The following is a 55690-nucleotide window of genomic DNA, read 5'->3' on the forward strand; positions in this document are numbered from 1 at the left end:
TGTTTCATGGCACCGTGATGGGCCGGGGCGAACATGAAGCCGACGCCGATCTGCTCCACGCAGCGTGCGACATGCTCCGGTGTCAGGTCGAGGTTGACGCCGGCCTTTTCCAGCAGGTCGGCGCTGCCGCTCTTGGAGGACACGGCCCGGTTGCCATGTTTGGCCACGAAGCCGCCGGCTGCTGCCACTACGAAGGCGGACGCGGAAGACACGTTGAACAGGTTGGCGCCGTCGCCGCCGGTGCCGACGATGTCCACCAGTGGGTCGGCGTTGATGGTGACGTTGGTGGCCAGTTCCCGCATGACTTCGGTGGCGCCGGTAATCTCTTCGATGGTTTCGCTCTTGATGCGCAGGCCCATCAGGAAGGCGCCGACCTGGGCATCGGTGGCCTCACCGCCCATGACGATGCGCATGACCTCTTTCATTTCTTCCCGGCTCAGGTCCAGGTTGGAGGCGATTCGGTTCAGGGCTTCTTTCATGTCCATGATTGGTGGGCCTCTCGGTTTAGTTCTTCAACATTTGTATTCGAGTTTGGGTGCCTGGCCGGGGGGTGACGGGGCCTTTTCTCCGCCGCAATTCAGGGGCCATCCCTGGCGCCCGCCTTGCTCCGCGCCATCCATGGCGCTGCTGCGAAAAGGCCCCATCACCCCCCGTCCGATAAGCGACGGAGTTAATGCGGTCCTGATCCAAGATCGAAATGAGTGCCTTTATGACGAGGGCACACGTTGGAGGACCGCACTGAGGACGGGGTGGGGGATTGCTTTCCCAGACCGTCGGCAGCCAGGGACGGCTGCCGACGAGCCCTACAGGGACGTACTTGCGGGCGTGTCTGGGCAAGCGATACCGCTCCCCGGCCGGTCTTTCTCTCTGGCACTGACTTTAAAGGCAATCAGTACCGCAAAAAGTTACGAAGAAGCTCATGCCCCTCCTCAGTCATAATAGACTCAGGATGGAACTGCACCCCCTCGATGGGCAATGTCTTGTGCCGGACACCCATGATTTCCTCCATGGAGCCGTCATCGTTCCGGGTCCAGGCGGTCACCTCCAGGCAGTCCGGCAGACTCTCCTTCTCGATCACCAGACTGTGGTAGCGGGTGGCCTGCAACGGATTGTTCAGGCCCCGGAACACTCCGGTATCGGAGTGGTACACCGGCGACACCTTACCGTGCATCACCTGCCCGGCACGGATCACATTGCTGCCATACACCTGCCCGATGGCCTGATGGCCCAGGCAGATGCCCAGGATCGGCAGCTTGCCCGCAAAGTGGCGGATCGCCGCCATGGAGATGCCCGCCTCATTGGGCGTACAGGGCCCCGGTGAAATCACCAGGCGCTCCGGCTTCAGGGCCTCAATCTCCTCCACCGTGATCTCATCGTTGCGGTGAACATGCACATCCGCACCCAACTCTGCCAGATACTGGACCACGTTGTAGGTGAAGGAGTCGTAGTTATCGATCATCAACAGCATTGTCTTATCCCCCGCCTCAGTGGTCGAAATCGTTGTAGGTCATGGCAACGGCCCGGAAGATTGCCCGGCCCTTGTTCATGGTTTCCTTCCACTCAAGGCGCGGTATCGAATCGGCGACAATGCCGCCCCCGGCCTGGATATGCAGGGTGTTGTCCTTGATCACGGCGGTGCGGATGGCAATGGCCGTGTCCATATTGCCGTTGAATGACAGGTAGCCCACGGCGCCACCGTAGACGCCACGTTTCACAGGTTCCAGCTCGTCGATGATCTCCATGGCGCGGATCTTCGGGGCGCCGCTCAGGGTGCCGGCGGGCAGGGTGGCCCGCAGGACATCCAGGCAGGAAGTCCCTTCCTTCAGGCGCCCGGTGACGTTGGAGACAATGTGCATGACGTGGGAATAGCGTTCCACGATCATCCTGTCGCTCAGTTTCACGGTGCCGGTTTCCGACACGCGCCCGGCGTCGTTGCGGCCCAGGTCGATGAGCATCAGGTGCTCGGCGATTTCCTTGGGGTCGGCCAGCAGCTCCTTCTCCAGGGCCTTGTCCTCGGCCTCGGTGGCGCCGCGCTTGCGGGTACCGGCGATGGGGCGCACGGTGACTTCCTCGTCTTCCACCCGGGCCAGAATTTCCGGGGAGGAGCCGACAATGTGGAAGTCGTCCAGGTCCAGGAAGTACATGTACGGCGACGGGTTGAGCACTCGCAGAGACCGGTACAGGTTCAGGGGCGGCGCCTCGAACGGGATCGACATGCGCTGGGAGATCACCGTCTGCATGACGTCACCATCCAGCACATAGCCCTTGATGCGTTCCACCGCCTTTTCATGGAGGGGCTGGCTGAAGCCGGAGACAAAGTCGCTCTCGTCTACGGTCTTGCCGCGCAGGTGCTCCGGCGTTCGCGGGGCGTCGGCGGTCTGCCGGTGCAGGCGGGCCTCCAGCTCATTGAGGCGGGCCATGGCCTGTTCGTAGGCACCTTCCATGGCCGGATCCGCGTGGACGATCAGGTGCAGTTTGCCCCGCAGGTTGTCGAACACCACGATTTCGTCGGACACCATCAGCAGGATGTCCGGGGTACCGATCTGGTCCGGCGGGCAGGTTTCGCGCAGGCGCTTCTCGATGTAGCGCACGGTGTCGTAGCCGAAATAGCCCACCAGGCCGCCGTTGAAGCGGGGCAGGTCGTCCAGGTCCGGGGCGTTGAAGCGGGCCTGGTATTCCTCGACGAAGGTGAGCGGGTCGTCGCGCTCGGCCTCCTCGATCACCTGGCCGTCCCGGGTGATGGTGATCTTATCGCCATACACCTTCAGCACTTCTCGACTGGGCAGGCCGATGATGGAGTAGCGGCCCCATTTCTCGCCGCCCTGGACGGATTCAAACAGGTAGGAGTAAGGCCCGCTGGCGAGCTTGAGGTAGGTGCTCAGGGGCGTATCAAGATCCGCGAGCACTTCGCGGTACACGGGAATGCGGTTGTAGCCGGCGTCGGCCAGCCCGGAAAACTGTTCGGGTGTCATGACATCATCCTGAAATCTGATCTGCTGTTGCCGCCGGAGCCTGTCGGGCAGCGTTCAATGTGGCGTGCAGGCCTTACCGCACGACCGGGGCACGTCTCAGCCGGTCCGCCATCGCCACCATCGTGTTGCGCGGGTGGTGAGGACGCCGCGCGATGCAGTCAGATTCAGTCCCTGCACGGCAGGAATCTCCCGAAATGAAGGTTTGTGTTCACGTTATCCCTGTGAGGTTACAAAAGCTCGGTCAGCGAATCAACAACCACGTCCGCCCCCAGGTCGTCCACAGACGGGCCATAGTGGTAACCATAGCGTACCAGCACCGATGGCAGGCCGGCGTTGTGGGCGGCTTCGGCATCGGCGGCGGAGTCGCCGATCATCACAGTGGTGCCGGGGCTGCCGCCCAGGGTGCGCATGGCCAGCAACAGGGGCTCGGCATCCGGCTTCTTCACGGTCAGGGTGTCGCCGCCAACAACCATCTCGAACCAGTGATCCAGCCCCATGCGCTCCAGCAGCGGCTGCACGAACCGCTCCGGCTTGTTGGTCACCACCGCCAGCCGGCAGTCGTTGTCGTGGAGGCGTTGCAGGCAGGCTTCGACGCCGTCGAACACGGTGGATCGGTCGCCGTTGAGTTCCTCGTAGGACAGGTAGAACTGGGTGATGGCGTCGTTGAACAGGGCGTCGTCCAGGGGTGCCGCAGCCTCCCAGTCCACCTGGCCGGTGAGGGCCCGGCGGACCAGTACCTGGGCGCCGTTGCCCACCCACTGGCGTACCCGTTCCTGGCCTGCCGGCGGTCGTCCCAGGCTTTCCAGCATATGATCCACGGCGGCGGCCAGGTCCGGTGCGCTGTCCACCAGGGTGCCGTCCAGGTCAAACAGGGCCACGCCGGGCCAGAGGGAGGTGAAGGTTCGCTTGTCCACGGTATCCGTTATCCTGCCTTGGCAATCTCGGCGCGCATGGCGTCGATGGTGGCCTTGTAGTCGTCGGTGTTGAAGATGGCGGAGCCGGCCACGAAGGTGTCGGCGCCGGCGGCGGCGATTTCGCGGATGTTGTCGGTCTTCACGCCACCGTCGATCTCCAGGCGGATGTCCAGGCCGCTGTCATCAATCAGTCTGCGGGCCTGCCGCAGCTTGTCGAGGGTGCCGGGGATGAACTTCTGGCCACCAAAGCCGGGATTGACTGACATCAGCAGGATCATGTCCACCTTGTCCATGACATGGTCCAGGTAGCTCAGCGGTGTGGCGGGGTTGAACACCAGCCCGGCCTTGCAACCGCCGTCGCGGATCAACTGTAGTGAGCGGTCGATGTGGTTGGAGGCTTCCGGGTGGAAGGTGATGTAACTGGCACCGGCGTCAATGAACATGCGGATCAGGTCGTCCACCGGGGACACCATCAGGTGCACATCGATGGGGGCGGTCACGCCGTGCTTGCGCAGGGCCTCGCAGACCATGGGGCCGATGGTGAGGTTGGGCACGTAGTGGTTGTCCATGACATCGAAATGGACGACATCGGCGCCTGCCGCCAGCACATTGTCGACTTCCTCGCCCAGGCGGGCAAAATCGGCGGACAGGATCGAGGGGGCGATCAGTTCAGGCTGTTTCATGATGGTCTCTTCATACGGCTGTGTTCTGCGTCAGGGAGGGGGTGGGCTCCCTGTGTTAAGATTCCTGACGCGGTCCGGGAAGCCCTCTTCGGAATCGCGCCATTCTAACAGTCTGAACGGGAATTGTCCGTGGCGATTCAGCAACATTATTCCGCCCTGCTGGTGTTACTGGCCCTACTGGTGACTACGCCGGTGACGGCCCAGGACGGTGAGCCGGCCGACAACGGTAACCAGAATCAGGAAGACGGGGCCGCCGCTGCCGAAGAGGGAGAAACCCCGCCAGCGGAACCCTTGCAACGGATCTTCATCCGGTCGTCCGGCGATGCTGGTGCCCTGGCCCAACAATACCCGCATCTGGCGGTGTGGCTGGAACCCGAGGACGAACCCCGCGTGCTGGCCCTGGTGGAGCGGGAGGTCACCGCCCGACCGTCGGGGGGCGTGGTGATTCTGGCCGGGGAAGGGCAGTCCGCCAATGACAGTCTGCTCAAAGGCCTGCGTTCACGGCTGAGCGAGGCGGGCTGGGCGACCATGACCCTGGGGCTGGAGCAGCCGTCCCCGTCCCTGGAGATGGCCCGTGAACGCCTGGCGGACAACGCGCCCTCCGGTGATGGGGATGGCGACGCGGAGGCGGATTCGGTGATGATCGACGTCAACGACGAAGCCGCCCGTGACCTGTTGGAAGCCCATCGGAAAACCATCGGGGCCCGGCTGACAGCCGCGGTGGCCTGGTTTACCGGGAAGCAGTACCAGCGCGTGATCCTGGTGGGGGTGGGGCGTGGTGCCGATGAGGTGCGTGCCTTCCTGCCGGAGGCCCCCGCCGGGGTCAGTCAGGCAGTCTGGGTGGCGGCGGATTTTGGCGGCCAGTCCCCGGCCACGATCAGTGACGCGCTCAGTGGGGAAACCACACCTATCCTGGATCTCTACCCGTCCCGCAATGGGGATGTTGCCGGGCGACAGGCAGCCTTCCGGCGCGCGGGAATCGCTTCCTATCAGGCGATGTCAGCGCCGGTTCCCATGCGGCCCGCCGGCCGCGATGCGGGGGTGATCGCCAACCGCCTGCTGGGATGGCTGGGAAAAGAGTAGTCTCCTTAGGGGGGCTAGCGAGTCACCCGTTCCCGACGCTTGATCACTTCCCAGGCCTGCTGGAGCCTCAGCAACTGGTCACGGGCCCGGGCCTGTTCCGCCGGGCTCAGGCTGTCGCCCAGCTTGTCCGGGTGATAGCGGGCCACCTCGCGGCGGTAGGTGCGCTTCATGTCGGTGAAACTGATGGACGCATCCACTCCCAGGATGCGGTAGGCATCCTGCAGGCTTTCCGGCTTGGGCGGCGGTTCCGCCATCCACACCTCCTCCCGGTAGACCCGGTGAATCCGGTCGATGGCGGCCAGGGGCAGCCCGAGGCGGCAGAAGGCATCCTCGCAGCGATAACGTCTGGGCCTCTCCGGCGTGCCATGCAACTGGGCCCCGTGGCACAGGCACAGGCCAACCAGCAGGTTGGTGCGTTGTCGCCAGGGGGCGAACAGCCTGAACCAGGCCATCCTGAGGGGCGAGAGGTCGGTGCTGTCACGGCCCTGGTGGAAGCGCCGGATGGCCTTGCGGCGGGCCCTGGGCGACAGCGCCAGGCTTTCCATCAGGTTCTCCGCGTAGCGGATGTCGTGCTCGGTGACCCGGCCATCGGCCTTGGCAATGTATCCCAGGCAGTAGAACAGGGCCTGCCGGGCACCGCGACCCAGGGTATAGCGGGCCATCATGCGGGTGGGCTGGTGGTTGCCGGCAATAAAGTCGGACAGCAGTTCTTCCAGGAGGGCCCGGGTGTGGGCTGGCAGGCTTTGCTGATCACTTCCGCTCATGTTAGTGCCAGGGTCAGGGGTGCCGGGGTTGAGTCAGGAGTCGGTCCAGGGCTGCCAGGCGCTCCGGGGTGCCGATATCCATCCACTGTCCACGGTGGTGCAGGCCGGTCACCTCGCCCCGGGTCATGGCCTCGCGCAGGATCGGGGCCAGCTTGCGGGCGCCGGGCAGCAGGCCGTCAAACAGCGACCGGTGCAGCAGGCTGATGCCGGTGAAGGTCAGGCGCGGTTCGTCGTCGCTGGTGACCCGGCCATCCGCCCCCAGGGCAAAGTCGCCCTCCGTATGGTGTGCCGGGTTGTCGGTCAGCACCAGCCGGGCCTTGCCGGACGCTGGCGGCTCGAGTGTCGACAGATCGAAATCATGCCAGATGTCACCGTTGATGACTGCGAACCAGCCTGAATCCCCCTCCAGCAATGGCAGCGCCTGGATGATGCCACCGGCGGTTTCCAGTGGTTCCCCTTCCCGGGAATAGTTGATGGTGACGTCGTAGGTTCCGCCGTTGCCCAGCGCCTGTTCGATCTGCTCTCCCAGCCAGGCGTGGTTGATCACCAGGTCGTTGAACCCCGCCGCCCGCAGCTTGCGGATATGGTGGACAATCAGCGGCGCACCGCCGGCCTCCAGCAGCGGCTTGGGGGTGTTCAGGGTGAGCGGACGCATGCGCTCGCCCTTGCCGGCGGCGAGGATCATGGCCTTCACGGGTGCGGGCCTCCGGTGGTGTCGTCCGGGGGCGTGCCCAGCTTGTGGTGGATGGCGGGCACTACCTGCTCCCGCAGCCACTGGTTGAAATGGCGCAGGGCGGGCAGGGGCTGGCTGGCCTCCACCAGGTAGTTGACGGTGCGGGGGATGTCCGCCAGGTAGCCGCTCTTGCCGTCCCGCAGGTAGAGCCGGGCAAAGATGCCCGACGCCTTCAGGTGTCGCTGCATGCCCATCAACTCGAACCATTGGTGGAAGGTGTCGCTGTCGGCCTGGTGCAGGCCGGCCTCGCGGCCCATGACCCGGAAATCCTCCAGCCAGGTGTTGCGGCGGGCGGCGGGCCAGTCGATGTAGCAGTCCTTGAGCAGTGACACGATGTCATAGGTGATCGGGCCGTTCACCGCGTCCTGGAAGTCGATAACCCCGGGCACGGGGGTGTCCGGGCGCACCAGCAGGTTGCGGGAATGGTAGTCCCGGTGCACGGTCACCCGGGGCTGCGCCAGGGCGCTCTCCCGGAGGAAGGCAAAGGTGGTGTCCAGCATGCAGCGCTCGCGGTCGCCCAGTTCCATCTGCAGCAGGCCTTCCAGGAGCCAGTCGGGGAACAGGTCCATCTCCCGGTTCAGCAGGGCCTCGTCATAGGGGGGCAGCGGGTAATCGTCAGTGTCCGGTGCCTGCTGGATGCGGATCAGTTCGGCCATGGCCTCGTCGTACAGGTCATCGGCGGTGACCCCGTTCAGGCGCCCGAGCATCAGTCGGTCGCCGAAGTCCTCCAGCAGCAGGAACCCCTGTTCCAGGTCGTCAGCCAGGATCTGCGGTACCGCAATGCCATGCTGACGCCAGTGGCGGGCCAGGGCCACGAAGGGGTGGCAGTTTTCCTTCTCCGGCGGCGCGTCCATGGCGATGGCGGTAATGGACTTGCCCAGGCGGTCTTTGCCGGTGGCCCGGAAATAGCGTCGGAAACTGGCGTCGCCGCTGACCGGCGTCAGATGGGCGCGGTCGAAGCCGGAGTGTTGGTGAACCCAGTAGGTGAGTTTTTCCAGGCGCTTGTCCATGTTGTCGGTGCCCTTGTGTTCAGGTTCAGCGGAGTGAATCCCGCAGCGTGGCCGGGGCGGATCTCCAAAATTTACTGGAGGCAGAGTATACCGTTGCTGAATGGCTAGTGTCCCGTCTGGGTAATTCGTTAACCGACTGAGCTACTGAGGGCGCGACGAATTACCCAGACGGGACACTAACGCCTCCCCAGCCATGGAAGCATCGGAGAAGCGCGTTAACAAGCCCGCTTGTCCCGTGTAAACTAGCCCACCAAATCTTCACCAACCGGCCTTGCGTGCAGGGCTCTTGGGGACTCAGAACCGTAACGAATCACCCAGGCGGGAGACTCTGGGCATACTGCCCGCCACGCCGACCACCAACAGGATCCGGAACCGGTGCCACTTGAGTACTACGTGAGGCCAGCAGGCCGCCAACAGTCTGTCGTCGAGGCACAACGCTCCCGGGTTGCCGCCCTGCTGGCCGGCGTCTGCCTCTTGTCCACGGCCATAACTGCAGCAGCGGACTCGCCCACGGCGGCCAGTATGGACTGGCGCCCCCGGTCGGAACTGCCGCCGGAACAGCAGGCACGGTTGCCGCTGTTCTGCCGCGGTGGCTATGTGGCGCCGGAATCGTCAGCCGGCGACGTCGCGGTAGAGGAGGGCGCCCCGGTGAATGCCAGTGCCCTGTCGGCCCGCTACGAGATGGATACCCGGTTACACCTGGAAGGGGATGTGCGACTGTCCCAGGCGGGCATGGCCATGACCGGCGACCGGGCGGTCTATGACCAGGCCAGCGGCGAGGTGTCGGTTACCGGGCCCATGACCAGCCGCAGTCCCGGCATGCTGCTGACCGGTGACAGCGCCCGTTACGATGTCAATTCCGGTTTCTTCACCATCGATGATGCCAGCTTCCTGTTCCATCAGACGGAGATGCGGGGCCAGGCCTCGCGGATCACCCGGCCGGAGGAACAGATCATCACCATCGACCAGGGGTACCTGACCACCTGTGCCCCGGACCGCAACGACTGGTCGCTGGTGGCGTCGGACATCCGTCTCAACCAGGCGGAAGGGTTCGGTACCGCCAGGCACGTCCGCCTGCAGGTGAAGGACGTGCCGGTGTTCTACTGGCCCTGGGCCAGCTTCCCCATCGATGACCGCCGCAAGACAGGCTTCCTGTATCCCACTGCGGGCACGTCCAACACCGGTAGCGGCCTGTACCTGTCCACGCCCTATTACCTGAACCTGGCGCCCCATTACGATGCCACCCTCACACCCCAGTATATCCATGGTCGCGGCCTGCTGACCGAAGCGGAGGGGCGTTACCTGAGCCGCTTAGGGGAATCCGTGCTGCAGGTGGGGTATATCGACGATGACCGATACTACCGGGATGAGTTTCCTGGCGAGTCCGGCAAGCGCTGGGGCCTGGATTTCCACAGCCGGGCGAATTTCGGCAGTGGCTGGCGGGGATACGCTGACTACTCGGTGGTGTCTGACAACGACTACCTCAGCGACCTGAACCAGACCCTGGACATCGGCAATGCCACCCACCTGCTGCGCCGGGGTGGCGTGCGCTACCAGGACCAATGGCAACTGTTCGAAGCCTATGTGGCCGGCTACCAGACCATCACCGACACCGTGGCCGACCGCAACAAGCCCTACGATCAACTCCCCGAGGTGATCTACGGCGCCAATGTACCCCTGGGGATCTTCGAGGTGGGACTGGAGAGTCAGTACACCAACTTTGACCGTGACAACGAGGGCCTGACCGGCCTTGACCGGGCGGTGGGTCAGCGGGCCCGGGCCATCCCGGAGCTGGCCCTGCCCCTGCGGACCATCTGGGGCTACACGCGGCCCTCCGTCAGCCTGGACCAGACCTGGTACGACCTGGACGACTACGACCTGGGCGACCCCACTTTCAACCGCTCGGTGCCGGTGGCGGAACTGGACAGCGGTATCTACCTGGACCGCAAGACCACTCTGTTTGGCGATGAGTACAACCAGTCCCTGGAGCCACGGGTGTACTATGTCTACGCCGATGCGGACGATGACCAGGACGACATCCCCAACTTTGATGCCGGCCTGCGTTCCTTCCGTTTCGACAACCTGTTCCAGCCCAACCGCTTCGTGGGTGGCGACCGTGTCGGTGACGCCAACCAGACCACGGTGGCACTGACCAGCCGTTTCAATGACATGGCGACCGGGGTGGAGACCGCCCGTTTCAGCCTGGGCCAGGTGTTCTACCACGAAGACCGGGAGGTTACCCTCAATGGCCGTGGTGGTGGTACCGAGAGCGATTCCCCCTATGCCGGGGAGATGGTGCTCCGGCCCCTGGATACGCTGGATATCCGGGTATCCGGCCTCTGGGACCCGCGGGAGAAACATACCGAGGAGGGCCGCAGCGTGCTGGCCTACCACTCGCCGGACTACCGCTACCTGGTCAGCATGGGCCACAGCTACAGCCGAGGCACCAATCCCAATAACCGGTTCGAGCAGATGGACGTGGGTGGTATTGTGCCCATTACCGACAACCTCAGCCTGATTGCCCGCTGGGTCTTCGATTCACAGCTGGACGAAACGGTCGGTACACTGGCGGGGCTGGAGTACAACAACTGTTGCTGGAGTTTCCAACTGGTGCAACAACGTGTGACCGAGTACGACGCGGTTGACGATCGGGAGGTCGACCACCGGGTGGTGTTCCAGATCCAGCTCAAGGGGCTGGGTGGCTCCGGTGGCACGGAGAATACGCTCTCCGACGCTTTCTACGGTTACGAGGAACGCGAGCGCAGGCGCTTCGGCGCGCGCCCCTGACACATCGACTGAACCATGAACGAGGTAAGTATGCAGGCAAAAAGCCTGACGGGTATCAAGACATTGCTGGTGGCCCTGATGATGGCAGTGGCCTCCGTTGCCCAGGCGGACCGACAGCCGCTGGACCGGGTGGTGGCCATTGTGGATGACGGCGTCATCCTGCAGTCGGAGCTGGACGCCAGGGTCAACACCATCCGTTCGCGGTTGCAGGGCCAGGGTACCGGCCTGCCACCCCGGCAGGTGCTGGAAGAGCGGGTGCTGGATCAGTTGATCACCGAGAACATCCAGCTCCAGATGGCGGACCAGATGGGCATGCGGGTCAGTGACAACGAGCTCAACGAAACCATCGACCGCATTGCCCGTGGCAATAACATGACCCTCCAGCAGTTCGAGGAGCAACTGGCGGCGGAAGGGGTGACCTACCAGGAAGCCCGTGAACAGATCCGCCGGGAAATGCTGGTCAGCCGTGTGCAGCAGCGTCAGGTGGACAGCCGGGTACGGGTGACCGACCGGGAAGTGGAAAACTACCTGGAGCAGACCAACGGCCAGACCCAGACCACCACCGAATACCAGCTGGCCCATATCCTGGTGGCGGTGGATAACTTCTCCGACCAGGAGGCGGTTGCCCAGGCCCGGCAGAAGGCCCGGCGCCTGCAGCAGGAAATTGCCGGCGGTCGTGACTTCCAGTCGGCCGCGGTGGCGGAGTCCGATGCCAGCAATGCCCTGGAAGGGGGCGTGATGGGCTGGCGGAGCCGGGCGGACCTGCCGTCCCTGGTGACCGACATTGTGCCGGAACTGCCCCTGAATCAGCCCTCCGAGGTGCTCCAGAGCGGCAGCGGGTTCCATATCGTCCAGGTCCTCGACCGTCGTGGCGGTGAGACCCGGAACATGGTGGAACAGGCTCGAGTGCGCCATATCCTGGTTCGCCCCACCGAGGTGGTGTCCGATGCCAAGGCTGAGCTGCGGATCAACGATATCTACCAGCAGCTGGTGAATGGTGGTGACTTCGGCGAGCTGGCCCGGGAATACTCCGACGACCCGGGGTCCGGTTCCGCCGGTGGTGACTTGGGCTGGGTCAGTCCGGGCCAGATGGTGCCCGCCTTTGAAGAGGCCATGATGAACGCGCCGGTGGGCGAAGTTACCCGGCCGTTCCGTTCTCGCTTCGGCTGGCATATCCTGGAGGTACAGGAACGTCGCAACCAGGACATCAGCGAGCAGGTGCGCGCCTCTGAGGCCCGTCAGGCCCTGTACCGCCGCAAGTACGAGACGGAACTGCAGAACTGGCTCCAGGAAATCCGCGACGAGGCCTACGTGGAGATCAAGAACTCATGACCGAACCGGTCACCCTGGCACTGACCGCGGGTGAACCCGCTGGCATTGGTCCCGAACTGTGCCTGCAACTGGCCACCGAGGAACGCGCCCAGCGCGTGGTAGTCGTTGCCAGCCGGGAGTTGCTGGAGGCCCGCCAGGCCCTGCTGGGGCTGCATGTGAAGCTACAGCCCTGGCAGCCGGGGGAGGCCGTGGCCACCAGCGCCGGCGAGCTGTCGGTGCTGGATGTACCGGGGATCGCCGACACCAAAGCCGGTACCACCCACACCGGCAACAGCCAGTATGTGCTGGACGCCCTCACCATCGCCGCCCGGGATTGCCTGGACGGTACCTTTGACGGCATGGTCACCGCACCGGTGCACAAGGGGGTGATCAACGAGGCCGGCATTGCCTTCAGCGGTCATACCGAATTCCTGCAGGAGCTTTGCGGTGTCGAGCGGGTGGTGATGATGCTGGCCACCGAGGACCTGCGGGTGGCCCTGGCCACCACGCACCTGCCCCTGAAGGACGTGCCGGCCGCTATCACCCCGGAACGACTGAGGCAGGTGACGCGCATCCTCAACCAGGACCTCAAGACCTACTTCGGCATTCGTCATCCCCGTATCCTGGTGGCGGGGCTGAACCCCCATGCCGGTGAGGGCGGCCACCTGGGGCGGGAGGAGATCGAGGTCATCGAACCCACCCTGGAACAGCTCCGGCAGGAAGGCATCACCCTGACCGGCCCATTGCCGGCGGACACCCTGTTCACGCCCCACTGGCTGGACGATGCCGACGCCGTCCTGGCCATGTACCACGACCAGGGTCTGCCGGTGCTCAAGTTCCAGGGCTTTGGCCGCGCCGTGAACATCACCCTGGGGTTGCCCATCGTGCGCACCTCCGTGGACCATGGCACCGCCCTGGACCTGGCCGGCACCGGCAAGGCGGACGCGGGCAGCCTGCATACGGCGATCCGCGTGGGCGAGCAGATGGCCCGGTACCGTCGTGAACACGCCCAACAGACAGGGGCATCGTCTTGAGTAAAAGTGCCGGTCATCAGGCCCGCAAGCGGTTCGGGCAGAACTTTCTCCACGATCCGGGGGTGATCGAGCGGATCGTGCGGTCCATCCATCCGCAACCGGACGACAATCTGGTGGAAATCGGCCCGGGGCTTGGCGCCCTCACCGAGGAACTGCTGGCGGTGAATCCGCGGCTGCGGGTGGTGGAGCTGGACCGGGACCTGATCCCGGTGTTGCGTACCAAGTTCTTCAACTACCCGGAGTTCCATATCCACGAGGCGGATGCCCTGAAGTTCGATTTCAGCGAGCTGGCGGGCAACGGCCCCCTGCGCATCGTGGGCAACCTGCCCTACAATATCTCCACGCCCCTGATCTTCCACCTGCTGGAGCAGGCAGGGGTGGTGAAGGACATGCACTTCATGCTGCAGAAGGAAGTGGTGCAGCGACTGGCGGCGGGCCCGGGGGACAACAATTACGGCCGGCTGGGTATCATGGCCCAGTATTTCTGCCGGGTGCAGCCATTGTTCGAGGTGGGGCCAGGGGCCTTCAAACCTGCGCCCAAAGTGGATTCCGCCATTGTCCGCCTGGTGCCCCATGAGACATTGCCCCACCCGGCGCGAGACCTGGCCATGTTGCAGCAGGTGGTGCGCACCGCCTTCAACGCCCGCCGCAAGACCCTGCGCAAGTCCCTGGGTAACCTGGTGAGTGCGGAGGAGCTGCAGAACCTGGGCATCAACGACGGCCTGCGCCCGGAGAACCTGGGGCTGCCGGAGTACGTGGCCATTGCCGACTACCTGACCGGGAACCGGCCACAGGCGGATGCCACAAACGAGGCTGACCATGACTGACTACGCCATTGGAGATATCCAGGGCTGTTACGACCGGTTGCTGGATGTGCTGGACAAGGTGGATTTCTCTCCTTCCCGGGATCGTCTGTGGGTGGCCGGCGACATCATCAACCGGGGGCCGTCCTCCCTGGAAAGCCTGCGTTATGTGAAGAACCTGGGCAGCTCCGCCGTGGTGGTGCTGGGCAACCACGATCTGCACCTGCTGGCAGTGGCGCTCGGCGGCCACAGCATCAAGAAGAAGGATACCCTGCAGGATATCCTGGACGCACCGGATCACGATGAGTTGCTGCAATGGCTGTTGCAGCAGAACATCTGCATCCATGACCCCCGGCGCAACCTGGTGATGTCCCATGCCGGCCTGCCCCATATCTGGAGTGCGGAAAAGGCCGCAGCCCTGGCCGGGGAACTGGAAGCAGTGCTTCGCGGTCCTGATGTGGAAACGTACTTCCGCCAGATGTACGGCAACTACCCGGAATGCTGGCGGGACGATCTGCAGGGCATGGACCGCTGGCGTATGATTACCAACTATTTCACCCGCATGCGGTTCATCGCCGAGGACGGCACCCTGGAGCTGGCCACCAAGGAGTCCGCCGGTCATTCGCCGGAGGGCTACGCCCCCTGGTTCAGCTTCCCGAGGGCGGATGATGTGCGGGTGCTGTTCGGTCACTGGGCCGCCCTGGAAGGGGAGACCGGCAGTGACCGGTATATCGCCCTGGATACCGGCTGCGTGTGGGGTGGCCGCCTGACCCTGATGAACCTGGATACCGACGAGAAGATCCACTGTGAATGCTGAACACGCCCAGCCATCCCTGAGCCGCTACTGGCTGGCGGTGGGCGCCCTGATTGCTCTGCTGGCGGTCATGGCCGGGGCCTTTGGCGCCCACGGCCTGCGGGGCATGGTGGGCGAACGGGGCCTTGAAGTTTTCCAGACCGCCGTCACCTATCAGATGTACCATGCCATCGCGCTGGTACTGGTAGCGCTGCTGTCTGCCACCGGCCTTTCGCGCCGGTTGCTGGGTGTCGCCGGTGGCTTCTTCCTGGCCGGTATCCTGCTGTTCAGCGGCAGCCTGTACCTGCTGGTGCTGACCGATATCCGCTGGGTGGGGCCAGTCACGCCGATCGGTGGCGTCTGCTTCATGGTGGGATGGGCCTTGCTGGTGATAGCGGCCTTGCGTCGGCCCGCGTGAATAAGAGGTCAATATGAACGTAGTACTCAACGGTGATGCCCGGGAACTCCCCGATCAGGCCACGCTGCAATGGCTGATCGACGACCTCGGCCTTACCGGCAAACGGCTGGCGGTGGAGGTGAACGAAGATATCGTACCCCGTAGCCAGCATGGCGACTTTCGCCTGAACGACGGTGACCGCGTTGAGGTGGTCCACGCCATTGGCGGCGGCTGATCCGCCACCTTGTTCCCGCGCCTGTTTACTGACCAAGACCCCCAAGGAATCCCATGACTGACCAGAGCCAGATACCGTTGCCGGAAGACAAACCCCTTGAGATCGCGGGCCGGGTATATCGGTCCCGCCTGCTGGTGGGCACCGGCAAGTACCGGGACCTGACGGAGACCGGCCACGCCATCGAAACCAGCGGCGCCGAGATTGTCACCGTGGCGGTACGCCGCACCAACCTGGGCCAGAACCCGGACGAGCCCAACCTGCTGGACGTGGTGTCGCCGGAGAAGTACACCATCCTGCCCAACACCGCCGGCTGCTTCACCGCGAAGGATGCGGTACGCACCTGCAAACTGGCCCGGGAACTGCTGGATGGCCATGACCTGGTGAAACTGGAAGTGCTGGGCGAAGAGAAAACCCTCTACCCGAACATGACCGAAACCCTGGTGGCTGCCGAGGAACTGATCAACGACGGCTTCCAGGTGATGGTCTACTGCTCCGACGACCCGCTGCTGGCCAAACGCCTGGAAGAGATGGGCTGCATCGCCATCATGCCCCTGGGCGCCCCCATCGGCTCCGGTCTGGGTATCCAGAACCGTTACAACATCCGCCTGATCGTCGAGAACGCCAACGTGCCCGTGCTGGTGGATGCCGGTGTCGGCACCGCGTCGGATGCCACCATCGCCATGGAACTGGGCTGTGACGGCGTACTCATGAACACCGCCATCGCTTCCGCCCGGGACCCCATCCGCATGGCCCACGCCATGAAGCTGGCCATCGAATCCGGCCGCGAGGCGTACCTGTCCGGCCGCATGCCGAAGAAGGCCTATGCCAGCGCGTCCTCGCCCATTGATGGTACTTTCTTCTAGCTGGCTACACCCTTGGTTTACGCCTGAAATCCCCTCTCCCTTCAGTGGAGAGGGAGCTAAAACACCCCATTTTCCTGCCCGCCTTCAAACAAAATCCCCACCGATCCCTGTAGAATCCCCTCATCACCGAAACATTACCAATCAATAATCAAATCAGAGCGCTGTAGTCCTGTCATGACCAACCAGAAACCCAGTCGTCGCGACGCCATCCTCCAGGCCCTGGTGGAGATCCTGGAAACGGACCCCGGAGCCCGCATCACCACTGCCGGCCTGGCCAGGGCCGTGGGCGTTACCGAGGCCGCCCTGTACCGTCACTTTCCCAGCAAACGCAAGATGTTCGAGGCGCTGATCGAGTTTGCCGAGGACACCGTGTTTGCCCGCTGCCAGCGCATCCTGCAGGAGCAGGAAGATGCACAGGTACGCCTGCAACAGGTCACCCAACTGGTTCTGGTGTTCGCCGAGCGCAACCCGGGCCTGTGCCGCGTGCTTACCGGCGAAGCCCTCAGCGGCGAAAACGAAGCCCTGCGCAAACGCGCCAGCCAGTTCTTCGACCGCCTGGAAACCCAGGTCCGCCAGATCCTCAAGGAAGGCGACATCCGCCAGGGCCTGCGCCCCCAGCCCACTGCCAACCGGGCGGCGGACTGGGTGATGACCTTTGTGGAGGGCAAGATCCAGCGCTACATCCGCTCCGGCTTCAGCCGGTTGCCTTCGGCGGAGTTTGAGGAGCAGTGGGGGAGGGTCGCAGAGGTGGTTTGGTCAAGGTGAGGACTGGATCAAGTTATCGCCACTACGGTTTCTTTTCTAGGGGCAACTGGCTTACTCTACCTGTCTGGGCGAACGGTCGTAGCATGGGATTGCAGGGCTTGTTCGCTTGCTACATCAATAGGATTTATTGGCCAAGGAGAGGTTTGCAGGATGTCGTTAAATATTGATTACTCTTTCATTAGTGATCTTGAAGGTGGGCGTGTATTAAGGGCCTATGTTCCAAATCCCGGTGGTAGTAACAGTGGTGTTACCGTCGCGACGGGATTTGATCTTGGCCAAAGGAATGAAGCTGACCTTCAACGCCTTGGACTGTCCCAGTCTTTGATCACGAAGCTCAAACCCTACCTTTCGATAAAAAGTGTTCAAGCAGGCAGATTTCTGGCGAATAATCCTCTGACCATCACACCGATGGAGGCGGAGGTTATCGACAGAGCCGTAAAGGCTGGTCAAGTCCGTCAATTGCAGAGCTTGTACGCTGGAGCGCCAAACAACAAGAATAAAGTTGCATTTTCTACTCTTCCCGAAGAGGCTCAAACGGTAATCGCTTCGGTGGCTTTCCAATATGGGACTGGGTTGAATATTAAAACACCGGGTTTTTGGGATGCGGTGACTTCTCAGGATTGGAAGCGCACCGTAGAAGAACTCCGGGACTTCAAGGATGCCTATCCGACCAGGCGGAATAAGGAAGCAGATCTACTGGAAAGGATTTTGCCATGAGGACAAGTGTCGTTGGTTTAACAACCCTGTTATTGGTATCAGCATGCTCAGCAAGCGGAACAGATACTGGCGGAGATGACTTTGGAGCGTTTACCCGAGAGCTGCACAACTATGACGAAGTCATGACGGAGCCTCGCCCTGAGCTCCAGTTTAGCGATGGGGCAACTGCGCACAGCTGCCGGGAGTATTTGGAACTCCGGGGAAAAGCCGATGTTTTGGAAGGTGTTGAGAATCGCAGTCAGTTGGCGAACTACAGAGTCTGCGATACCTTGCAAGCCCTAAAGTCTGCTGAGCCGGTGCAGCAGAAGTACCGTCCTGATGTCCCAGCAGGAGAGGTGCTACGCAATAGGCTTGATCTGCGCAGCTTCCGATCATCACTGGGGCCAGCGTCCAATCATTATCATACGCTTGCCGAGATATCGGGCGAGTTACCTGTCCAGGTGGACGACAACACTGTCACGTTGGAATCTGATGACTGGTACATCCAGCTTGAGGTGGTGGCCAGGGCAGACGTAGACAATGATGGCCATGAGGACTGGCTCATCTGGCTGACTGACGAGGCCAGAGACGGAAACTACCGTGGCTATGACTCTCTCGTGATCCATAATGTTGCTGGCAATGGATTGCTTGAAGCGAGGCCTATCGGCCCGTGATCTCTTTTGCTTTGTGTCGGATCGATCGCGTTCCCTCACTAGCCAGTTATCACAAGAGCTGTCAGAGCAGACCCTGTTATTCTGGAGTCTGGTCCATATAGCGGAGTCCTTTCCATGCCCGAGCAACCGCCCATCTCCCGATTTCCGATCCCCGATCTTTCCACTTTGCCGGAGGATCTTCGAACACGCATCGAAACCCTGCAGGAAAAGATGGGCTTCATTCCCAATGTCTTCCTGGGCCATGCCCATCGTCCCAACCAGTTGCGGGCCTTCCTGGCCATGCATGATGATCTGATGGAGTCCGATGAGGGGTTGAGTCGCGTGGAGCGGGAGATGATTGTGGTGGCGACCAGCAGCGCCAACCAGTGCCTCTACTGCATGGTGTCCCATGGGGCTTTCCTGCGCATCCGCTCGAAACAGCCGTGGCTGTCGGACCAGATCGGTGCCAATTACCGGGAAGCGGAGATCAGTGAGCGACAGCGGGCGATGCTGGACTACGCGGTCAAACTGGCCCAGACGCCCTGGCTGGTAGGGGAAGGGGATATCCGAACGCTGGAGCAGGCCGGCTTCAGCCAGGATGAGATCTGGGATATCGGGGCGATTACCGGGCTGTTTGCCATGTCTAACCGGCTGGCAGCCCATACGGCCATGCGCCCCAATGCCGAATTCTATGGTATGGCGCGCTAGGTAACGTCACCCCCGGGAGATATCTCCCGGGGGCACCTGCCCTCAGGAGAAGAAATCCTCCATCCCCTTGCGGATCACATGCTTCTGGATCTTGCCGGTGCCGGTGCGGGGAAACTCGTCCACGATCACGATGGCCTTGGGCACCTTGAACCCGGCCAGGTGTTCCCGGCAGTACTCGATCAGTTCTCCTTCGGTCGCCTCCTTGCCCGGCATCAGGATCACGCTGGCGGTGATGGCCTCGCCCCAGCGTTCGTGGGGGACGCCGATCACCGCCGCTTCCGCCACTTTCGGGTGACCCATCAGGCAGCGTTCCACATCCAGTGAGGCCACGTTCTCGCCCCCGGTCTTGATCAGATCCTTCTTACGGTCGGTGAACCAGATGGCGCCGTCCTCGTCGATGGAGGCAATATCGCCACTGTGGAACCAGCCGTATTTGAAGGATTCTTCGGTCTTCTCCGGCTGGTTCAGGTACTGGGTCATCACCTGCGGACCCCGATAGACGATCTCGCCGGTTTCCCCCGGTGGCAGCAGGCGGCCGTGGTCATCCATGATCGCCACCCGGGTCAGCGGGGTGGCGGTGCCCCAGGAGCCGGCCTTGCTCCACTGGTGCTCGGGGCGGATCAGACAGGTGGCCGGGGTGAATTCGGTCTGGCCGGAACCCAGGATCACGTCAGCGTTGGGGAAGGCATCGTGGATGCCCTGCAGCTTGTTTTCGGCAATGGGCGCCATGGCGTAGAGGGCGCGGCGCACCGACGAAAAGTCCCGCTGGCTGGCTTCCGGGTCCGACAGCACTTCGTTGAACATCATGGGCAGGAACACCAGCATGTAGATCCGGTGCTCCTCAATCAGCCGCGCGCATTCCCGGGCGTCGAAGCCTTTGGCCATCACCAGCTTGCCACCCATCATGAAGGTGGGCAGCGCCAGGCAGTTGACCGCCGTGCAGTGAAACAGCGGCAACTGGCAGAGCATGGCCTGCTCGGGGGGCAGGCGGTTGGCGATGATATTGGCCATGGCAGCCATGGTGACGGCCAGGTGACTGGTCACCACGCCCTTGGGATTGGCGGTGGTGCCGCTGGTGTAGAGCAACTGGACCGGGTCGCGGTCGCCCACCACCACTTCCACCGGCTGGTCGCTGGCACTGTCAATCAGGGCCTGGAACGGCTGCCAGGTCTGACCACCGGCTTCATGGGGGCTGGTTCCTGTCCAGTACAGACATTCGAGCGCCGGCAACTGCTCCGGCAAAGACTGACCGGCTTCCATCAGGGCCTCCTCCACGATCAGGACTCGGGTGTTGCAGTCCTTCAGGCAGTAGGCGATCTCATGGGGTTTCAGGCCCAGGTTGACCGGTGCGAACACCAGGTTGGCCCTGGCGCAGGCGATGTAGGTCACCATCAGCTCCAGGCAGTTACGGGCCAGCACGCCCACCGGCTCGCCGGCTTGCAGACCCAGGCCAAGGAGGCTGTGGGCTACGCGGTTGGCCTGATCCTCGAACTCCCGGTAGGTCAGGGTGCGGCCGTCGTCCACCATAGCGATGTTGTCCGGGTACAGGTCGGCGGCACGGGTGAGGATGTCGCCGGCGCAGACCCGGTCGATCATGTTCATTTCAGGGGTTGGGGCAGGGTGTTGTTCTGGCATGGAAGTGCTCCGCTGGTCCTTGGCTGTTGTTCTTGTTTTGATCAATCTAGCGGACGCCCGGGATTTGAGCAAGCGTTTGGTCTACACTCTTGGTAAGGCATACCGGTGCTGACTGATTGCCGCACTCCGGTGGCCCGAAACGCGGGACATGCTATAGAATGCGACCCGATCCCCACAGTCTCAGAGAGAGCCGGACCCTTGGTATTCAGTGAAGAAATCCGCAACGAGCTGATAGAAAACGGCAGCATCACCGATCCCAAAAGCCCCCGGGGTGTCGTGCTCAATACCGCGGCCAGTCTGTTCCGGCACAAGGGTTACCTGCAGACCACGGTCCGCGACATCGGCCGCGAGACTGGCATACTGCCCGGCAGCATCTTCCATCATTACCGCAGCAAGGATGAGATCCTGCGCACGGTGATGGAGGAGAGCATCATCCTCAACCTGACTCGCATGAAACGGGCGCTGGAGCAGAGTGATAGCCTGGAGGCCAAACTGCGCACCCTGATTGCGGTGGAACTCTACGCCACCAACGGCGAAACCGGCGAGGCCTGGAGCGTGATGGTGGGGGAGTGGCGCAACCTGTCCGATGATGCCAAGGCGGATATCCTCAAACTGCGGGAAGAATACGAGGGCATCTGGCTGGGCGTGCTTCAAGAGGCCCAGGCCGAGGGCATGCTGACCATGGAGCCGGATATCCTGCGCAAGCTGCTGGCCGGTGCCATGCACTGGACGCCCACCTGGTTCCGGGCCGGCGGTGGCCTGTCGCTGGACGACCTGACGGATCGGGTTATGATCCTAGCCACCGGGGGCCGGGGCTGACCCCGGCGCTACCAGCGGCCTACTGGTCGCCCGGATGGGTGCCCATGAACTTGCTGAGGATGCCCAGCATCACCTCGTCGGCACCCCCGCCGATGGACACCAACCGCAGGTCCCGGTAGAGCCGGGTGATCAGGGTTTCATTCATGAAGCCCATGCCGCCGTAGTATTGCAGGCAGGCATCGGTGACCTCCCGGCACAGCCGTCCGGCCTTCAGCTTGGCCATGGAGGCCAGGCGGGTCATGTCCTCGCCGTTGATGTAGCCCTCCGTGGTCCGGTACACCAGTGAACGCAGCAGTTCCACCTCGGTCTGCAGCTCGGCCAGGCGGAAGTGGATGGTCTGGTTGTGCAGCAGCGGTTTGCCGAAGGCAATGCGCTGGCGGGTGTACTCGGCCACGTCCTCGATGCAGCGCTCCAGAGTCCGCAGGGTGCTGGCGGAGCCCCACAGCCGCTCCTCCTGGAACTGCTGCATCTGATAGATAAACCCGAGGCCTTCCTCGCCGATGCGATAGCGCTGGGGCACCCGCACATCCTCGAAGAAAATCTGCGCGGTATCGGAGCTACGCATGCCCAGTTTATCCAGCTTGCGGGCGACGGTAATGCCCGGCGTGTCCATGGGCAGCACGATCAGCGACTTGTTCTTGTGCACCGGGCCATCACCGGTGTTGGCCAGCAGGCACATGAAATCCGCCTGGGTGCCGTTGGTGATCCACATCTTGCCGCCATTGATGATGTAGTCGTCGCCGTCCTTGCGGGCGATGGTCCTGATGGAGGCCACATCGGAGCCGGCGCCGGGTTCGGAAACACCGATACAGGCCACGTAGTCGCCGGCAATGGCCGGTGCCAGGAACTCCCGCCGCAGCTCATCGGAGCCAACCTTGGCCAGGGCCGGTGTGGCCATATTGGTCTGTACACCCACCGCCATGGGAATGGAGCCGCAGTTTACCTCGCCCATGGCTTCGCAGAAGGCCAGGTCGTAGCTCCAGTCGAGCCCCATGCCACCAAACGCCTCGGGCTTGGTAATGCCCAGGAAGCCCTTGGCACCCATCTTCCGGAACAGCTCACGGGCGGGGAAGATGCCTTCCTCCTCCCACTGGTCCACATAGGGGTTGATCTCGTCCGCCACGAACTTGCTGACGGAATCGTAAAGGCTCTTGTGTTCGGTGGTGTAACGCATGCTGCCCTCCATTGGGGGAAACCGGGCCCGTTTTCCCGGTTGATTGTTGTTGGTTTATTGCCTTCCGTACGCTGTCTTGAGGGGGCGTCGGGGCAGGTTTCCGGGCTTGGTCTGGGATCTATTCAGGCATGAGACCAATCATTCGGTCAAATTATTCTAGCGGTGAATCTTGAATTTGACCAAGTGTTAGGTCTAGTCTTTGGAAAACAACAGACAGGAGGGTAACGCAATGAGTTTTACCCCCGCCCGGACCACGGAATCCCGACTGGGTGACTCGCCCCGGGTGATGCTGATCAGCGATCACCGGGTGTTTTATTTCGGCCTGTTGGGCAGACCCGGGCTGCGCAACTTCGGTTGCGCGACCCTTTACGTGGCCGAGCAGACCCCGATGGAGGTGGACCTCGGGAATGGGTGGCAGCGACACCAGGTCTGCTGGGTGCCTCCCTATACGCCCCACAGGGTCCGCACCCGGGACCGACAGCTGGCCATCATCATGGTGGAGCCGGAATACACCGACATTGATGCCGTCGGCTCCCATATCCGTCAGCGCCTGAAGGAAGACGCGACGGCCTTGCGTAACCGTATCCTGGGAGGGGGCAGGCGATTTCGCCGGCTTTCACCTGATACCCGGCTGGGGGATGGGGCGTTCGATAATCTGCTGTTCGGTCGGCGCCTGCCTCCCGGTGACCTGGACCCGCGGGTCGGCCGGGTGGTGGACCACTTGTGCCACCACAGCGACGATAGCCGCAGTGCCGCGACCCTGGCCAGGGAAGAGGGGCTGTCCCAGTCCCGCTTCCTGCACCTGTTCAAGGAACAGACCGGTATCTGCCTGCGCAAGTACCGGGCCTGGCGCCGGGCCCGCAGTCTGCTCTACCACGTCCGGTCTTCCGCCACACTGACCGATATCGCCCTGGAAACCGGCTACCCGGATTCGACCCATTTCAGCCATTCCATCCGCAGGATCTATGGGTTGCCGCCCCGGGAAATCGTCAGTGGTTCCCGCCGGCTTCAAATCCATGTCCAGGAGCCGGCCTCTGCCGCCAGCGCCTGCCGGACACTGGCAGCCAGTTCACACAAGAGGCCATGGCAGACGACTGCTATGGTCTGACGGCACACCCCGGCTGCTCACACGACGATCAGAGGTGCACCATGAGTTCACAACAAGACCAACAGAACGACCCCAGCCTCACCTCCCACTACCTGGGTGGCATTGGTGACTGGCTGCGCTACCACGCCTGGTACCGCCCCGACACCGAAGCCCTGATCTATGGCGACGACCGGGTCACCTATGCCGATCTCGATGTGCGGGTGAACCGTGCCGCCAACCTGCTGTCGGCAAAGGGCGTCACCAAGGGCAGCCGGGTGGCGCTGCTGATGATCAACAGCACGGCCTTCCTGGAAGTCTTCTTTGCCTGCGCCAAGCTGGGGGCCATTGCGGTACCGCTGAACTTCCGGCTCAGTCCGAAGGAACTGGAATTCATCATCAACGATGCCGAGGCGTCGGTGATTGTCTACCACGCCCGCCTGCTGCCGCTGCTGGAGCCGATCCGCGGCACCACCACCCTGAAGCATGCCATTGCCGTTAACGGCGAGTGCGGTGACGGCGTGACGGGTGCCGATGGTGATCCCGATTACCGAGAGAGCCTGGCGGCCGCGGACACCACCGACCCGGATACCCTGGTGGGCCAGGACGACCCGCTGATGATGATGTACACCTCCGGCACCACCGGGAAACCCAAGGGTGCCCTGCTGACCCACGCCAATCCCACCTGGATTGCCATCAACACCCAGATGAGCCCGTTGGCCTTCAATACCGACGACAGCACCCTGACCGTGGCGCCGCTGTTCCATATCGGCGGGCTGGCCATTTACACGCTGCCAATGCTGTATTGCGGGGCCCGCATCGTGTTGCAGCCCCAGTTTGAGCCGGACACCCTGCTCAAGGCACTGGAGCGTGAGCGCATCACCACCCTGTTCGTGCTGCCGGCCATGTGGCTGATGCTCAGCCAGCACAAGGCTTTCGACGACTACGACCTTTCACACCTCAAGGTGCTGCTGTCCGGCGGTGCGCCCTGTCCCATCCCGGTGATCGAGTTCTTCCAGAAGCGGGGCTTCCAGTTCCTGGAAGGTTTTGGCATGACCGAGACCTGCGCCTCCGCCTGTGTGCTCAACAATGAAAACGCCGTACGCAAGAACGGCTCCGTGGGCAAACCGCTGATCCATGTGCAGATGCGCATCGTGGACGAGAACGACAACGACGTGGCGCCGGGGGAAACCGGCGAACTGGTGCTGCGTGGGCCCAGCATGTTCCGGGAATACTGGAACCGTCCCGACGCCACCGCCGAGGACTGGCGCAACGGCTGGTTCCACAGTGGTGACCTGGCCCGCCAGGACGACGAGGGCTTCTACTACATCGTCGACCGCAAGAAGGACATGCTCATCTCCGGCGGCGAGAACGTCTATCCCACCCAGGTGGAGCAGGTGCTCTATCGCCACCCGAAAGTACGGGACGTGGCGGTGATCGGTGTGCCGGATGAGAAATGGGGCGAGGTGCCCATGGCACTGATCGTGCCGGAGGAGGGCGACGATCCCACCCTGGAGGAGATCCAGTCCTACTGCGGCGAACACCTGGCCCGCTTCAAGGTCCCGAAACACCTGGTGGTGCTGGACGAACTGCCCCGTACCGCCACCGGCAAGGTGCTCAAACGGGAGCTGCGCAAGCAGTACCAGTAACCCCCGAACCGCGACAACCGAGGAAGATCCATGACCACCAGCAGTCCGTTCTACACCGCCGAGCACGAGGCCTTCCGGGATTCGGTCCGTGCCTTTGTCCGCAACGAGATCGAGCCCTGGGTGACCGAATGGGATGAGGCCGGCACCTTTCCCAGGGAACTCTACAAAAAGGCCGCGGACATCGGCCTGATCCCCCTGGGCTATCCGGAGGAATACGGTGGTGTCGAGGCGGACCTGTTCTACATGATCATTGCCGCCCAGGAACTGGCGCGAGCCGGTTGTGGGGGGCTGTCCGCCAGCCTGATGAGCCACGGTATCGGCACGCCCCCGATCGTGAAGTACGGCTCCGAAGACCTCAAGCAGCGGGTGCTGCCGCCCATCTACGCCGGCGAGGCCATCAGCGCCTTGGCCATCACAGAGCCCGGCGGCGGTTCCGACGTGGCGGCCCTGAAGACCACGGCGAAACGGGACGGTGACCATTACGTGGTCAACGGCTCCAAGACCTTTATCACCTCCGGCATGCGGGCGGACACCTACACGGTGGCGGTGCGCACCGGCGAGGCGGGCCACAAGGGCATCTCCCTGCTGGTCATCGACCGGGACACCCCGGGCTTCACCCGTACCCCCCTGGACCGCAAGATGGGCTGGTGGTGTTCGGATACGGCCACCCTCTACTTCGACGACTGCCGGGTACCGGCAGGCAACCTGCTGGGGGAGGAGAATCAGGGCTCGAAGATGATCATGAACAACTTCAACTTCGAGCGCATCTTCATGGCCGCCGGCTGCATCGGGTTTGCCCGGGCCTGCTATGACGAGGTGGTGGAATACGCCCGCCAGCGCCAGACCTTCGGCCAGGCACTGATCGAACACCAGGTGGTGCGCCACAAGCTGGCGGATATGGTCATGAAGATCGAGGCCAGCCAGGCCTACCTGGAAAAGCTGGCCTGGCGTATTGAGCAGGGGGATAACCCGGTGGCGGACGTCTGCCTGCTCAAGAACCAGAGCACCCTGACCATGGAGTACTGTGCCCGGGAAGCGGTGCAGACCCTCGGTGGCGCCGGCTACCTGCGCGGGCCCAAATCCGAGCGCATCTACCGGGAAGTGCGGGTCAACGCCATCGGCGGCGGTGCCGAGGAAATCATGCGCGACCTGGCCACGCGGCAGCTTGGCCTGTAGCAGAATCGAATCACCCAGCGGAGTCTTTCATGACGGACAAGGTTATTAAAATCGGCGGTGCCTCGGGCTACTGGGGCGATACCGCCCTGGGGCCGAAGCAACTGATCCAGCACGGTGATATCGACTACCTGATGCTCGATTACCTTGCCGAAATCACCATGTCGATCCTCGCCAAAGCCCGCTCCAAGGACCCGGAGGGGGGCTATGCCACCGACTTCATCGACCGGGTGATGAAACCCTGGATGAAGGACATCGCCGACAAGCGCATCAAGGTCATTGCCAATGCCGGCGGGGTCAACCTGGAGGCCTGTCGCCGGGCACTGGAAGCGGTGGCGGAAGAGGCCGGCGTTACCCTGAAGATCGGCACCGTGGAAGGGGACAACCTGCTCGACCGGGCCGACGAACTGCGGGAGAAAGATCTGCGGGAAATGGAAACGGGTGAGGCGATGCCCGACAAGGTCATGAGCGTCAATGCCTACCTGGGGGCCTTTCCCATCGCTGCCGCGCTGGATGCCGGCGCCGATATCGTGGTCACCGGTCGCTGTGTGGACAGCGCCCTGGCGGTAGGGCCGCTTATCCATGAATTTGGATGGAAGCCGGAAGACTACGATCACCTGGCCGCTGGCGGGCTGGTCGGTCACCTGATCGAATGCGGTGCCCAGACCAGCGGCGGCAACTTCACCGACTGGCACGATACCGAGGCCGGCTGGGAGAACACCGGTTTCCCCATTGCGGAAGTGTCGGCGGATGGCAGTTTCGTGCTGACCAAGCCCCCGGAGACCGGCGGGCTGGTGTCGGTCCTCACCGCCGGCGAGCAGATGCTGTACGAGATTGGCGACGCCCACAGCTACGTGCTGCCGGATGTGATCTGTGATTTCACCCGGGTCACCATGGAACAGGCCGGCGATAACCGGGTGCTGATCCGGGGCGCCCGGGGCCGGGAGCCCACCGGCCAGTACAAGGTCAGCGCCACCTATATGGGCGGTTTCACCTGCATTGGCAGTTTCGTGATTGTCGGACGGGAGGCCGCGGCCAAGGCCCGGCGCATGGGGGAGGCCATCCGCAACCGTGCCGCCGCCATGCTGGAGGAGGAAGGACTGCCACCGTTCAGCAAGTCCGATCTGCAGGTGATCGGCGCGGAATCCATGTTCGGCGACCACGCCCGGCCCGAAGCCCGGCAGGCGCGGGAGGTGGTGTTACGCCTGGGCGTGCATCACCCGCGCAAGGAAGGCGTCGAACTCTTCTCCAAGGAATTTGTGGGCGCGGCCCTGTCCATGTCGCCGGCGGTTACCGGGGTGACGCCGGGCCGTCCACGCCCCAGCCCCGTGGTCAGCCTGTTCTCAGGCCTGATCGACAAGGATCAGGTGCCGGTAACGGTGAAAGTGGGGGGCGAACCGGTCCACCTGCCACAGGCCTGCCTGAAAGGGCAGGGGCAGCCGCAACCAGCGGACTCTCATGAAGCACCGGCGTTGCCGGAAGAAGGCACCCTATCGGTTCCGCTGATGGACCTGGCGGTGGCCCGCAGCGGTGACAAGGGCAACTACGCCAATATCGGCGTGATCGCCCGCGACGCCCGTTACTTTGACGTGATCCGGGCCGCCCTGACGCCAGAGCGGGTCAAGGCCTGCTTCAGCGGGCTCACCCAGGGAGAAGTCACCGCCTATCCGTTGCCGGGTATCCATGGCATCAATTTCCTGCTGGCGGAGTCCCTGGATGGCGGCGGCGTCAGTTCGCTCCATATGGATCCCCAGGGTAAAACCTATTCCCAGGTACTGCTTGAACTGGAGATTCCAGTGCCAGCCCAACAGGCCCGCGACTGGGGGCTGGTCTGATACCGCCGGGTACGGATCAGAAACAGATAGTTGCAAAACTAACTGGAATTTCCGGGCGCACTTGGGGCATCATCAGCACATTGGTAGCAAGCGCTCGATAAGCGCGCCTATGTTGATGACCCCATGTCGGCTAACGACCGCATGGAGAGCCATACCGGAGAACCACAATGGAACGACTTTACCTGAACGGCGCCTCGGGGCTGAAGCTGGCTGCCGATGTGGCGGGCGACCCGGATGATCAGCCCGTTGTCCTGCTGCACGGTGGCGGCCAGACCCGCCATTCCTGGGGTGAACTGACCCGCATCCTGGCGGGTAACGGCTACCGGGCGATCAACGTGGACATGCGCGGCCACGGCGAGAGTGAGTGGTGCCCGGAGGGGGACTACACCATCGACCGCTTTGTAGAAGATGTCCATGGCATCCTGGCGGACCTGTCTCAGCCACCCGTACTGGTGGGCGCCTCCCTCGGCGGCATCAGCTCACTGCTGGCGGCCGGTGAGAGCCCGGACCTCGACGTCAGGGGGCTGGTGCTGGTGGATATCGTGCCCCAGGCCGAGAAGGCCGGCATCCAGCGGATACGGGATTTCATGCTGGCACACCTGGACGGTTTCGACTCGATTGAAGAGGTGGTCGCCGCCGTGAGCGCCTACAACCCGCACCGCAAGCCCAGCTCCGGCTCCGGCGAAGGTCTGCGCAAGAACCTCAGGGTGGGTGAAGACAATCGCCTGTACTGGCACTGGGATCCGGCCTTCATGGGCGGCGACCGGACGCCGGGGGCGTCAAAGAATGTTGAGCGCCTGCGCACGGCCGCCAGGCGGCTTCAGGCTCCCACGCTGCTGGTCCGTGGCAAGATGAGTGATGTGGTCAGTGATGAAGGCGTGAAGGACTTCCTGGAGCTGATGCCCAATGGCCGGGCCATGGATGTTGGCGGTGCGGGGCATATGGTGTCCGGCGACCAGAACGACGCCTTCAACGATGCCATCCTGGAATTCCTGGCGGAACTGGAACCGACCGCCACCCCCGCCTGATGTACGCTGAGCCGGCACCCGGGGCGATGCTTCGCCCCGGCTTCGCATGGCTCAGGAAATACCCTGCGCCGTTGCCGCTTCCTCCTGGCTCTCCAACGCCCTCTTGAAGGCTTCCCGCTGCTGGATGCGCTGCCAGTAGGCCCGGGTGTTGGGACCGAATTCCTCATCCATGTTCAGGTTTTCCGCCAGCAACAGGGCATAGGCCACCGAGATGTCGGCGGCGGTGAAGGTCTCTCCGAGAATCCAGGGCGAAGTTTTTTCCAGTGAAGCCTCCACTGCCCGCAGGCGACCCAGGAACCACTTTTTGTAGTCCTCCGCCACCTGGGGCACCCGCCGTTCCTCCGGCTCCAGTCGCGTATAGCGCAGCACCAGCGTCTGGGGAAAGGTCAGGGTGGCTTCCCCGAAATGCAGCCAGTTCAGATATCTGCCGTAACGTGAATCGTCCACTGGCACGCCCAGGCGGCCATTGCCGTAACGGTCCGTGAGGTACTGGGCAATGGCGGACGACTCCGTCATGAAGGTATCGCCATCGAACATGGCGGGGATGGTGCCCAGGGGGTTGATGTCCAGGTAGTCCTTTTTGAACACCCGGGGCGGGAACGGCAGCATGTGCAGCTCGTAGTCCAGGCCCAGTTCCTCCAGGGCCCAGAGGGCGCGGAAGGAGCGGGCACTCGCGCAGTGGTACAGCTTGATCATAGGGCGGTTTCCATCGTTGGTTTTTTTCTGATTCTAGTATTGACCAATCGCTTGATCAAATTTATGTTGAAAGAAGAAATCCACGACACTGGAACACCAATCCTATGGCCGTCATCGAGTCCAAGATATCCGCCGGCAGCGATGCCTTTCGCGAGAACCAGCAGGGCATGAGCACCCTGCTGGATCGTATCCGCGAACTGGAGAACCGTACCCGTGCCAAGTCCGAGGCCTCCAAGGAGCGCTTCGAGAAGCGGGGCCAGTTGCTGCCCCGGGAGCGCCTTGCCCTGGTGCTGGACCCGGGCGCGCCGTTCCTGGAACTGTCCACCCTGGCCGGCTATGGCCTGGACAACCCGGATCCGGACAAGAGCGTGCCTGGTGGCGGCGTGGTGGCGGGTATCGGCTACGTGTCCGGCGTGCGGGTGATGATCTCCGCCAATGACTCGGGCATCGACGCCGGCGCCCTGCAGGCCATGGGCCTGGAAAAACAGCTACGGGTGCAGGAACTGGCCCTGAAGAACAAGCTGCCCTATGTGCAACTGGTGGAAAGCGCCGGCGCCAACCTGCTCAACTACAAGGTGGACCAGTTCATCCACGGCGGCACCCTGTTCGCCAACCTGACCCGCCTGTCGGCGGCGGGCCTGCCGGTGGTCACTGTCACCCACGGCTCTTCCACCGCCGGTGGCGCCTACCAGACCGGCCTGTCGGACTACATCATCATGGTGCGGGACCGTTCCCGGGCGTTCCTGGCGGGGCCGCCGCTGCTGAAGGCCGCCACCGGCGAGATCGCCACCGAGGAAGAACTGGGCGGTGCCGAGATGCACACCAGTATCTCCGGGCTGGGGGACTACCTGGCGGAAGACGACCGCGACGCCCTGCGCATGGTGCGGGAAGTGGTGGCCCAGCTGGACTGGGACGGCGACCTGCCTCCACTGGGATCCCGTAGCTTCCAGCCGCCCCGTTACGATCAGGAGGAACTGCTGGGCATCATGCCCATGGACTACAAGCGCCCGGTGGACATGAAGGAGGTGATCGCCCGCATTGTGGACGACTCCTACTTCCTGGAATTCGGTGCCAACTACGGTTCTTCCACCGTGTGTGGCCACGCGAAGATTGAGGGCCTGCCGGTGGGCATCATCACCAACAACGGCCCCATCGATCCGGCCGGTGCCACCAAGGCCACCCATTTCATCCAGGCCTGCTGCCAGTCCCAGACGCCGATCCTGTACCTGAACAACACCACCGGTTTCATGGTGGGCAAGGAGTACGAGCAGGCCGGCATCATCAAGCACGGCTCCAAGATGATCCAGGCGGTGACCAACGCCACCGTACCCCAGGTGACCATCTACTGTGGGGCGTCTTTCGGGGCGGGGAACTACGGCATGTGCGGCCGGGGGTTCGCGCCCCGGTTCTGTTTCTCCTGGCCCAACGCCAAGACCGCCGTGATGGGCGCCGAGCAGGCGGCGAAGACCATGACCAACGTCACCGAGGCGGCGATGATGCGCAAGACCGGTGAAGTGGACCACGACCGGCTGGCGGCCATGGAGAAGAAGATCATCGACACCTTCGAGAGCCAGATGGACGTGTTCACCACCAGCGCCCGACTTCTGGACGACGGCGTCATCGATCCCCGGGAAACCCGCTCGGTGCTGGCCTATGTACTGTCGGTGTGCCGGGATGCGGAACGCCGCGAACCCCACGCCATGCAGTTCGGGGTGGCCCGGCCCTAGGAGTCTGCGCGGCGCGATTTCTACCGCACAGACTCCTGGGCATGCGACTAGACGAAACGGGGCCGGCGACCACCGGCCATCCCAGGAATTGAGAACGGTGTCTGCACACTATGAGTAACACAACAGCGAACCAACCGACTCCCTTCAGCAAGGTGCTGGTGGCCAACCGGGGCGAGATCGCCCTGCGGGTGATCCGCTCTGCCCGTGAACTGGGTTATCGCACCGTGGCGGTCTATTCCTCCGCTGACCGTAACGCCCGCCACGTGCGGGCGGCGGATCAGGCTGTGGCCATTGGTGGCGACCTGCCCGCCGAATCCTACCTGCGCATTGACCGCATTATCGAGGCCGCCCGCTTGAGTGGCGCCGACGCCATCCACCCGGGTTATGGCTTCCTGGCAGAAAACCCGGAACTGCCGAGGGCCTGCAAAGAGGCGGGCATCGTTTTCGTCGGGCCGTCCGGGGAATCCATCGAGGCCATGGGCCACAAGGCTGGCGCCAAACAGCTGATGATGAACGCCGGCGTACCCTGCGTACCCGGTTATCAGGGCGAGGACCAGGATGAGGACCGGCTGATCCGTGAGGCCGATGAGGTGGGCTTTCCGATCATGATCAAGGCAACCGCCGGCGGTGGCGGCCGGGGTATGCGGCTGGTGGAAAAGGCGGAGGATTTCCCCGCCGCCCTGCGCAGTGCCCGCTCGGAGGCGGAGAGCGCCTTCGGCGACCCGGAGGTGATCCTCGAGCGCGCCATCATCAACCCCCGCCATATCGAGATCCAGGTGATGGCGGACCGCTACGGCAATGCCGTCTACATCGGCGAGCGTGACTGCTCGATCCAGCGACGTCACCAGAAGGTGGTGGAGGAGGCACCGTCGCCGGCGGTGTCACCGGAATTGCGGGCCCGTATGGGGGAGACCGCCGTGACGGCGGTAAAAGCCATCCACTACGAAGGCGCCGGCACCCTGGAATTCCTGCTGGACCAGGACGGCGAGTTCTATTTCATGGAAATGAACACCCGCCTGCAGGTGGAGCACCCGGTCACCGAATCCATCACCGGGCTGGACCTGGTGGAACTGCAACTGCGGGTGGCCGCCGGTCAGCCCCTGCCGCTGACCCAGGATGATATCGTGCTGCGAGGCCACTCCATCGAGGTACGCCTGTGTGCGGAAAGCCCCAGCGAAGGGTTCATGCCCCAGAGCGGCACCATGGCCCTGTGGCAGATGCCCGCCACGCTGCGGGTGGAGGATGCGGTGGAATCCGGCTCGGACATTCCGCCATTCTATGATTCCATGATCGCCAAGCTGATCAGCACCGGCGCCGACCGGGAGGAAGCCCGTCGCCGGCTGGTGAGCGCCCTGGAGGATGCCACCGCCCTGGGCGTGGAAACCAACCAGGCGTTCCTGCGGGCGTGCCTGGAACATCCCACCTTTGTGCAGGGGGAAGCCACCACCGCTTTTGTAGAGAACCACCAGGACGAGCTGCTGGCCCGGGATGACGGGACTGATACCCGCGCCCGGATTCTGTCGGCGGTATTGCTCTACGCCACCGATGCCCAGGGCAGCTATGGTGGGTCAATCAGTCGGATTACCCACCGGCTGCCCATCATCTTCCGTTTCAGTGTGGACGGCGAGGCCGCCGATGCCCGTGTCAGCAAGCAGGGCAACGGTGGCTTCCATGTGGACCTGGAAGGTGAGGGCACGGACCTGACCCTGGATGCCGTCGACGGCAACAACGTGCGCTTCACCTGCCAGGGGCTGTCCGAGGGCGCGGTAATGATCCGCAGTGGCAATCGGCTGTACCTGCGTTACCGGGGGCAGTCCTACCGCATCGATGATCACACCCACGAAGCGGCGGTGGCTGGTGACGAGGCCGGAGATGGCGTGATCCGGGCGTCCATGAACGGCCGCGTGGTCGCCCTGCATGCGAGCGAGGGTGACGAGGTCGAGGCCGGGCAGGCGGTGATTGTGCTGGAAGCCATGAAGATGGAGCACGTCCATACGGCGGCCGTGACCGGCACCTTAACCTCCCTGACCGTGAGCGAGGGCGAGCAGGTCACCGCCGGCAAGGTGATTGCCGAGATCACTCCCGCCGAAGCCGACCAATAACCAGGAGCCTGATATGTCCAATGCTGAACAAGACGCCGTCCTGCTGGAACAGAAGGGCCCGGCCCTGTGGATCACCATCAACCGGCCGGAAAAGCGCAATGCCATCAACAACGAGGTCATCGCCCGTATTCGGGAAGGCTATCTCAAGGCGGAATCAGATCCGGATATCCGCGTTATCGTGCTCACCGCCGCAGGGGAAAAGGCCTTCTGTGCCGGTGGCGACCTGCAGCCGGGCCAGGGTTTTGCCTTTGACTATTCACAACCCAATGCCGAGTACGCGGACCTGTTCCGGCTGGCAGTGAATGCCACCACACCCTGCATCGCCCGGGTGAACGGTGTCTGTATGGCCGGCGGCATGGGCCTGCTGTGCATGGCGGATATGGCGGTGGCCCATCGCGACGTGAAGTTCGGTCTGCCGGAAGTGAAGGTGGGCCTGTTCCCCATGCAGGTACTCAGCCTGATGCAGCGGCTGGTACCGCGTCGGGTACTGCGGGAATGGACCCTCACCGGCGAGCCCTTCACCGCCGATGAAGCCCTGCAGCATGGCCTGCTCAACCACGTGGTGGCGCCGGAGGAGCTGGACGACAGGGTGGACTGGCTGATCAGTCGCCTCACCGACAAGTCCCCCACCGCCATCCGCCGAGGCAAGTATGCCATCAAGGCCATCGAGGACATGACCTTCGAGCAGGCCATCGCCTATACGGAAACCCAACTGGCCACCATGACCCTGACCGAGGACGCGAAGGAAGGCATGGCGGCCTTCAATGAGAAGCGCAAACCCCAATGGCCGGGCAAGTGAGGGCGGCGGTATGGCGCTGCTGACCCAGGAACATCGTTCGGCCATAGGTAGAGAGCTGCCCCCGGTGACGGCGGAGGTCACCCGCCGGGAGATCCGGAAGTACGCCGCCGCCACGGGTCAGCGTCTGCAAAAGTTCATTGAGGGTGACGAAGCCCCGCCCATGTTCCTGTTCGGACTGTTTACGCCGATACTGCCCCGGGAAAGGCTTGGCCACGACGGCCTGCCCCCGGACAGCGGACTGGTGCCCGAGCTGCCCCTGAAACGGGTGATGGCCGGTGGATCCGAGCAGTCCTGGTTCCGGGGGATCCATGCGGGCGATGTACTGGTCTCGCAGCACACCTTGCTGGACCTGTTTGAGAAGGAAGGCACCCGGGGGCCGCTGATCTTTGTGGTGGTGGAAAACCGTGTTGAAACCGAAGCGGGAGAACCGGTCATGACTGAGCGCTCCACCTGGATAGCGAGGTGATCATGGAACTGTCAGGCATCCGCACCGGCGACACCTTGCCCGAACGGACGTTTGCCCCGGATGAGGTGCAGCTGTTCCTGTACAACGCGGTTATCTGGAACCCCCACCGCATTCACTACGACCTGCCGTACACCACCGGGGAGGAAGGCCACCCCGCCATCGTGATTGACGGACCCCTGCAGGGGGATTTCCTGACCCAACTGGTGCTGGAGTGGCTGGGGGATCGCGGCACCCTGACGGAGTTCGCCTATCGCAACCTCCGGGCCAGTTATGTGGGTGACTCCCTGACAGCCACTGGCCGTGTGACGGACATTGATACGGCCACCGGCGAAGTGGCCCTGGAAGTGGCCCTGCTCAACAGCGACGGCGAGGTGGTCACACCCGGCAGCGCCAGGGTTTCATTCAAAACCCCTCTCCCTTGAGGGAGAGGGGTTGGGGAGAGGGTGGGGCAGGCCGATGTCCGGGGTCGACCTCACCCGATGGGGTGCTTCTTCAGCTCCATCCGCCCCAGCTGGTTGCGGTGGACCTCGTCCGGGCCGTCGGCAATGCGCAGGAAGCGGGCAACCGCGTAGGCGGCGGCAATGCCGTGATCGTTGATTACCCCGGCGCCGCCGTGGGCCTGCATGACCCAGTCGATCACCTTGCAGGCCATGTTGGGGGCGGCGATCTTGATCATGGCGATTTCCGCCTTCGCCACCTTGTTGCCGACTGTATCCATCATGTAGGCGGCCTTCAGGGTCAGTAGCCGGGCCTGCTCGATGGCGATACGGGACTCGGCGATGCGTTCCAGGGTCACGCTCTGGGTCGACACCGGCTGGCCGAAGGTCACCCGCTGCTGGGTCCGTTGGCACATCTGCTCCAGCATCCGTTCCGCCAGGCCGATCAGTCGCATGCAGTGGTGGATGCGACCGGGCCCCAGGCGGCCCTGGGCAATCTCGAAGCCCCGACCTTCGCCCAGCAGCATGTTGGCGGCGGGAACCCGCACGTTGTTGAATTTTACCTCCGTCACCCGGTCCAGGGTGTCATAGCCGAACACCGGTAGCGGGCGCACGATCTCCACCCCCTCCGCGTCCCGGGGCACGATGATCATGGACTGCTGCCTGTGGCGGTCCGGGTTGTCCGGATCGTTCTTGCCCATGAAGATAAACAGCGAACAGCGGGGATCCGTGGCGCCGGAGCTGAACCATTTATGCCCGTTGACCACATACTCGTCTCCATCGCGGGTAATGGACGACTGGATATTGGTGGCATCGCTGGAGGCCACCGCCGGTTCGGTCATGGCAAAGCAGGAGCGGGTCTTCCCCTCCAGCAGGGGTTCCAGCCACTGCTTTTTCTGCTGGTCGGTGCCATAGCGCACCAGCACCTCCATGTTGCCGGTGTCCGGCGCGCTGCAGTTGAACACCTCCGGTGCAAAGGCCACCCGACCCATGAGCTCGCATAGGGGCGCATACTCCAGGTTGGTCAGGCCGGCGCCATACTCGGATTCCGGCAGGAACAGGTTCCACAGCCCGGACTCCCGGGCGATGGCCTTGAGTTCCTCCAGCTTAGGGGACACCTTGAAGGGCCCCAGTGAGCGGATTTCCTCCAGTACCGCGGCTTCATTGGGATAGATGTGTTCGTCCATAAACGACTGAACCTGCGCCTGCAGATCCCGGACCCGGTCGGTGTAGTCGAAGTTCATGGGGGCTTCTCCTGATGATAGTGATCACCGGAGGCTGACACCGGAGCGTGGCGCTGTCTTGTGTCAGGAGGCTAGGTTTACGCGGAATGACGGATTTCCCGTTGCAGGTGCCTCAGGTTACCATGGTCTATTCCCTTATCTTGCTAACATTCGAAGACTGACCGTTGACTCCAGAAAAGCCGTCCAGCGCCGAGACCGTTGCCCCCACCGAGGCCCGCAGAAACTTCTTTGTCATCTGCCTGGCCCTGGGCCTGTGTTTTGTCGTCTATTCCATGCTGATTGTGGCCGTGCCGGTGTATGGGCTGAGGCTGGGGGCGTCACCGCTGGTGCTGGGTGCCGTGCTGAGTACCCAGTATCTGCTGCCGTTGCTGTTTGCCATTCCCCTGGGTGGTGTCGTCACCCGCTATGGTGGTCGCGCGACCCTGTTGGCCGGGGCGTGGCTGATGGTGGCGGGCCTGTTGTCCATGCACTTCTGGTACGGCTACCCGGGGCTGGTGCTGGGGCAGTTGCTGGTGGGGCTGGCCCACCTGCAGATGGTGCTGTCGGCCCAGACGCTGATTTCCAACCTGGGCACTGGCCCGCGGCTGGAGCAGTACTTTGGCTGGTATTCCACCTGGCTGTCCGGCGGGCAGGTGGTGGGGCCGTTGCTGGCGGGGCTGCTGTTACCGGAGCAGGACGGCGTCGGTCAGGTGTTCCTGGCGATGGCGGTGATTGCGGCCCTGAGCGCCATCGCCGGCCTGTGGCTCACCGGTCAGGCCCGGGAGCGTCTGGCGGTTGAACGACGGGAAAGCGGCTTTCGGGCCCAGTGGCACCTGATGCAGACCAGCCGGGGCGTGCAGTTGTCGGTACTGGTGACGGTGTTGGGCATGTTCGCCCTGGGGGTGTATGGCAGCTACCTTCCTGTGTACTTGGAAAGCCTGGCCATGAGCCCAGTGGTAATCGGCGTGCTGGTCAGCCTGCGGGCCGGTGTGTCCATGGTGATCCGTCCCTTCATGGCCCGCCTGATCGCCCTGGTGGGCGGTCGGGGGCCGGCGGTGCTGCTGGCGCTGGGCTCCCTGGCCATCGGTATTGCCCTGCTGGGTTTCTCGGAGCAGATCGTGCTGATTGGTCTGCTGGCCGTGCTGGTGGGCCTGGGTTCGGGCCTGACCCAGCCCCTGTCCATGGTGATCCTGGCCGAATCCGTCGATAAGGAAAAACGCTCAGGCGCCCTGGGCATGCGCCTGATGGCCAACCGGGCGATCCACTTCCTGGCGCCCCTGCTGTTCGGCGGGCTGCTGTCCCTGGGCGGGTTCCCGCTGGCCTTCGGAGCCTCCGGCGTGGCCATTGCCCTGGCTCTGGTGATGACACAGCGGCTGTTCGGCACCCTGCCAGCCCAGGGGCGGGGCTGACAGGTAAATCTCTGCCGGGCTATCAGATCTCCAGGCAGATTTTGCCGAAGTGCCTGCCGGCCTCCTCATAGCGGAATGCCTCGGCGATCTCCTCCAGCGCAAACGACCGGTCGATCACCGGGTGCAGGTCATTCACCTCGAGGGCACGGACCATGTCCTGTTGCTGGGCACGGCTGCCGACAATCAGCCCCTGTAGCCGTGCCTGCTTCGCCATCAGTTTTGCGGTGGGAACCTCCCCCGCCCGGCCGGTGAGCACGCCAATCAGTGAGATATGGCCGCCAATGGATACCGCGTCGATGGATTCCGGCAGGGTACCGGGCCCGCCCACCTCAATCACATGGTCCACACCCTGGCCACCGGTCAGTTCAAGCACCCGCTGGCCCCAGGCAGGGGTGGTCTTGTAGTTGATGGTTTCGTCGGCCCCCAGGGTCTTCAGTTGCTCGAGCTTGGCATCGGAGGATGAGGTCGATATCACCCGGGCGCCCATCATCCGGGCGAACTGCAGGGCAAAGATGGACACGCCACCGGTGCCCAGGGTGAGAACCGTATCCCCGGCCTTGAGCCCGCCATTCACTACCAGCGCCCGCCAGGCGGTCAGGCCCGCGGTGGTCAGGGTGGCGGCTTCGGCGTGAGAGTATCCGGCCGGCGCCAGGGTGAAGGCCCGGGTGGGCGCGACCACCAGTTCCCGGGCGTAACCATCGACGCCGTCGCCGGGTGTGGTGCTGAAGTCGGCGATGGGCGCCGGCCCGTTCAGCCACTCCGGGAAAAACGTGGACACCACATGATCGCCCACCCGGAAGTCGCTGACGCCGGCACCCACGGCCTCCACCACACCGGCGCCGTCGGACATGGGAATCCGGCCATCGTCGGTGGGAATGCGACCGGCAACCACGGAATAATCATGGAAGTTCAGGGAACTGGCACGAATCCGGACCCGCACCTCGCCGGGGCCGGGTTCGCCGGGTTCCGGGCCTTCGGTGACCGCGAGTTGATCCAGTCCGCCGGGTTTGGCAAGGGACGCGTATTTCATGGCAGCACCTCCGTTTCAGTGTCGAGTGCCGAGGGGGCGTCGGGATTGGTAAGGGGAGTGGGTCAGCATAGGATATGGGCCGGGGGTGTCAACGCCGCGCGCCATCCAATGGCCACCACCACGCCCGTGCTGTCATTGGCCAGGTAACGCCCGGCGCCAGGCGCCGAGCCGCAGGGCACTGGCCGTAATGGCGCCGAACAGCAGCATGCCGGCGGCGATACAGGCGTAGACCGCATCCAGCCCGAAACCGAACCCGTAAGCCACCAGCGAGGCACCACCAATGGCCACCACAAACCGGACCAGTGCGGCGAATACCGGCCACTGGATAAAACCCGCCCCCTGGGAACCGAAGTAGAGCGCTAGGCCCAGGCCCTGGAACAGGAACACCGGGCCGACAATCTGCAGGAACCGGGCACCGGCGGCAAACGTTTCCGGATCATCGGTAAACAGACCAACCCAAAGTCCCGGTGCTATCGCCAGCAACAGGCCGACACTGCCGGTCAGTGCTGCCGCGAGCGCGCCACCAGTCCAGCCCACCTGCTCGGCCCTTGCCACCTGACCGGCGCCCATATTAGTACCGACGATGGCCGTCATGGCGGCGCCAATACCAAACACCATCGGAATCAACAGGAACTCCAGCCGGGCGGCAATACCATAGCCCGCCAGGGCCGCGGCGCCGAAACCACTGACAATCACGTTCACCGCGGCAATGGCCAGCACCGTGAGTACCGGAGACAGCGACGCCAGGGCCCCGACCCGGAAGATATCTGCAAACAGCCCGCGCTGCAGGGTCAGGCTGGACAGCCGCAGTTGCAGTACCTGTCCATTGCCGGCCAGCCTGACCATGAGCACGGCGGCCATCAGGCCCATGGTCAACACCACAGAAATGGCGGCGCCCGCCACCCCAAGTTGCGGCAGGCCCGCCCAGCCCAGGATCAGCGCGCCGGATAGCGGAATCTGGATAAACGCACCCAGGACTATCACCACGGCAGGAAAGCGCATTTCCCCCATGCCCCGGTAGATGGCCGCGATAATACCCATCAGCCACAGGGCCACACTGCCCCCAAACAGGATATGGCCATAGATCAGGGCGTCGTTGATGACAGCCGGGGTGACGTCGAGTTGATTGAGCAGGGCCGCCCCGACAAGCCACCACAGCAGCCAGAACAGACCGCCCGCAGCCACCGCAATAGTCACGCCATGCCAGATCAACGCCTCTGCCTGGTCCCTGCGGCCCCGGCCCAGCGCCCTGGCCACAGAACTGCTCAATGCCCCACCAATCGCGCCGTTGGCCAGCATCTGCATCAGCATCAACCCCGGGAACATCAGGGCAATGGCGGCCAGTGCCGCGGTGCCAAGATGCCCGATGAACCAGACCTCAGCCATGCTCACACTGCCCTGCACCAGGAAGGCGATGGCGTTGGGCGCGGCCATGGCGAGGATCAGTGGTAGCGCCGGACGACTGAGCATCTGTTCGGTGCGTGTCATGGCCGCTGGCGGGGCTGTCCCCGGCGCGGAGGCGGTCATGAGTCTGCCCCGGTTGGCTCGTGGGGCGCGAGCAGGTCCAGTGATTCATCAATCAGGCTGTGCAGCGCCATGACCCGCTCTTTGCCCAGCATGCGGTTGATGCGCTGCTGGGCCCGCTTCCAGTGCTCCCTGGCCTGGTGCCACTTCTGCCGGCCGTCGTCGGTGATGACAATGGTCCGGCTGCGGCGATCCGGGCCGGGGGACTGGGCGAGCCAGCCGGCATCCAGCAGGGGCTTCAGGTTGCGGGTGAGGGTGGAGGCGTCCATTTTCATGGCCCTTGCAAGATCCCCCGGGCGCACCGGGCCCAGCTGGATGACGTGGGCCATCAGTGCGTATTGGGTGCCCTTGAGCCCGGCCTGCCCCAGTTCGGCATCGTAGAACTGCGACACCTGCCGCATCAGTTGCCTGATGCGGTAGTTGGTGCAACCCTGGGGTTTGGCCTTGTCGGATACCGGGGATTTGACGGTCATGGGAGGCTCCGGATAGTATTTGTAGCTGCAAGTATTGTATATGCAACTATCACCGTCAAGATCCGGCAGCCGGGTCCACCTCTAATCCGTGTGCGAGGCCACCATGACTGACAATAACACCCCCGTTCATCCCCTCGACCAGGCCGTTGCCCTGACCCCCGTCGACACCGGGCGCTGGCAGGGCGCCACCAGCCCGGCCTACGCCAACATGGTCGGGCCGTTTGGTGGCACCACCGGCGCCACGTTGCTCAACGGCGTGCTCTCCCACGAGGAACTGCTGGGCGAACCGGTGTCGCTGACCGTCAATTTCGCCGCCCCCGTGGCGGATGGCGACTTTGAGGTCATCGCCCGGCCAGTGCGCACCAATCGCAACAGTCAGCACTGGTGGGTGGAGATGCTGCAGGGTGGTGAGACCGTGGCCTTCGCTACCGCCGTAACGGCGCGAAGGCGCGAGACCTGGGCCAGCACCGAGAGCGCCTTCCCGGAGGTGCCGCCCGCGTCCGACCTCTCCGATGCGTCCAAGGAAGGTCGTCCGAAGTGGACCCGGAACTACGACATGCGGTTTGTGGATGGTGAACTGATGAAGGAGCCGCACCCGGAGTACCCGTCCCGGAGCCGGGTATGGCTGCAGGACCAGCCGGCGCGGTCGCTGGACTTCGTCTCCCTGTCGGCCCTGTGCGATGCCTTCTTCCCACGCATCTACATCCGGCGGCCAAAGCTGGTGCCCATCGGCACCGTCTCACTGACCACCTATTTCCATGTCAACGGCGAGCAACTGGCATCCATCGGCAGCGCCCCGGTACTGGGCGTGGCCAGCGCCAACCACTTCGGCCAGGGGTTCTTCGACCAGAGCGCGGAAGTCTGGAGCCCGGGCGGAGAGCTGCTTGCCACTACGCATCAGGTGGTTTATTTCAAGGAGTGAGGGGGTGTGTGGGCGTTAAGGCGCGGATGAACCAAATCACAGCGTTGATGTGGAGCCCCACGTAATAGCCCTGCCGTTGATTGACTTTTGCTTATTTCCTGACCAGACTTCGACCGTCAGCTTTATAAAAGGACTCACCAACATGTCGCATGGTCATGACTCCCGTGCTTCCGATGATGCAAGGCGCCTTGCCGATGTGCACATAACCCGTGAGGGCCGGTCCTACATTGATCTGGACAACCCAGACTCCGTCAGGGCGATACTGTGTAAAGCGGACCAGTACAGTAAAATCAAGATAGTTACCGGTAAACAGGAAAAAACAGAGCCCGCCTAGGGCATTACTGAACAGAGGCCAGGGATGGGGCTGATTTACTTACTGGTGGTCTTGGCCTCCGGACATATTTTCTCTCTTCTGCATTTACCCGCCCGATATCGTCTGAGGGTCTCCGATGGCTGGGAAGCATACTTCCATGTCGGAGCCCACGGCGTTGTCATGGTGACGGCAGCGTTTGTCTTCTATTGGCTATCCCATACGTTCTTCGAGTTCTCCATACCGGGTATGGAGAAGGCTGTTCTGAACGGCTTTCCTCTCGCACCATCGGAGATGGAACTCGCGTTCATCGCTCTTCTGTCACTTTTGTTGGCAACAGGTCTTGGGTTGGCTTCCCACCTCTGGCTGCGGAACGAGAGCCGTCGCATCAAGGCGAAAAGAAAGCTGGTTGTGGTGGACCCTATCGAGTTCATGTTGTTTTCATCCCTGCACAGCGGAAGTGAAGACCTGCACGTATTGATTACCCTCGAGAACAACAAAGTTTATGTGGGGCGCGTTGTCGACCACTCCATCGAGCATGGATTGCAGGACAGCTTTGCGATTATCCCTTTTCTTAGCGGCTATCGGACGTCGCTGAAAACCGTCAAATTCAGCATCAACTACACGGATCATTACAAGGAGGCGGGTTTTCTCGTGAAACAGGGAGATCGGTATGTCATCGCCGACGATCTCACCAAACGCTCGTCCCTTGATTATTTCAAAGTTGTCATCCGGAAATCGCAGGTTATTACGGTCAGCTACTTTGATGTGGCTGTGTACAATTCGATTCCACAGCCAGATATAGACGAATAGCGTTCTTTCTGAAGGTTGGCTGCATAACACGAGCTGATTGTCAGCTAGTGTCCCGTCTGAATATGGCCCTTGCAACCGGCTGGGCATCGCCGCGCCAGATTAACCGGACACCTGAATGTACCATCTGGGCCTGATGTGCCCGAAATCCCGGCGGACGTTTGATGTCAGGGCCTTCTTGGAATCCAGCACCGTTGCCTCGCCGTCTTCCCGGACAAACACCACCCAATGCCAGAACGGCCTGCCCCGTTCCATACGCCACTTGATGGCCATGAGCGCCCTGTCCGGCAGGTGCTCCCAGGACTCGAACGGCGTTTCCCGGGGCGACACGGAGATACCGAATTCCCGCAGAAGTTTCCGGACGTGCCCGGTTTCCGACCAAAGCGCGGTATCTGCCGCGTAGATGCCCAGGGCATTCGCCTTCCGTTTGGCCTCCGCATAACTGACGCCCGCAAGAGCCGCGCATGCGGCGATACCACAGCCGGTTGTTTCTTCCTGGATGACTGGTTTCATGTCTGTATCAATCTATATTTTGTGGTAGGGGGCGACGTCAGAAGTTTTCCGTGGACGGTCGCTACACCCAGACATCGTTCTCCGCCTGAAGCTCGCCACCGGAATCACCGGTGTTAACGACGCCCTGGGGTTCAATCAGCAGAACATGGCACTCATTTTCAGCAAAGGGCCTATGTTCCACGCCTTTGGGAACCACATACATCTCGCCCTCGGATAGATGAACAACACCATCCCGAAGCTCAATGCCCATCGCACCTTTGACCACCAGGAACACCTCATCGGTATCCTTATGGTCATGCCATACGAAATCGCCGAGGAACTTAGCCAGCTTGAACTGGTAGTCGTTCATTTCCGCGACGATGCGTGGCGACCAGTGTTCTGAAAACTTGCTGAACTTCTCGGCCAGATTGACGACGTCTGATTGCATTGGTGTATACCTCTATCTGTTCCCGTTCTGTTACTCGACGTGGTCGACGGTGGCAAAGGCGAGGGCTTTACCGCTCCCAAAGGACAGCATGTAAGATTCCGACCAGGACGTGACCGATGTCCCGGCGGTATCCACCAGATCCCAGGTTACAGAGGCTATCGCGCATTCAGATCCCAGCCAGTTTATGGAAAGACTCGAATAGTGACATTCACGGCACCCTTGCGAGTGATAGTCATCCAGGTAGGACTGAAAATACGCCGCCAGATCCGAACCTGAATTGAAAACCTTACATGCATCACCGGGCCCTTTGGCCAGATAGGGAAGGCTGAATTTTTCAGCTACCCGATCACCATCGAAGCTCGAAAATGCGGCGACGAAATCACCGAAAAACGCCCTGATGGCGGGATCCTGTTCTTCATCCATGTGGTTTTATATCCTTAGTGCGTCCGCGTAGTGCAACCTATCAGGGCGGACTAACGTTCATCGTCCTCCCGCCACGTCCAGTAACGATCCTGTCGAATAGGACGACTCATCTGAGAGCAGCCATAGTATGGCCCTGGCGACCTCTTCAGGTTGGCCTCCACGCTGCATCGGCACCGAGCCCTTGACCCGGTCTACACGGTCCGGTTCACCGCCACTGGCGTGAATATCCGTATAGATAACACCAGGCCGAACCGCGTTCACCCTGATGCCCTCTGCCGCCACCTCTTTGGCAAGCCCGATGGTAAAGCTATCAATAGCGCCTTTGGCTGCCGCATAGTCGACGTACTCGTTCGGCGATCCCAGGCGAGACGCCGCGGAGGACACGTTGACGATGGCGCCGCCCTGTCCGCCATGGGTCCGCGACATCCGGCGTATCGCTTCCCTCGCACACAGAAAGCTTCCCAACACGTTCACCGCCAGTGTGTGCTCAATCCTCGCTGCTGACATCTGTTCAACCCGGGTTTGCACATCCAGCACACCCGCATTATTGACCAAAGCGTGGATGGTTCCGAATTCTTCATCCACTGCTTCGAAGAGACCAATCACATCCGCTTCTTTGGAGACATCAGCCGCAAAAGAGGATGCCTTGCCACCGGCTTTCTGAATGTCTCTGACGATCTTGAGGGCCGCATCAGCGTCAGTCAGGTAACTGATGGCCACCGCGTATCCGGAGGTCGCCGCCAGTTTCGCGGTTGACGCCCCAATTCCCCGGCTGCCTCCCGTTATCAGTATCACCTTTTCCATATCCTACTCCTCGCCAAACAACCGCAGTCGTTGGTCCTCTACCGGGCCAGGAACGAACTCGGATGGGTACTACACATTGACTGAGTACTTGAGGTCACGAGCCTCGTCGCCCGTCATGCCCCGGAACCCCCAACAGTGGGCAGGCTGCTCTTTTATCGTGATTTCGACATCCACGGGTGAGATGCCAATCTCTGACTCGATCTTCTGGAATAGCTCCTTGATCAGGGCTTTCTGGGTTTCCGGCTTGCGCCCCTGCATCATATTGATCTCAATGGCCGTGTAAGCGGGCGTTCTGCCGCCTGGGTAATAGAAATCTTCGGCGTCCATTGGGATGAACCGATGAGCCCGCTTGTCCTCCGGCATACCCAGAACTGCTTTCATGCAACCGTGAATGACCTCCGAAAGCCGGGCCTTCACCGGGTTAAGGTGTTCCTTGATTCCATAGATGACGATCATCCTGCCTCCTGCAATGTGTGACGTAGGCGTTGGGTACTGTCTCCGGATGGGGGAGCTATTTCGCGCCATATTCTGGTGGTGGGCGTTCTTAACCTGCCTGATCATCTGCGGGAATCGCAGCTGGATCCATCCACATGGCCTCCCAGACGTGCCCATCTGGATCCGCCAGATTCCTGTTATACATGAAACCAAGTTCCTGGACAGGGTTGATGTCTGCCGTGCCACCATTCTTGGCAGCCGCCTCGTTCATGGCATCGACGGCTTCGCGGCTGTCGCACGACACGGCAAGCATCACTTCGCTGGACGTTGCCGGTGGGATCGGGCGGTCGGTAAAGGTACGCCACTTGGCATGGGTGAGCAGCATGACGTGGATCACCTCGCTCCATACCATGCAGGCTGCGGTATCGTCGGTAAAGTGTGGGTTGTTCTCGAAGCCGAGGGCCTTGTAGAAGTTCATCGATGCCTTGAGGTCCGTCACGGGCAGGTTCACGAAGATCATTCGGGACATGGTTCGCTTTCTCCAGGTTGTTGATCAATTGACAGCGTCATGTGCTGCCTCCTTACAGTCGAACAACCAATCGAGATTTCGACAGCGACGAGAAATTCTTCTGCGTTCCATCGAGACCGCGATCTGTACCGCACCAAAGGCCGTCGGCTGCCATATCTTCCAAAAATGACTATTGCCTATTGATACCGGGAAGGTTCATGAGTGTTATCACCGCCTCAGTCATACTCTGCATGCTGAGGCAGGTCATCCGTAATCTCGAACCAGGGTGCCTTGCTGCCCACAAATACGTGACGTTCTGCCCTTACTCCCGGATCCGTGTCGAGCGTTCCGAGCGGAAAACCATAGACTTCGGGATTCGCATCGAATTTGGTGTAGAGGCTGGAGCCGCAGTTTGAGCAAAAGCCTTTATGCTCTCCGGGAGAGGACTCGTAGAACGTCATCAACTCCTGACCTTTGACGGTGCGCCAGTCCGACGACCGTACTTTTGCACGGGTTCTGAACGCCGAGGCATGTAGCTTCCGGCACATTGTGCAATGACAGTTCAGGATATCGGTCAGCGGACCGTTGATTTCGTACTGAATGCCTCCGCAGAGACAGCTACCCGTTTGCTTCATGTACTACCTCCTTGTGTGATATCAGCTATAAGCGGCGGCTGAAAGCTGCTTGGTGAAGGAGCCTTAAGCCCAGTCCTTTGCGCATGCGCTTGTTGGACTTCATTGGTAAGCAACATTTACTTTCTAACGGGTAAGACCTGACCTCGATCCAGAAAGGTCATCATCAGCTCCTGGCCATTGATGGTAGGCCAATCGAATTATGGCTGCCTGTCATAGACTGCCACACCCTCAGGTATGGAATACCAGTCCTGCTTCTCGCTGACCCAGACATGGGCGGTCGGTTTGATGATGCTGGTATCGGACAGATTTGATGGTTTGAGCTTTATCTTGTCAGGCTGGTCGGGGTTAAAGTGATAGATGCGGTTACCACAGGTCGGGCAGAACATGGCCCCGTTTATATTGCCGCTTTCCGCAACCCGTCTCCATTCCACCATTTCGCCCTGAAACTCGATGGCGGTCGCATCCACAACCGCCGTGATGCTGAACGCGCTGGTAGAGAGTTTCTGGCACTCCTTGCAGTGACAGGCCATCACCAACAAAGGCTCAGCGAGCAATTGATAGGTTACGCCCCCACACTGGCAGGATCCTTCGATGGGATAGTTCATGTCTGTCTCATCCTTCACAGTTCCGACTCAAAAATCCGGTTCAGTTCAGTCTGGGGTATCTGGTCCTTCGCATAGGAGAAGGTGCCGTGTTCCAGCATCTCCTGCGCGGCCGCGCGTAGCTGAAAATAGAGGGCACGGGCCAGGCTGCCACCGATGCTGACCCGGCGGACGCCCAGGTCACGCAATTGCGCGAGGCTTACGTCGCTGCCGCTCAGCCCCATGACCACGTTCAGGGGGCCGGTCAGTTCACGAACCAGCTCGCGAACGGTGTCGACATCACTGGCGCCGGGCGCGAACAGACAATCAGCGCCCGCCTCCCGGTAGAGGTTGGCCCTTTCTATGGCTTCCGCCAGGCCACCCGGTTTCCCGATGTTGAAGCGATCGGTCCGGGCCACCAGCACAAACGGGATACCGCTCTCATCAATCGCTCGCCGCGCCGCCGCTATGCGCTCCACGGCGAGTGATCGGTCGTAGAGAGGATGCGTCTCATCGCCTGTGTAGTCTTCGATGTTGCCGCCTACGGCTCCCGTCTCAATGGCACGCCTGATGGCGTCGGCAACCGCTTCCGGAGAATCGCCGAACCCACTCTCCAGATCGGCATTGACGGGCACTGACACGGATTCACAGATGGCTGAGACCTCCGCAAGCATGGCATCGCGGTCCATTCTTGCGTCGGGAGAGCAGAAACCATTGTCAGGCTTGCCCCGTGAAAAGGCGATGCCCGCGCTTGTGGTGCCGATAGCATCGAACCCGGACGCGACCAGCATCTTGGCACTGCCGGGATCCCAGGCATTGGGCATCAGAAAACAGACATCGTCCTGATGGCGCTCCAGGAAGCTTTCCGCTTTTTGTTTCTGAGCGTCATTCATGCCTGGGCCTTCCTGTGTTGTGGAACTTCAAGCCGCAACAAGCTTCTTCACGTTGAGTTCCTTACGGTGTTGTTCGGCATGCCAAAGCTCATACTGGGACTGCTGATTCAGCCAGCTTTCCGCCGAGGTATCAAAAGCGATAGAGAGCCGAATAGCCATTTCGGGACTAATGCCCGCCTTGCCATTCAGAACAGCGCTCAGGGTTTTGCGGCTAACGCCCAACGCCTCTGCGGCCGCCGTGACGGAAAGGCCAAGGGGCTCAAGACATAGCTCCCGCAATACTTCGCCGGGGTGGGGAGGGTTGTGCATCAACATTGGTAGCACCTCAATGATAGTCTTCGTAATTCACGATCTCGGCATCTCCGTCCTCGAACCGGAAAGTCACTCGCCAGTTACCGCTGACGGTCACTGACCAGATTCCAGCACGATTACCAGAAAGCTCGTGCAAGCGAAGACCGGGCAGGTCCATATCCCTGGCATCCGACGCTGCATTTAGTCTACCGAGAATGAGCCGAAGCCTCTTGGCGTGCGCGGCCTGAATCCCTGCGGTATTGCCGGACTTGAAAAACTTCGCCAATCCCTTGTGTTTGAAGCTTCGAATCATTCCTTAAATGTAACCTGTAACGTATCGGGTGTCAAAGTCCGTAAAGCATAGGCTCAGGTATCGGTTGGGATCAAAATCTGGCAGATCCTCGACGGGCACCAGGCCACTCAAACCACCCGAACCAGTTCCCCCTTTTCCCAACCAAGACGTCCGGTTTCCACCACCTGCCGACGCATGCCCGGCACCGGGCGGATCATGAACAGGTCGCCGTTGCGGCCGAGCAGGGCCTTGGGCACGCCGCATTCCCGCGCCAGGCCGGCGTGGGCGTCCATGTGTTCGGCTTCGCCGTGTACGGGGATGGCCACGCCCGGCTGCACCCACTGGTACATCGCGCGCAGTTCGTCCCGGGCAGGGTGGCCGGAGGCGTGGATGGGCAGGTCGGCGGCTTCGGCGGTGATCACTTCCACACCCTGTTCCCTGAGGCTGGCGATCAGTGCATCGATGGCGTCTTCGTTGCCGGGGATGGCCCGGGCGCTGAAGATCACCCGGTCACCCGGCTCCAGCTCCACCTCGGGATGCGAGCCCATGGCCATGCGGCGCAGGGCGGTGCGCGGTTCACCCTGGCTACCGGTGGCGACGGCCAGCACCTCCTCCCGTGGAAGATAGCCCAGGTGGGCAGGGGGTATAAGGTGGTCGTCCGCGTTCCAGACGCCAGCGGCCTTTGCCGCGCCGGCCATGTTGATCAGCGAGCGCCCCAGCAGCCCCATGTAGCGGTCGGTGGCCCGGGCCACATTGGCCAGGGTGTGCAGCCGGGCGATGTTGCTGCCGAAGCAGGCGACGATGACCCGCCCTGGCGCCCCGTCGACGGCCGCCAGTAGTCCCTTCTCCAGTGCCGACTCGGACACGGAATGCCCCGCCACTGTGGCGTTGGTGGAATCGCATACCATGGCCGTCACGCCTTCGTTCGCGAGGGCCTTGAAGGTGCCCGGCGTGTAGCCGTGGCCCACCAGTGGTTCCTCGTCCAGCTTCCAGTCGCCGCTGTGGAAGATATGGCCCGCCGGGGTGCGGATCATCAGGGCGTTGGGATCGGGGATGGAGTGGGTCAGCGCCAGCCACTGCACCTCGAACGGGCCGATGGTGCGACGTTCGTCCACGTCCACCACGTGGATCGGCACCCGGTGCAGCAGGTCGAACTCCGCCAGCTTGCGACGCAGGATCTCGGCGGTGAAGCGGCTGGTGTAGATTGGACATTGCAGCAGCGGCCACAGGTAGGGCACCGCGCCGATGTGGTCCTCATGGGCATGGGTGATGATCAGCCCGGCGAGCTGCTCGCGGCGGTCGGCGATAAAGGCGGGATCGGCCATCTGCACCGGCGGTTCGCCGCGCCCGTGCACCGTGCCGTCGGCAATCACCCGGCCGGGCCGGGGAAAGGTCACCCCGCAGTCCACCATCAGCCACTGGCCGTCGTGGCCGTAGAGGTTGAGGTTCATGCCGATTTCACCAGTGCCGCCGAGGGGCAGGAACCAGAGGTCGTTGTGGTCGGGCGTCATGGGGGCCTTATTGCTTCCGGGAAGTGAGATCAACGGGCAGTGTAACCCAGAATCCTGCGGGGGCCGCGGCGTTTAAGCGAGCTCATACGGTCAGATCTTGCGTTTTGATGTCCTCCCAGTTCCGGGGCTGGCCGTGTGTGCTAGGCTGAAAACAGTTCTGCTGTCGGCCGGTACCGACAGTTCTGACCAACCGTTACGGCATCCCCAATGGCAGTCAGGGCAATGATCCGTTTCCCCCCAGTAGCTGTGCTGCTCCGCAATGTAGTAGCACTGGCTTTCGTGGTGTTGGTTCTCGCGGGATGTGCCAGCTACCGTCCTCCCGTACCTATGTTCAGCGCCGGCTGCACCACCGCCTGGGAAGATGTCGACCAGCAGTTGCACATGGCGGGTATCGAAGATGCCCAGGGTACGGAAATTCCGGGTTACCCCTATCTGAGGGTCAATCGGACCCTGGTGCATGTTGACCTGAAGTCATTGGACCCGGGACAACGGCAGGACTGGTTAAATCACGCATTGGCCAACGGTGAGAGCGCGTTGCGCGCACGCCTGAAACGCCTGGAGTCTCCCCACGGGTTTGATCCGGCCCGGCTGATGCAGTGTGCCCGGCGGCAGGTGGAGACGCTGGCCGCCGATTCCCGCCGTTGGCAGGCACTGGTGCCTGAGGTACATCAACCGGATGCTTACCTTGACTGGCGCCGGGTTGTCGGTGTCTATCCGCTGGTGCGGCCGGTATTGTCGTACCAGGTGGGGAAGCTTGAGGAGGAGCAGGCTGGGCTCTTCGGCACCTCCGTTGACGGTCCCGATGCCCGCCTCTTTGCCCCGGCCCCGTTGGCACCCGCCCCGGCGGAGGTAAGGGCCATTCTCGACCGTGAACAGGCATGGGACGGAGTGGGGATGCCGTCGTTCGAGCCGGAGGAACTGTCACAGCTACTCGCTTATCATGCGCCCTACCTGATGCTGGCAAGCAGCAAACCCTACGACATACCGGGCAGCCCCCATTGGAACGACAGCCAGTGGCAGGTGACGCCACCGGCCAGGGCCTACACCCTGCTTTCCCGGGTCCGCTGGCAGCACCAATGGCTGCCGCAGTTGGTGTATGTGTTCTGGTTCGACAGCCGGCCCCGGCCCCATTCCCTGGATCTGTATGGTGGTCGCCTCGACGGCCTGATCTGGCGGGTAACGCTGGACCGGAACGCCGATGTGCTGATGTACGAAAGTGTGCACCCCTGTGGCTGCTACCTGCAGTGGTACCCCAACCCGGACCGGCTCCGGCTGGTGCCTGGATCCGTGGGTGACGAGATCATGTCAGTTCTGCCCATAGTGCCACCCGCGAACGATGCCACCACTGCACGGGCAACCCTCCACCTTCAGAGTGGCACCCACTACGTCACCGATGTCCGGTTCGGGTCGCCATCAGCGTCGGGCAAAGCCGCGACCCGGTACCAGATGCTGGACTATGACCAGCTCCGCGCGTTACCGGATGGTCAGGGCGGACATCGGAGCCTGTTCCTCCCCAACGGTCTGGTGCCCGGTACCGCCCGCCTGGAACGGTTCCTGCTCTGGCCCACCGGCGTGCTTTCCCCGGGCGCCATGCGTCAGTGGGGGCACCACGCAACAGCCTTCATCGGCAAGCGCCATTTTGACGATCCGGATCTGCTCAACCGCTACTTCGAACCGGTGCCATAGAGCACGGTCGTTGCTGTTGTGGTGTTCGAGCCAGTTCCCTGAGGCAGCGGCCAGACGATGTGCCGGACACCCATCCCCAAGGCGCCACTTTCCCGGTATGCTGGTCCAATTACTACAACAATCATAAGGAAGACAACGATGGCCGAGGCGTTATTCCTGCGTGATGGCGAAGCCTACGTACCCACCGAGAATGCCAGCGGGCCCTGGAGCCCGGATTACCTGCACGGTGGTCCGCCCACCGGACTGCTGGCGTGGGCGCTGGAGCAGGCAGCCGCCGGTAGTGGCCTGCGCCTGGCGAGACAGACCACCGACCTGCTTCGCCCGGTGCCGTCAAAGCCGCTCACCGTCAGGGTCGAGACGGTGCGCACTGGTCGCAGGCTCCGCGTGCTGCAGGCCGATCTGCTGGCGGACGATGTGGTGGTCAGCCGGGCCACGGCGCTGTACCTGGAACAGGCGCCACTGGACGTCCCCGGGCACGCCCGCTTTCCCGACGACACCCTGCCGGCCCGCGAGGGCCCGGCACAGACGCTGGTACAGATTTCCGAACGCGGCCGCGACGTGCCGCAGCTGACACTCACCGGGCTGCACACCACCGCCGAGGTCCACCTGATCGACGGCGTGCAGGGCCGTGGGGTAGGGCGGGTGTGGATGCGATTGCCGATTCCGGTGGTGGCCGGTGAGCCCTGCTCAACCACCGTGCAGGCGGCCACCCTGGCGGACTTCGGCAACGGTATCGGACAACTGCACGTGGCGGACAACGTGGGCAGTATCAATGCCGACATCAGCCTATACTTGACACGCCCGCCCTGCGGCGAATGGATAGGATTCGATGCGCGGGCCCGCATGGGCGACAACGGCAATGGCCTGGTGGAGACCCGGCTGTTTGACGACAAGGGGGGAATTGGCCGGGTAACGCAGGCTACGTTGGCTATGCCGGTTTATGGTGGTTGATGCGCTGATGGGAAAGTCGCCGGCTGGGGGCAAAATGCGTCGGCGACCTCTGTTGTTCAGTGAGAAATCATGAAAGTTGGAGCCAGACAGAATTTCTGTATTCAGGCCCTGGTTTTAATCTGTTGATCTTTCATTGCAACTTCCGAGAAAAACCCTCTCGGGAATTGCTCCGATACCGTCGTCACTATAGATCTCGAAGTAGTTTACCTGCTCCAAAGCCTGGGACTTGGTCCCAACATAGAGGCTCTTGCTGTAAATGTTGCAATGCCTGACCGGTTGAATCTCCGAAATGCCCCCGCCAAAGACATAAGTCTCCTCCTCGGCGCAATTTTCACTGGTGTCATGAAGGCTGGTTGTCCAGCGCCCGGGGTTGGGGCCGCCCTGAGTAAGCAGAACGCCGCTGTCAGGGATCTGGTATACCCGGGTTCCGTCTTCCGTCAATGGAGGCTCGCCAGACTGGATGCCAAAGACGATATGGAACGATCCCACGTAGTCTTCCGGGATGACATAGCGTTCCGGATGCCGTGTTTCGTCCGACTGCGCACAACCTACTATAAAGATGGTGGCCAGAAAGATGCGGGCGGTGTGGCCCAGTAGGCGGTTTAGAAAGGCTCCGGTCATAGACGAGGGTGTTCCTTGTGCCTGCTATGCCTGTCCATTCTTTTGGTGTGTCTGTCCATCAATCACAGCTGATGTCTTTACCGCTTTAAGGCCAAAGCTCATTTGCCGCTTTGGAGCGTAGCGGAAAAGCGGTCAGTTGCAGCACCTTGTTGGGCGGGGCTACCAATCTACAAGCTCACCGGAACCACCACCTTCAGATGGAAAATCCTTAAAATGGGGTAGTTCATCAACGACAGGCAGGACGGCGTACTGACATTGAACGTGAAGTTGTGGATTGAATTCCCCCTTTGGCAACAGAAACGCATTCACGCTTCGAAGACCCGCTCTAGTGATCTCTGAGAACAGATGTGTACCGCAAGTCTTGCAACGCATTCTTTGAGTCGTCTTCACCACGATAGGAGCGGGAGTTCCGTGAACCACTTTAACTGCTGTCGCAGGGTAAGTGGACGATGCAACATACGCGGCACCATGGGCTACTCGACAATCATCACAGTGACAGTACGCTTGTACAACTGGTGGTTCTTCGATCTCCAGGCTAACTTCACCACAACGGCAATGTACCTCTAGTGTCTTCAAGTTCCTTTCCTCTCAGTGGTCACTGGCGTTCAACATTTGTATATAGGTCCCCACGACCACTTTTCCGGCGACCCATATCTCCATCAAGAATATCTCAAAATTAGGCAGAAAGGCACGCCAGGTCAATGCATTACCAAAGCCGGGTCAATCTACGACCCATGTAAAATGATCAATATCCCAAATTCTTGGTGTCGCCATAGCTTTCTGATTTAAAGAGGAAAAAGAATCCAGCCAACGAGCCCCCCAGTTCATGGTCGCCGCGACCGTTTTTCCAGCCGAGCGTGCTGATCAGGCCCTGGCCAGCAACGCCCGTATTTCGTCGTAAATAGCCGGCGCCGTAATCACGTTGTCCTTACCCCAAAGATCCTCCGGATACCCCTCAGGCACTTCCGAGAAATGCCCAGCCCTGGCCCCAGCCTCCCGAGCAATCAACTTAGCCGCCGCAAAATCCCACGGACTCACAGTTTCATAGTAGGCATCCAGCCGCCCGCAGGCGACCCAGCAGATGTCCAGCGCGGCGGAGCCGATGCGGCGCAGGTCGCGGCAGTGGTGGATCATCACGTCCAGGCGGCGAACCAGGGGTTCCAGGTTGTCCTTGGTGTAGGGGAAGCCGGTGGCGAACAGGGACTGGCGTAGGTCGGTGGCGCCGCTGTGTTGGATGGGCTCGCCGTTGAGGGTGGCGCCCTGGCCTTTTTCGGCGCGGAAGGTTTCGTTGGAGAAAGGCGCGTGCACCACGCCCACCTGGACGCGGCCTTTCTCGGCCCAGGCGATGGACACCGCTACCTGGGGGTGGCCGTAGGCGTAGTTCACGGTGCCGTCGATGGGGTCGACGATCCACAGTGGGGTGTCCAGTTCCTCCGCCTGGGTGAGGTCGGGCATGGTTTCCTCGGAGAGGATGCGGTGGTCCGGGTAGGCCTGGCGGATGGCGTTGGTGATGTATTCGTCGGCCATCACGTCGGCGTGGGTGACCAGCTCGGTCTGCTGTTTGTAGTCGGTGCGCAGGGTGTTCTGTTC

General features: G+C 62.3%; 59 protein-coding genes (2 of these 59 running past the window's edge). 29 read left to right on the plus strand and 30 right to left on the minus strand.

The features are described from left to right. From trpD to rpe, 5 genes are all read right to left on the minus strand, one after another. Positions 1-485: the start of an anthranilate phosphoribosyltransferase gene (gene trpD / locus ACJO2E_RS19290; RefSeq protein WP_406966013.1), read on the minus strand. It extends 547 nt beyond the left edge of the window; only the first 485 of its 1032 coding nucleotides appear in the window; the start codon lies at positions 483-485; its stop codon lies beyond the left edge, outside the window. Between the two features lie 404 nt (positions 486-889). Next, entirely contained in the window at positions 890-1468 is a 579-nt protein-coding gene (locus ACJO2E_RS19295; RefSeq protein WP_406966014.1) for an aminodeoxychorismate/anthranilate synthase component II, read from the minus strand. 16 nt (positions 1469-1484) lie between these two features. After that, positions 1485-2972, minus strand: coding sequence for an anthranilate synthase component I (gene trpE / locus ACJO2E_RS19300; protein ID WP_406966016.1), 1488 nt, complete (start codon positions 2970-2972; stop codon positions 1485-1487). A gap of 227 nt (positions 2973-3199) precedes the next feature. Further along, on the minus strand, positions 3200-3886 hold the full coding sequence (locus tag ACJO2E_RS19305) for a phosphoglycolate phosphatase (protein ID WP_406966018.1): 687 nt from the start codon (positions 3884-3886) through the stop codon (positions 3200-3202). Between the two features lie 8 nt (positions 3887-3894). Then, complete coding sequence (gene rpe / locus ACJO2E_RS19310; RefSeq protein WP_406966019.1) at positions 3895-4569, minus strand: ribulose-phosphate 3-epimerase; 675 nt, start codon at positions 4567-4569, stop codon at positions 3895-3897. A 129-nt stretch (positions 4570-4698) separates the two neighbouring features. Between rpe and ACJO2E_RS19315 the strand changes: the two genes are divergently transcribed. Beyond that, on the plus strand, positions 4699-5652 hold the full coding sequence (locus ACJO2E_RS19315) for a DUF3530 family protein (protein WP_406966020.1): 954 nt from the start codon (positions 4699-4701) through the stop codon (positions 5650-5652). A 14-nt stretch (positions 5653-5666) separates the two neighbouring features. Here the strand turns inward: ACJO2E_RS19315 and ACJO2E_RS19320 are convergent, their stop codons facing one another. Genes ACJO2E_RS19320 through ACJO2E_RS19330 form a run of 3 tightly spaced genes read right to left on the minus strand, consistent with a single transcriptional unit; the run spans position 5667 to position 8159 of the window. Continuing rightward, entirely contained in the window at positions 5667-6416 is a 750-nt protein-coding gene (locus tag ACJO2E_RS19320) for a DnaJ domain-containing protein (protein ID WP_406966021.1), read from the minus strand. 13 nt (positions 6417-6429) lie between these two features. Then, positions 6430-7110, minus strand: a complete 681-nt coding sequence (murU, locus tag ACJO2E_RS19325) for an N-acetylmuramate alpha-1-phosphate uridylyltransferase MurU (RefSeq protein ID WP_406966022.1) — start codon at positions 7108-7110, stop codon at positions 6430-6432. Continuing rightward, positions 7107-8159 (minus strand): aminoglycoside phosphotransferase family protein, encoded by a 1053-nt coding sequence (locus tag ACJO2E_RS19330; RefSeq protein ID WP_406966023.1) that lies wholly within the window; start codon positions 8157-8159, stop codon positions 7107-7109. Before ACJO2E_RS19330 ends, murU begins: the two co-directional genes overlap by 4 nt. A 375-nt stretch (positions 8160-8534) precedes the next feature. Between ACJO2E_RS19330 and ACJO2E_RS19335 the strand changes: the two genes are divergently transcribed. The 12 genes from ACJO2E_RS19335 (at position 8535) to ACJO2E_RS19390 (ending at position 19204) form a co-directional block, all read left to right on the plus strand. Continuing rightward, positions 8535-10946 carry an LPS-assembly protein LptD gene (locus ACJO2E_RS19335; protein ID WP_504362696.1) on the plus strand — a complete coding sequence of 804 codons (2412 nt, stop codon included), beginning with the start codon at positions 8535-8537 and terminating at the stop codon, positions 10944-10946. A gap of 30 nt (positions 10947-10976) precedes the next feature. Next, entirely contained in the window at positions 10977-12278 is a 1302-nt protein-coding gene (locus tag ACJO2E_RS19340) for a peptidylprolyl isomerase (RefSeq protein WP_406966024.1), read from the plus strand. After that, positions 12275-13291, plus strand: a complete 1017-nt coding sequence (gene pdxA, locus ACJO2E_RS19345) for a 4-hydroxythreonine-4-phosphate dehydrogenase PdxA (RefSeq protein WP_406966025.1) — start codon at positions 12275-12277, stop codon at positions 13289-13291. Before ACJO2E_RS19340 ends, pdxA begins: the two co-directional genes overlap by 4 nt. After that, the gene (rsmA, locus tag ACJO2E_RS19350) at positions 13288-14118 is read left to right on the plus strand and encodes a 16S rRNA (adenine(1518)-N(6)/adenine(1519)-N(6))-dimethyltransferase RsmA (RefSeq protein WP_406966027.1); all 831 of its coding nucleotides are present in this window, start codon (positions 13288-13290) and stop codon (positions 14116-14118) included. The genes pdxA and rsmA overlap by 4 nt, the downstream gene beginning before the upstream one ends. Further along, positions 14111-14911, plus strand: a complete 801-nt coding sequence (locus tag ACJO2E_RS19355) for a symmetrical bis(5'-nucleosyl)-tetraphosphatase (RefSeq protein ID WP_406966028.1) — start codon at positions 14111-14113, stop codon at positions 14909-14911. Before rsmA ends, ACJO2E_RS19355 begins: the two co-directional genes overlap by 8 nt. Before the next feature lie 67 nt (positions 14912-14978). Continuing rightward, on the plus strand, positions 14979-15305 hold the full coding sequence (locus tag ACJO2E_RS19360) for a DUF423 domain-containing protein (RefSeq protein ID WP_406966192.1): 327 nt from the start codon (positions 14979-14981) through the stop codon (positions 15303-15305). 13 nt (positions 15306-15318) lie between these two features. Next, entirely contained in the window at positions 15319-15519 is a 201-nt protein-coding gene (thiS, locus tag ACJO2E_RS19365; protein ID WP_406966029.1) for a sulfur carrier protein ThiS, read from the plus strand. 53 nt (positions 15520-15572) lie between these two features. Continuing rightward, positions 15573-16382 (plus strand): thiazole synthase, encoded by an 810-nt coding sequence (locus tag ACJO2E_RS19370; protein WP_406966030.1) that lies wholly within the window; start codon positions 15573-15575, stop codon positions 16380-16382. A gap of 174 nt (positions 16383-16556) precedes the next feature. After that, positions 16557-17147: a nucleoid occlusion factor SlmA gene (gene slmA / locus ACJO2E_RS19375; RefSeq protein WP_406966031.1), complete on the plus strand. Its 591-nt coding sequence runs from the start codon at positions 16557-16559 to the stop codon at positions 17145-17147. A gap of 150 nt (positions 17148-17297) precedes the next feature. Next, positions 17298-17864 (plus strand): pesticin C-terminus-like muramidase, encoded by a 567-nt coding sequence (locus ACJO2E_RS19380; protein WP_406966032.1) that lies wholly within the window; start codon positions 17298-17300, stop codon positions 17862-17864. Next, positions 17861-18517, plus strand: coding sequence for a hypothetical protein (locus ACJO2E_RS19385; RefSeq protein ID WP_406966034.1), 657 nt, complete (start codon positions 17861-17863; stop codon positions 18515-18517). The genes ACJO2E_RS19380 and ACJO2E_RS19385 overlap by 4 nt, the downstream gene beginning before the upstream one ends. Positions 18518-18631: 114 nt before the next feature. After that, positions 18632-19204 carry a peroxidase-related enzyme gene (locus ACJO2E_RS19390; protein ID WP_406966035.1) on the plus strand — a complete coding sequence of 191 codons (573 nt, stop codon included), beginning with the start codon at positions 18632-18634 and terminating at the stop codon, positions 19202-19204. 42 nt (positions 19205-19246) lie between these two features. Here ACJO2E_RS19390 and ACJO2E_RS19395 read toward each other — a convergent pair whose 3' ends face one another. Then, on the minus strand, positions 19247-20839 hold the full coding sequence (locus ACJO2E_RS19395; protein ID WP_406966036.1) for a class I adenylate-forming enzyme family protein: 1593 nt from the start codon (positions 20837-20839) through the stop codon (positions 19247-19249). 198 nt (positions 20840-21037) lie between these two features. Here ACJO2E_RS19395 and ACJO2E_RS19400 point away from each other — a divergent pair, with 198 nt between their 5' ends. Beyond that, the gene (locus ACJO2E_RS19400; RefSeq protein ID WP_406966038.1) at positions 21038-21658 is read left to right on the plus strand and encodes a TetR/AcrR family transcriptional regulator; all 621 of its coding nucleotides are present in this window, start codon (positions 21038-21040) and stop codon (positions 21656-21658) included. Between the two features lie 19 nt (positions 21659-21677). On the opposite strand, the gene ACJO2E_RS19405 is transcribed toward ACJO2E_RS19400, so the two are convergent. Continuing rightward, positions 21678-22832, minus strand: a complete 1155-nt coding sequence (locus ACJO2E_RS19405; RefSeq protein ID WP_406966039.1) for an acyl-CoA dehydrogenase family protein — start codon at positions 22830-22832, stop codon at positions 21678-21680. A 229-nt stretch (positions 22833-23061) separates the two neighbouring features. Here ACJO2E_RS19405 and ACJO2E_RS19410 point away from each other — a divergent pair, with 229 nt between their 5' ends. The 5 genes from ACJO2E_RS19410 (at position 23062) to ACJO2E_RS19430 (ending at position 29601) form a co-directional block, all read left to right on the plus strand. Continuing rightward, the gene (locus ACJO2E_RS19410) at positions 23062-23940 is read left to right on the plus strand and encodes a helix-turn-helix transcriptional regulator (RefSeq protein ID WP_406966040.1); all 879 of its coding nucleotides are present in this window, start codon (positions 23062-23064) and stop codon (positions 23938-23940) included. 41 nt (positions 23941-23981) lie between these two features. Further along, positions 23982-25565, plus strand: coding sequence for an o-succinylbenzoate--CoA ligase (menE, locus tag ACJO2E_RS19415; protein WP_406966041.1), 1584 nt, complete (start codon positions 23982-23984; stop codon positions 25563-25565). Positions 25566-25595: 30 nt separating this feature from the next. Beyond that, the gene (locus ACJO2E_RS19420) at positions 25596-26741 is read left to right on the plus strand and encodes an acyl-CoA dehydrogenase family protein (protein ID WP_406966042.1); all 1146 of its coding nucleotides are present in this window, start codon (positions 25596-25598) and stop codon (positions 26739-26741) included. Between the two features lie 29 nt (positions 26742-26770). After that, the gene (locus ACJO2E_RS19425) at positions 26771-28573 is read left to right on the plus strand and encodes an acyclic terpene utilization AtuA family protein (RefSeq protein WP_406966043.1); all 1803 of its coding nucleotides are present in this window, start codon (positions 26771-26773) and stop codon (positions 28571-28573) included. Positions 28574-28740: 167 nt separating this feature from the next. Continuing rightward, a complete protein-coding gene (locus ACJO2E_RS19430; protein WP_406966044.1) occupies positions 28741-29601 on the plus strand; it encodes an alpha/beta fold hydrolase in 861 nt (286 codons plus the stop codon). Positions 29602-29652: 51 nt separating this feature from the next. Here the strand turns inward: ACJO2E_RS19430 and ACJO2E_RS19435 are convergent, their stop codons facing one another. Then, positions 29653-30297, minus strand: coding sequence for a glutathione S-transferase family protein (locus ACJO2E_RS19435; protein ID WP_406966046.1), 645 nt, complete (start codon positions 30295-30297; stop codon positions 29653-29655). Positions 30298-30401: 104 nt separating this feature from the next. On the opposite strand from ACJO2E_RS19435, the gene ACJO2E_RS19440 reads away from it, so the two are divergent. The 5 genes from ACJO2E_RS19440 to ACJO2E_RS19460 all read left to right on the plus strand — a co-directional run bounded on the left by ACJO2E_RS19440 (position 30402) and on the right by ACJO2E_RS19460 (position 35813). After that, positions 30402-32024 (plus strand): acyl-CoA carboxylase subunit beta, encoded by a 1623-nt coding sequence (locus ACJO2E_RS19440; protein WP_406966047.1) that lies wholly within the window; start codon positions 30402-30404, stop codon positions 32022-32024. A gap of 110 nt (positions 32025-32134) precedes the next feature. Beyond that, positions 32135-34126: an acetyl/propionyl/methylcrotonyl-CoA carboxylase subunit alpha gene (locus tag ACJO2E_RS19445; protein ID WP_406966049.1), complete on the plus strand. Its 1992-nt coding sequence runs from the start codon at positions 32135-32137 to the stop codon at positions 34124-34126. Between the two features lie 13 nt (positions 34127-34139). Continuing rightward, a complete protein-coding gene (locus ACJO2E_RS19450) occupies positions 34140-34925 on the plus strand; it encodes an enoyl-CoA hydratase/isomerase family protein (protein WP_406966050.1) in 786 nt (261 codons plus the stop codon). Then, complete coding sequence (locus ACJO2E_RS19455; protein ID WP_406966051.1) at positions 34891-35391, plus strand: FAS1-like dehydratase domain-containing protein; 501 nt, start codon at positions 34891-34893, stop codon at positions 35389-35391. Before ACJO2E_RS19450 ends, ACJO2E_RS19455 begins: the two co-directional genes overlap by 35 nt. Positions 35392-35393: 2 nt before the next feature. Next, on the plus strand, positions 35394-35813 hold the full coding sequence (locus tag ACJO2E_RS19460) for a hotdog family protein (RefSeq protein ID WP_406966052.1): 420 nt from the start codon (positions 35394-35396) through the stop codon (positions 35811-35813). A 50-nt stretch (positions 35814-35863) separates the two neighbouring features. On the opposite strand, the gene ACJO2E_RS19465 is transcribed toward ACJO2E_RS19460, so the two are convergent. Beyond that, the gene (locus ACJO2E_RS19465) at positions 35864-37072 is read right to left on the minus strand and encodes an acyl-CoA dehydrogenase family protein (RefSeq protein ID WP_406966053.1); all 1209 of its coding nucleotides are present in this window, start codon (positions 37070-37072) and stop codon (positions 35864-35866) included. A 164-nt stretch (positions 37073-37236) separates the two neighbouring features. Between ACJO2E_RS19465 and ACJO2E_RS19470 the strand changes: the two genes are divergently transcribed. Then, the gene (locus ACJO2E_RS19470; RefSeq protein ID WP_406966054.1) at positions 37237-38460 is read left to right on the plus strand and encodes an MFS transporter; all 1224 of its coding nucleotides are present in this window, start codon (positions 37237-37239) and stop codon (positions 38458-38460) included. A 22-nt stretch (positions 38461-38482) separates the two neighbouring features. Here ACJO2E_RS19470 and ACJO2E_RS19475 read toward each other — a convergent pair whose 3' ends face one another. The 3 genes from ACJO2E_RS19475 to ACJO2E_RS19485 all read right to left on the minus strand — a co-directional run bounded on the left by ACJO2E_RS19475 (position 38483) and on the right by ACJO2E_RS19485 (position 41487). Beyond that, complete coding sequence (locus ACJO2E_RS19475) at positions 38483-39490, minus strand: zinc-dependent alcohol dehydrogenase family protein (protein ID WP_406966055.1); 1008 nt, start codon at positions 39488-39490, stop codon at positions 38483-38485. 132 nt (positions 39491-39622) lie between these two features. After that, a complete protein-coding gene (locus ACJO2E_RS19480) occupies positions 39623-41017 on the minus strand; it encodes an MATE family efflux transporter (RefSeq protein ID WP_406966056.1) in 1395 nt (464 codons plus the stop codon). Next, positions 41014-41487, minus strand: a complete 474-nt coding sequence (locus ACJO2E_RS19485; RefSeq protein ID WP_406966057.1) for a MarR family winged helix-turn-helix transcriptional regulator — start codon at positions 41485-41487, stop codon at positions 41014-41016. Before ACJO2E_RS19485 ends, ACJO2E_RS19480 begins: the two co-directional genes overlap by 4 nt. 103 nt (positions 41488-41590) lie before the next feature. On the opposite strand from ACJO2E_RS19485, the gene ACJO2E_RS19490 reads away from it, so the two are divergent. Both ACJO2E_RS19490 and ACJO2E_RS19495 read left to right on the plus strand, forming a co-directional pair. Further along, positions 41591-42409, plus strand: a complete 819-nt coding sequence (locus ACJO2E_RS19490; protein ID WP_406966058.1) for an acyl-CoA thioesterase — start codon at positions 41591-41593, stop codon at positions 42407-42409. A 358-nt stretch (positions 42410-42767) separates the two neighbouring features. Next, positions 42768-43532, plus strand: coding sequence for a hypothetical protein (locus ACJO2E_RS19495; protein ID WP_406966059.1), 765 nt, complete (start codon positions 42768-42770; stop codon positions 43530-43532). A gap of 99 nt (positions 43533-43631) precedes the next feature. Here the strand turns inward: ACJO2E_RS19495 and ACJO2E_RS19500 are convergent, their stop codons facing one another. The 12 genes from ACJO2E_RS19500 to ACJO2E_RS19555 form a co-directional block, all read right to left on the minus strand. Next, a complete protein-coding gene (locus ACJO2E_RS19500; protein WP_406966061.1) occupies positions 43632-44042 on the minus strand; it encodes a hypothetical protein in 411 nt (136 codons plus the stop codon). A gap of 61 nt (positions 44043-44103) precedes the next feature. Further along, the gene (locus tag ACJO2E_RS19505) at positions 44104-44469 is read right to left on the minus strand and encodes a cupin domain-containing protein (RefSeq protein ID WP_406966062.1); all 366 of its coding nucleotides are present in this window, start codon (positions 44467-44469) and stop codon (positions 44104-44106) included. Between the two features lie 30 nt (positions 44470-44499). Continuing rightward, a complete protein-coding gene (locus tag ACJO2E_RS19510) occupies positions 44500-44892 on the minus strand; it encodes a DUF6841 family protein (protein ID WP_406966063.1) in 393 nt (130 codons plus the stop codon). A gap of 57 nt (positions 44893-44949) precedes the next feature. Next, a complete protein-coding gene (locus tag ACJO2E_RS19515) occupies positions 44950-45696 on the minus strand; it encodes an SDR family oxidoreductase (protein WP_406966064.1) in 747 nt (248 codons plus the stop codon). 69 nt (positions 45697-45765) lie between these two features. After that, positions 45766-46152 carry a tautomerase family protein gene (locus ACJO2E_RS19520; protein WP_406966065.1) on the minus strand — a complete coding sequence of 129 codons (387 nt, stop codon included), beginning with the start codon at positions 46150-46152 and terminating at the stop codon, positions 45766-45768. An 88-nt stretch (positions 46153-46240) separates the two neighbouring features. Continuing rightward, positions 46241-46660 (minus strand): VOC family protein, encoded by a 420-nt coding sequence (locus tag ACJO2E_RS19525; RefSeq protein WP_406966066.1) that lies wholly within the window; start codon positions 46658-46660, stop codon positions 46241-46243. Positions 46661-46875: 215 nt separating this feature from the next. Beyond that, positions 46876-47274 (minus strand): GFA family protein, encoded by a 399-nt coding sequence (locus ACJO2E_RS19530; RefSeq protein WP_406966067.1) that lies wholly within the window; start codon positions 47272-47274, stop codon positions 46876-46878. 197 nt (positions 47275-47471) lie between these two features. After that, positions 47472-47879 (minus strand): GFA family protein, encoded by a 408-nt coding sequence (locus tag ACJO2E_RS19535; protein WP_406966068.1) that lies wholly within the window; start codon positions 47877-47879, stop codon positions 47472-47474. Positions 47880-47893: 14 nt separating this feature from the next. Beyond that, positions 47894-48748 (minus strand): isocitrate lyase/PEP mutase family protein, encoded by an 855-nt coding sequence (locus tag ACJO2E_RS19540; RefSeq protein ID WP_406966069.1) that lies wholly within the window; start codon positions 48746-48748, stop codon positions 47894-47896. Positions 48749-48775: 27 nt separating this feature from the next. Further along, positions 48776-49063 carry a HigA family addiction module antitoxin gene (locus ACJO2E_RS19545; RefSeq protein WP_036148342.1) on the minus strand — a complete coding sequence of 96 codons (288 nt, stop codon included), beginning with the start codon at positions 49061-49063 and terminating at the stop codon, positions 48776-48778. Positions 49064-49073: 10 nt separating this feature from the next. Next, on the minus strand, positions 49074-49352 hold the full coding sequence (locus ACJO2E_RS19550) for a type II toxin-antitoxin system RelE/ParE family toxin (protein WP_406966070.1): 279 nt from the start codon (positions 49350-49352) through the stop codon (positions 49074-49076). A gap of 107 nt (positions 49353-49459) precedes the next feature. Further along, the gene (locus ACJO2E_RS19555; RefSeq protein ID WP_406966071.1) at positions 49460-50842 is read right to left on the minus strand and encodes a ribonuclease J; all 1383 of its coding nucleotides are present in this window, start codon (positions 50840-50842) and stop codon (positions 49460-49462) included. Positions 50843-51049: 207 nt separating this feature from the next. Between ACJO2E_RS19555 and ACJO2E_RS19560 the strand changes: the two genes are divergently transcribed. Continuing rightward, on the plus strand, positions 51050-52528 hold the full coding sequence (locus tag ACJO2E_RS19560; RefSeq protein ID WP_406966073.1) for a hypothetical protein: 1479 nt from the start codon (positions 51050-51052) through the stop codon (positions 52526-52528). Between the two features lie 138 nt (positions 52529-52666). After that, positions 52667-53479, plus strand: coding sequence for a thioesterase family protein (locus ACJO2E_RS19565; protein ID WP_406966074.1), 813 nt, complete (start codon positions 52667-52669; stop codon positions 53477-53479). Between the two features lie 114 nt (positions 53480-53593). On the opposite strand, the gene ACJO2E_RS19570 is transcribed toward ACJO2E_RS19565, so the two are convergent. From ACJO2E_RS19570 to ACJO2E_RS19580, 3 genes are all read right to left on the minus strand, one after another. Continuing rightward, entirely contained in the window at positions 53594-54100 is a 507-nt protein-coding gene (locus ACJO2E_RS19570; protein WP_406966075.1) for a DUF6843 domain-containing protein, read from the minus strand. Positions 54101-54259: 159 nt separating this feature from the next. Beyond that, positions 54260-54676 carry a GFA family protein gene (locus ACJO2E_RS19575; RefSeq protein WP_406966076.1) on the minus strand — a complete coding sequence of 139 codons (417 nt, stop codon included), beginning with the start codon at positions 54674-54676 and terminating at the stop codon, positions 54260-54262. Between the two features lie 288 nt (positions 54677-54964). Next, positions 54965-55690: the 3' portion of an inositol monophosphatase family protein gene (locus tag ACJO2E_RS19580; RefSeq protein ID WP_406966077.1), read on the minus strand. It continues 69 nt past the right edge of the window; the window shows 726 of its 795 coding nt (coding positions 70-795); the start codon falls outside the window, past its right edge — the gene reads right to left on this strand; its stop codon occupies positions 54965-54967.

Source organism: Marinobacter shunpengi, from assembly GCF_045449695.1.
Classification (GTDB): domain Bacteria; phylum Pseudomonadota; class Gammaproteobacteria; order Pseudomonadales; family Oleiphilaceae; genus Marinobacter.

Bases quoted from the DNA above. Each gene is read 5' to 3' on its own strand.
- ACJO2E_RS19295 (WP_406966014.1), bottom strand. From the start codon at position 1,468: ATGCTGTTGATGATCGATAACTACGACTCCTTCACCTACAACGTGGTC.
- trpE (WP_406966016.1), bottom strand. From the start codon at position 2,972: ATGACACCCGAACAGTTTTCCGGGCTGGCCGACGCCGGCTACAACCGC.
- rpe (WP_406966019.1), bottom strand. From the start codon at position 4,569: ATGAAACAGCCTGAACTGATCGCCCCCTCGATCCTGTCCGCCGATTTT.
- ACJO2E_RS19320 (WP_406966021.1), bottom strand. From the start codon at position 6,416: ATGAGCGGAAGTGATCAGCAAAGCCTGCCAGCCCACACCCGGGCCCTC.
- ACJO2E_RS19330 (WP_406966023.1), bottom strand. From the start codon at position 8,159: ATGGACAAGCGCCTGGAAAAACTCACCTACTGGGTTCACCAACACTCC.
- ACJO2E_RS19340 (WP_406966024.1), top strand. From the start codon at position 10,977: ATGCAGGCAAAAAGCCTGACGGGTATCAAGACATTGCTGGTGGCCCTG.
- pdxA (WP_406966025.1), top strand. From the start codon at position 12,275: ATGACCGAACCGGTCACCCTGGCACTGACCGCGGGTGAACCCGCTGGC.
- ACJO2E_RS19355 (WP_406966028.1), top strand. From the start codon at position 14,111: ATGACTGACTACGCCATTGGAGATATCCAGGGCTGTTACGACCGGTTG.
- ACJO2E_RS19360 (WP_406966192.1), top strand. From the start codon at position 14,979: ATGGCCGGGGCCTTTGGCGCCCACGGCCTGCGGGGCATGGTGGGCGAA.
- thiS (WP_406966029.1), top strand. From the start codon at position 15,319: ATGAACGTAGTACTCAACGGTGATGCCCGGGAACTCCCCGATCAGGCC.
- ACJO2E_RS19370 (WP_406966030.1), top strand. From the start codon at position 15,573: ATGACTGACCAGAGCCAGATACCGTTGCCGGAAGACAAACCCCTTGAG.
- slmA (WP_406966031.1), top strand. From the start codon at position 16,557: ATGACCAACCAGAAACCCAGTCGTCGCGACGCCATCCTCCAGGCCCTG.
- ACJO2E_RS19380 (WP_406966032.1), top strand. From the start codon at position 17,298: ATGTCGTTAAATATTGATTACTCTTTCATTAGTGATCTTGAAGGTGGG.
- ACJO2E_RS19385 (WP_406966034.1), top strand. From the start codon at position 17,861: ATGAGGACAAGTGTCGTTGGTTTAACAACCCTGTTATTGGTATCAGCA.
- ACJO2E_RS19390 (WP_406966035.1), top strand. From the start codon at position 18,632: ATGCCCGAGCAACCGCCCATCTCCCGATTTCCGATCCCCGATCTTTCC.
- ACJO2E_RS19395 (WP_406966036.1), bottom strand. From the start codon at position 20,839: ATGCCAGAACAACACCCTGCCCCAACCCCTGAAATGAACATGATCGAC.
- ACJO2E_RS19405 (WP_406966039.1), bottom strand. From the start codon at position 22,832: ATGCGTTACACCACCGAACACAAGAGCCTTTACGATTCCGTCAGCAAG.
- ACJO2E_RS19410 (WP_406966040.1), top strand. From the start codon at position 23,062: ATGAGTTTTACCCCCGCCCGGACCACGGAATCCCGACTGGGTGACTCG.
- menE (WP_406966041.1), top strand. From the start codon at position 23,982: ATGAGTTCACAACAAGACCAACAGAACGACCCCAGCCTCACCTCCCAC.
- ACJO2E_RS19420 (WP_406966042.1), top strand. From the start codon at position 25,596: ATGACCACCAGCAGTCCGTTCTACACCGCCGAGCACGAGGCCTTCCGG.
- ACJO2E_RS19425 (WP_406966043.1), top strand. From the start codon at position 26,771: ATGACGGACAAGGTTATTAAAATCGGCGGTGCCTCGGGCTACTGGGGC.
- ACJO2E_RS19430 (WP_406966044.1), top strand. From the start codon at position 28,741: ATGGAACGACTTTACCTGAACGGCGCCTCGGGGCTGAAGCTGGCTGCC.
- ACJO2E_RS19435 (WP_406966046.1), bottom strand. From the start codon at position 30,297: ATGATCAAGCTGTACCACTGCGCGAGTGCCCGCTCCTTCCGCGCCCTC.
- ACJO2E_RS19440 (WP_406966047.1), top strand. From the start codon at position 30,402: ATGGCCGTCATCGAGTCCAAGATATCCGCCGGCAGCGATGCCTTTCGC.
- ACJO2E_RS19445 (WP_406966049.1), top strand. From the start codon at position 32,135: ATGAGTAACACAACAGCGAACCAACCGACTCCCTTCAGCAAGGTGCTG.
- ACJO2E_RS19450 (WP_406966050.1), top strand. From the start codon at position 34,140: ATGTCCAATGCTGAACAAGACGCCGTCCTGCTGGAACAGAAGGGCCCG.
- ACJO2E_RS19455 (WP_406966051.1), top strand. From the start codon at position 34,891: ATGAGAAGCGCAAACCCCAATGGCCGGGCAAGTGAGGGCGGCGGTATG.
- ACJO2E_RS19460 (WP_406966052.1), top strand. From the start codon at position 35,394: ATGGAACTGTCAGGCATCCGCACCGGCGACACCTTGCCCGAACGGACG.
- ACJO2E_RS19465 (WP_406966053.1), bottom strand. From the start codon at position 37,072: ATGAACTTCGACTACACCGACCGGGTCCGGGATCTGCAGGCGCAGGTT.
- ACJO2E_RS19475 (WP_406966055.1), bottom strand. From the start codon at position 39,490: ATGAAATACGCGTCCCTTGCCAAACCCGGCGGACTGGATCAACTCGCG.
- ACJO2E_RS19480 (WP_406966056.1), bottom strand. From the start codon at position 41,017: ATGACCGCCTCCGCGCCGGGGACAGCCCCGCCAGCGGCCATGACACGC.
- ACJO2E_RS19485 (WP_406966057.1), bottom strand. From the start codon at position 41,487: ATGACCGTCAAATCCCCGGTATCCGACAAGGCCAAACCCCAGGGTTGC.
- ACJO2E_RS19490 (WP_406966058.1), top strand. From the start codon at position 41,591: ATGACTGACAATAACACCCCCGTTCATCCCCTCGACCAGGCCGTTGCC.
- ACJO2E_RS19495 (WP_406966059.1), top strand. From the start codon at position 42,768: ATGGGGCTGATTTACTTACTGGTGGTCTTGGCCTCCGGACATATTTTC.
- ACJO2E_RS19500 (WP_406966061.1), bottom strand. From the start codon at position 44,042: ATGAAACCAGTCATCCAGGAAGAAACAACCGGCTGTGGTATCGCCGCA.
- ACJO2E_RS19505 (WP_406966062.1), bottom strand. From the start codon at position 44,469: ATGCAATCAGACGTCGTCAATCTGGCCGAGAAGTTCAGCAAGTTTTCA.
- ACJO2E_RS19510 (WP_406966063.1), bottom strand. From the start codon at position 44,892: ATGGATGAAGAACAGGATCCCGCCATCAGGGCGTTTTTCGGTGATTTC.
- ACJO2E_RS19515 (WP_406966064.1), bottom strand. From the start codon at position 45,696: ATGGAAAAGGTGATACTGATAACGGGAGGCAGCCGGGGAATTGGGGCG.
- ACJO2E_RS19520 (WP_406966065.1), bottom strand. From the start codon at position 46,152: ATGATCGTCATCTATGGAATCAAGGAACACCTTAACCCGGTGAAGGCC.
- ACJO2E_RS19525 (WP_406966066.1), bottom strand. From the start codon at position 46,660: ATGTCCCGAATGATCTTCGTGAACCTGCCCGTGACGGACCTCAAGGCA.
- ACJO2E_RS19530 (WP_406966067.1), bottom strand. From the start codon at position 47,274: ATGAAGCAAACGGGTAGCTGTCTCTGCGGAGGCATTCAGTACGAAATC.
- ACJO2E_RS19535 (WP_406966068.1), bottom strand. From the start codon at position 47,879: ATGAACTATCCCATCGAAGGATCCTGCCAGTGTGGGGGCGTAACCTAT.
- ACJO2E_RS19540 (WP_406966069.1), bottom strand. From the start codon at position 48,748: ATGAATGACGCTCAGAAACAAAAAGCGGAAAGCTTCCTGGAGCGCCAT.
- ACJO2E_RS19545 (WP_036148342.1), bottom strand. From the start codon at position 49,063: ATGTTGATGCACAACCCTCCCCACCCCGGCGAAGTATTGCGGGAGCTA.
- ACJO2E_RS19550 (WP_406966070.1), bottom strand. From the start codon at position 49,352: ATGATTCGAAGCTTCAAACACAAGGGATTGGCGAAGTTTTTCAAGTCC.
- ACJO2E_RS19555 (WP_406966071.1), bottom strand. From the start codon at position 50,842: ATGACGCCCGACCACAACGACCTCTGGTTCCTGCCCCTCGGCGGCACT.
- ACJO2E_RS19560 (WP_406966073.1), top strand. From the start codon at position 51,050: ATGGCAGTCAGGGCAATGATCCGTTTCCCCCCAGTAGCTGTGCTGCTC.
- ACJO2E_RS19565 (WP_406966074.1), top strand. From the start codon at position 52,667: ATGGCCGAGGCGTTATTCCTGCGTGATGGCGAAGCCTACGTACCCACC.
- ACJO2E_RS19570 (WP_406966075.1), bottom strand. From the start codon at position 54,100: ATGACCGGAGCCTTTCTAAACCGCCTACTGGGCCACACCGCCCGCATC.